Below are 57671 nucleotides of genomic sequence, written 5' to 3'. Positions count from 1 at the left end.
CTTGGCATGGTGCGGCCAGGTGCCCTGTTTGCGGCACAGGGCATCCTGGGCCTCGTCATCGCCGGGCAAGGTATTGCCGCCCACGGCGACGCCGAGGTAGTCGATGGTGTGGGTAAGGTCGCGGTCGATACCGCTGACATATTGCCGGTTCAGGCGAAAGGCATAGTCGGCCATCGACAGGCTCGGCGCGCGCTTGGCCGCACGCGGCACCACCGAGGCTGACAGTAGCAGCCCGTTGGGGCCATCCACGCCACTGGCAGCGACCCAGGTGGCGATGCACTCGACCAGCTTGGCATGCGCCTCGATCGACAGGCCGGGCTGATTGCCGGCCTGCACCTGCGGAATCATCAGCGCTTCGCGCCCAGTCAGGGTGAGGAACAGGCACTCGATGGAAAACTGCCCCTCGCCAAGCCGATAGGCATCGACATGCTCGCGCACATCGTCGGCGCACTCGGCGTCATGGTTGTACAACTGCGTCCAGGTGACCGAACGTTTGCGCAGCAGCGAGCGGATCGACAACGCGTAGTTGTGGATGGGCAACTCGACGGTTTCACCGTCGCTGACGTAGGTCAGGGTGCCGTCGAGCAGCGTCAGCGTGGTGCACACCTCTTTACTGGCGGTGCGCTCGGCGCTCAGCGACAGCGCGGGGCTGGCAAGGCGGGCGGTGAGGCGGGTGGTGGAGGGTTGGTTGCGAACGTTCAGCGGTGTGACGTCGAGGGTGAACGGGGTGCCGGTGTCGGCGTCGGTCCAGATGTCCCAGGCGCGTTTGAGCTGTCGTCCGACAGCGCGTTCGTTCAGCGACAGTGCGATGTCGAAATCTTTTAAAGCGCAGGTAGGGGTGTCCATAGAGCAAGCTGCCTCGATCCTGAGTGGGCACTGCAAAGAACCCGGGCAAACTGCCTGCTGCGCCCACGGTCCGTGCGTTCGCTTAAATGATGGCGCATAGCCATCAATCTGGAGCGTAACTCAAGTCCAAAGGGTTTTGTATGACGATCGGACGGGCTGCTGGTTGCGGATTGCGGACAGCGCTGGAGCTGCGCGATGGGGTCAGATCATGATGCTCAACTCGGCCTGCTGGCCTCATCGCAGGCTGGCGCCAGCTCCCACAGAGATCGGAGCCAGACTCGGACATCGCGGCTGACGCGATCTTTGTGGGAGCTGGCGATAGCCTGCGATGGGGCCGGTGCAGGATTGTGCAAAACCATGGAATCTCCCCACAGAATTCATTCTCCGCCAGGCTGCGCTATCCGAACTTGCCCAGCAGTTACCCATTCCTGACTTGTTGTAAGCCTATTCCTAAACCCCTGTCGCTCGCATTTCCATCCCCCTGAGAGCTGTTAGCTTCCCGTGCTTTGCACAGGAAGGCCTGCACATGAGCCGCGTCAATATCGAGGGGAAGGGCCAGGCGCTGGACGGTGATATCACCACCACCGGTGCGCGATGCATTGCCAGCAACCCCGGCTACAGCAGTGACGGCCATCAGGTCCTGCGCAACGGCGATGCCACCAGCGAGTGCCCAGGCTGCGGGCAAGTGGGTACGGTGGTGGAGGGCATCCCTTGGTTTACCTCCGGCGGTCGTGAGGTCTGCGTCGACGGCGCGCTGGTCGCCTGCGGCTGCCCTCCAGGCAGCAACCGAGTCATCGCGCCGCTGGGCGGTGCTTCACTCCCTGCGCAAGCCGTGACGGCGTCCGGCACAGCGTCAGGTGCACTACTGCCGGGTTTCTATATCGTCCCGCGCAGCATGTCCGGCCCGCAGGTGCTGGCTGAGGTCCTCGGGCATGACGCACTGCTGCCCATCAGCCGCGTGCAGCGGCTCAACCCCACTTTCGATCAGGGTTTCAAGGCTGGCGAACTATTCGTGCTCGGTGACCGTGACAACGCCGATGCCTGCACCCAGGAAGAAACGCACCTGATGGCAGCCGCCGCCCGCGGGCGCGAGGCGTTGGCGATTCTTGATGAGCAGGAAGCTAACTTCATGATGGAGCACATTGGCGAGATTGCGGGGGCTTTGGGTGGCGCGAGCCTGTCGATGGGGGTCGGCAAAGACATGCTGGCAGACAGTTTAGGGAAAGTGGAAGACACGCTCAGGGGTATCGAAAGCTTGCACAAAAGCGAGTTCGCTGCGCACGGAAAATTGAATAGCCCGCAGTTCTATAACTCGCGTCGAATGTTGTACCAGCAGCTAGAAGCACAGTTGCGCAGTGCGTTTCTGGATAAGTACTTGAACCTTGGAAACCATGAAAGCTTGCGTAAAGGGTTGAGGATTTCGACGAAAAGCTTGGTTCATCACTGGTCGAAGTCTGGCGCTCCAGGGGTGATACCGGGTTATGCAACACATCTTGATGAGGTGGCTAAAGCAGCCAAGGGTTTAAAGTACGGTGGATATCTCGCCATAGGGCTAGGAGGCACCGCATCATATCTGAATATCCAAGACGTCTGCCGGGCAGGTGAGACGCAGGATTGCAAGCAAGTGAAGCTTACCGAAACAGGGAGCTTTCTGGGGAGTGTGGGGGGAGCAGCAATTGGTGCCCGGATCGGCCTGGTGGCCAGTGGCGTGATCTGTGCGGCTTTTACTGTTGGCTCCGGAGGGCTTGCTGCGCCCGGATGCGCGTTGGTGCTGGTGGGCGGAGGATCGTACGCCGGTGCTGTTTTGGGAAGCGAAGGGGGAGGAGTAACAGGGCAGGCACTGTATGAACGTACTTACTGACCCCGCTAGCTGGCCACTAGACATTCAACTGATTGCGCTGCTGATGCCGTTCGCTCTGGGCGCTATGGGAATCGCCTTAAGTGCCCGAATCGCGCTGAGTCGTGATTTCGGGGTTCTCTTGGGCGCGGTTAGAAGCTGTGGATGGGTTGCGTACCAGCGCAGAAGGCTCGGCACACTTACTTTCAGGGCCAGAATGTATCTGGTCTGTATGGTTGCAGGGGTTGTTGTTGGCCGCAGGCTTCATATTGGTAGGGGCCTGCTGGATGAGGCAGAAGTTGAGTCGATACCCCGCCCATTGAAAATAAAGCTATTGCTCTGCGCATATTTGGATGTTGCGGCATTGGTATGGCTTATAGCAATCGTAGGCCTCTATCGGTTCAGCGCCTCGCCAGCGTAGGTATCCAGGCAACTTCTCGTCCCAGACGAGTGGCAGCTGTACGCAGGTTGGCGAACCGAGGAAAAGGACCCCGGCAAACTAGTCATCGCACGGCTCCCCTGTTTTACGGGCGACCAGGGATTGGCTGTCGATCAGGTAGAAGCGATGGGGTTGATGGGCCGCAGGGGTCGGGCGGCGGAGAGCGGATGCGAGGATCCTGTATAGACGTTCGATGGTCATGCATGAGTTCCTTTCGTTGTGGAACTGCCACCGCTCGCGGCCAAGCAAGTTTGGGTGGCAGCAGTACGCGGGTTGGCCGACCGGGACGAAAGGGGCCCGGCACACCCGAAGGTGTCCCGCGCACCACCGCCATAAAGCGACCTCGCGAGCACAAAAAAAGCGCCTGCGATGAAGATTTGGCGCTGACGCGCCTTTCGATTCCGACCGGCCAAGGTCGCGTCACCGATGCGTCGGCGACTGATGGAATTTATAGCCCTGGGAGAGTAGGCGCAACCGCTGCGGGAAATTTAGGAAATTTCCCGCAGCCCGCCCACCCTATGTAGGAGCGGGCTTGCCCCGCGATGGATGGCACCGGCCACGCCGGTATCGCGGGGCAAGCCCGCTCCCACGCTGCCCAGTTCTCTGAGCGACAGAGCAGCCCGGCAGGGCTGGCTGATATCCCACAGGTTCTGAGCCAGGCAGCGCCACCACGGCCTGGCGCAGTCTTTGTGGGAGCTGGCGCCAGCCTGCGATGAGGCCGGAGCAGGAATGAGTGGTGGCTGTACGCAGGTTGGCGAACCGGGAACTTGGAACCCGGCAGACCCGAAGGCCTCCCACGCGCAGCCACCTGCTCAGCGCACAAACGGCTGATGGCGCAGATAGCTCAGCCTGAATGTGCCACAGATCAAATCTTCGGTTTCACAGCCTTGGCTTGTTCATCGGCCAGTTTCTTTTGACGCGCCGCTTCCTCGCCCGCCTCTTTTGCAGCCAACTCATCAAACGTCGTTTTTACATCGGTGATGGTGATGGTGTAATACGGAACCATCTGGTCGCTGTCCGTGGCGGCGTGAACCGACACGATCTTGCCGCACTTGGGGTTGAACGAGCGCGGTGCCGGAACCGAGAAGCCCGGGATAGACGAACTGGTACCGTTATCTCCGCACGGCGCCACACCGCCGCCGGTCCATTGCTTACCGTTGCGGTCGTATTGCCAGGTAAAGCCAAGCGTTCCGATGATGGTTTTAGCGGAAGGCTGGCCAAACTTCTCGGTCAGCGCCGCTTTGAGCGTATCAAGCTTCATGCGGCCGCCTTGGTCGAAGCGCTGCACCCGGGCGACGAAACACACTTTGCCTGCATCGTTCTGCAAGACTGCAAACTCGTCTGACGGCCCGGCCGAATAATGCCTGCCATTGCCTGGCAGGTTGTCGGCGGTTTTCGCCGTCACACCCGCTTCTTTGCCATTGGTCAGCATCAGCGGGGTGATTTCATAGTCCGCGTTGGCCTTGGCGATGGCTTCTTTGGCTTCAGCCAACGAAGTGCCGATGGCAACGCCGGCAACATCATCTGCGGCCAGCGCACCGGTACTGGTCACTACCGCGAGCACTGCGGTGGCCAGAATGCTCGGGCGCTTACGGTGAACAATTCTGCAAGCGGATTTGCTGATGCGTGCTTGCTCTTCTTTACGTTCGTTTGCAACAAAAGCAACGTGCATGAGACCTCTTCCTGAAGTCGTTTGAAGGGGGGCGCAAATTATCACGCCCTTACGGCGCCCCAAAAGGCTTAGAGCGTTTCAATTTTCAGCAACTGCGCAATCCGCGGCCAGCCGGACTCATCGGCCAAGGTCAACGCACTCTGCCCATACCCATTGAGCGCCAGCCGATCCGCACCATGGCGCAGCAACGCATGCACCACCGGGTAATTACCTGCCAACACCTCGCGGTGCAGCAGCAACCAGCCACTTTCATCCGCGCCGCTGACCATCTCGGGGTACTGCTGCAAAGCCTCATCGACCTGCTCGCTCATATTCACCGCCATCGGGTGATCCTCACCTTCCAACTGCGCCAGCAACTGCCGGTCGGCGTCGGTATTCAGCGCGCGCGTGAGCAACCGAGGTGCCTGGCCATCGTCAACCGGGACCACCTCGACCGTGCCCGGCTCACCAAACTCCAGCCCCCACGCTTCATCATGGGCCGCCAGTTCATCGGCGGGCATGTCACTGCGCATGGCATCGACCGTAAAGCCGCCAAACACATGCCCACCGCGCACATACATCCAGTCATTGAGGGCGGCGAACGGCAGCGAGACACTGTCGGACGCCTGGTACTGCGTCGCCCAGCGCGGCTCGTTCAACAGCCGGCCAGTAATGAGGCGGCCATCGAACTCGACGTCCGCCAACCACATGTTTTCGACGGCTGGGATATTCGGGTCATCCGGGTCGAGCAAGAACGACATCTTCACCGCCGCCATGTCGAGCCCCTTGATGATGCGCCGCGCCTCCCAGGAAAGCTCTCGCCAGAAGAACTTGAACGTGGCCTTGGCGCCGGCCACAGCATCCTTGAGGGCCTGGCTCTCGCCTTCGACGCTGTAGATGATTTGCTCCGTCATAACGGTCTCGATGGTTGGGTGAGGTTGAAGCAAGGTTGGATTGCAGGCGGGCGGTTCAGGTTCCGGGGGATGCGGGCGGAAATTGGTGAGGGGTAGACCATACGGCGTCGCCTTCGACGGCCCGGCTCCCTAAATCAGGCTCGGCTAAATCAGCCCTGGACAAGCTTTGAGGGTGCTATCGGACCTTGTCGAAAACCGCAGAAAACGGGGGACAAAAAGCTTTGAATCACCTTGAAAACACGATATATAGCAATACGCCACCACCCTAAGGAGATCCCCGTTGGCCACTGCAAAGCAAAAACAAGAACAGTCAAGAATAATGGGGCTTTTTATCGGCTTTCTGGCTTTGCTGCCACTATTGATTGTCTCGGTTGTGCACTACTCAAGGCTCAAATCCAAATACCCGGAAAACGAACACAGCCAACGAATATTCGATATCGGCAACTTGCTGCAGCCATGCGCAACCTCAGTCGGCGCACTGTTCATCTTCTATTGGTTGTACGCCATGCTTGCCAGCAGCAAGTCGATTGCTGCGACCGTCATAGGCGGCCTGATTGTGGTGTTGGCCATTTTTACCTTTTTCAAAATTGCGCAATCTGTCGCATCGACCTATTTCGGCGTCTTGGTTGACCCAGAAAATGACCGTGTGCTGCTGCCTAAAGACATGGCCAACTACTCGATTTCGGACTATTTCAACCTTAAGTTCATTACCGAGCTAGGTACGCTCGAGGAAGTCCCGCTTAGTGAGGTTCGACGGATCACCCGCCAAGCAGGCAAGAAACTGTTCATACACGGTAAATTCGGCTCGCGAGGCATGGAGTTTTCCAAGAAACAAAAGCGTGACGAGTGCATTTCTGCCATTGAAGATGCCGCCAAATCAAGAACCACGATTGAATTTGAAACTGCCTGAAGCGGCGCACGCGAGGAAGGATCGGGACAGGCGCCCAGTCAAAGGCAACGGGCGCCTACCCACTCGTCACTCCGGCTGCAGATGCCCCATGAACATCAGCGACTCGATCGCTTCGGCATAGGGCGCAAAGCGCGGATCACCTTGTTCGAAGGCCTCGGCCACCCGCTGCGCGCTGGCGAGGTCGGCCCACCAGGCCAAGTCGGCGAACGCCCGCCCCTGCTCCAGCGGCGAAAAACCAGCGAACTCAATCAACCCCTCGAACCCTTTCAGCGCCTCGCGCAGGCCGCTGCGCAACGCAGGCATTCTGGCCTCGTAGCCCGGTTTGACGGTAAACAGCGCCAGCTCCAGAACAGCGTTCTTGTGCGTCATATAACACTCCAGCTTTGTAGGAAGCCGGCAGTATCCGCGTGGGCTACTGACAACGTACTGTCAGTGCCCGCGCGCCGCCCACTGCGCCGCCTGGAACTGCATGTACGCCTGCAAGTTGAACTGCCCCTCCAGCTCAAGCCCCTCGGGTTGTGCCTGCAAGCTGTGCATGCGCTCGACGCGAAAGTCCCGATACGCCCGCCGCTGGGTACACCAACTGCCCACGGTCCACTTGCCGCCCCAGTAGAACAGCCCCAGCGGGAACACCGTGCGCTGCGACGCCTCACCCGCCAGGCTGAGGTAGGCAAACTGCACCGCCCGCCCCTGCTGGATAAGCCGGCGTAGCGTGTCGAGGTTGCGTTGCTCCTCGTCGGCAGGCCGAACTCGCAGCGCGCGGACGTTGGCCAACGACGGCTCGCGTGCAGAGGCCGGCAACGCCGCGAGGATTTTGACCAGCAGCGACCTGGCCGCTGCGCCCAGCTCGGCGCCGGCGCAGGTACCGAGCATTTCGACGCCCAGCACCAGGGCATCGCGCTCGTCTGCGTTCAGGGTCAGCGGCGGGAGTTCGAAGCCTTCGTCCAGGGCGTAGCCGATGCCGGTCGTGCCGTAGAGCGGGATGCCGCTCAGGGAGAGGTCGTCGATGTAGCGGTAGATGGTGCGCACGGATACCCCGATGCGCTCGGCCAGGGCTTCAGCGGTGATCGGCTGGTGGATACGCACCAGGTTGACGAGTTGGAAGAGGCGGTCGGATTTGCGCATTGACGGGCATGGGTCTTTTTAGGGGGGCGCACTGATCAAGCGGGAAATCGTTCATATGCGGGGGTGGGGATTGTATCCCCAGAGTGGTCAGACGGGCTCTGCGTTTGTAGCCGAGTTGTGCGGGATTGCCCGTAACGGCCATCGGGCATGCCAAAAGCAGTTAGCCAGACCGCTACGTCCGCAGCACCTGCTCCCCTGCATTGCCAGGCAGGCGGGCCGCATCGACCAACCCGGCGCACGCAATCAGCGCAAGACCGACCAGCGCCCAATGAAAATCCCCCACCGTCATCTCGCCTTCAGCGCCCCGCCCCCACATCGACACCCTGAGCAGCAGCGCCGCAATCGCAACCCCAAGGGCCATCGCCAGTTGGAAGAACATACTGAACAGCGTCGACGCCTCGCCCATCTGCGCCTTGGGCACATCGGCAAAACCGACGGCGTTGTAGGTGGTGAATTGCATCGAGCGTGACAGCCCGCCGATAAACAGCACCAGCGCCGTCCAGTACCAGGGCATGTCCGGGCGCAGCAGCAGACACGCAAGGATGCAACCAACGCCTATCACGCCATTGGCCAGCAGCACCCGTCGAAAGCCATGACGGCGCAGCAGGACGGTTGTGAACGGTTTCATCGCGAGGTTCCCGGCAAAGATGGCCAGCACCAGCAACCCGGCATCTACAGGCGACAGGCCAAAGCCGACTTGCAGCAAGAGCGGGATCAGGAACGGTAACGCACTGATCGACAGTCGGAACAGCGTGCCACCCACGATGCTGGCCCGAAACGTGGCAATGCCCAAGGTCGCCAACGGTAGCAGCGGCGCCGCGTGGCGCTGGCAATGGCGGATTGACAGCCAGGTCAGCAGGCCCCCCGCACCCATCAATACCACCCCGGCGCCAAGGCTGCCGCTCGAAAGCGAGCCGAACATCTCCAGGCCCAGCACCCACGCAGCGCAGGCCGATGCGAGCAACACGAAACCGAGCAAGTCGAAGCGGCGCGCCTCGCTTGCGCGGGTGTTGGGTATCAGCCACCACGCGGCCGCAATGGCCAGCAGGCCAAGAGGGATGTTCAGGAAGAAAATCCATGGCCACGACAGATGGGTGACGATCAACCCGCCAACGGGTGGGCCGAGGACCGGCGCTACCAGCCCAGGCCAGGTGATCACTGCCAGCATCTTTACCAAACCCTGCTTTTCGGTCATGCGCAGCACCACCAGACGCCCCACCGGCACCATCAGCGCGCCGCCAACGCCCTGCAACACCCGCGCGATGACAAACAGTTCCAGGCTCGGGGCAAGGCCACACAGCAGCGACGCCAGGGAAAACAGGCCGATGGCCCCGGCAAATACCTGGCGGGCACCGAAACGGTCGGCCACCCAGCCGCTAAGGGGGATGAACACCGCTACCGCGAGCAGATACGCGCTGATTCCGATGTTCAGGCTGACCGGGTTCTGGCCGAAGTCATGGGCCATCTGTGGCAGGGCGGTTGCGATGACGGTGGCGTCGAGGTTTTCCATGAAGAAGGTGATGGCGACCAGCAAGGCGGCCCAGGTGGCACGGCGCGGCGTATGGGGCACGGGAGGATTGACCACGTTGAACATCCTTCAGGCAGTGGCACACAGCCATGGGCGCGCGGGGCCAGCTGGCGCCCGCAGGCCCAGGTTGAACCTTCAGAGCATCTTCATCGCCGCACGCAGCGCCAGCAGGTAAGTCTCGACCCCAAACCCGCAAATCTGCCCGCGCACCACTTCGGCAAACACCGAGTGATGCCGGAACGCTTCACGAGCATGAATATTCGACATATGCACTTCCACCACCGGCACTTCGAGGATAGCCAGCGCGTCCCGAATACCGTAGCTGTAGTGCGTCCACGCCCCGGCATTGATCAGCACCGCATCGACCCGGTCTTCATAGGCTTGATGTATGCGCTCACACATGGCGCCTTCGAAGTTGGTTTGAAAGCTTTCTATCCGTGCGCCCAGTTCCTCGCCCTGCGACTGCAACGCCTGGTTGATATCGCCGAGCGTTGCCGTGCCGTATTGGCGTGGGTCGCGCTTACCAAACATGTTGTGGTTGATGCCGTGCAGCATCAGGACATTGGCGACCATGGCTTACTCCAGGGGAATGGTCAGGCGGTCAATGACGGCGCGGGTTTCGGGCCGTACCCCGCGCCACCAGGCAAAGGCTTCTGCCGCCTGCTCGACCAACATGCCTACGCCATCGGCCAGACGCGTCACCCCCTGTCCCTGGGCGATCCGCAGAAACGGCGTGAGGCCTTTGCCGTAGGCCAGCTCATAAGCCAGGCGCGCCTGCGCAAGCGCGCCTTGGGGCAGTGGCGGCAGCTCACCCGTCAGGCTGGCGGAGGTTGCGTTGACAACAATGTCGAAACCAAGCCCTTCCAGCGCTTCATAACGGCTGATGCGCAGGAGCGGGTGGTTTATTTCATCGCTCAACGCCATCGCCTTGGCCATATCCCGGTTGGCAATCACCAGCTCGCGAGGCTCGGCCTGCAAAAACGGCAGCAACGCCCCACGTACCGCGCCGCCCGCTCCGAGCACCAGCACGCGAGCGCCGCGCAGGGGTTCGCCGAGGTTTTCTTCGATGTCGCGCAACAAACCGATGCCGTCGAAGTTTTCCGCGACGATGGACCCGCCCTCAAACTTCAGCGCGTTGGCCGCCCGTGCCAGTTGCGCCCGCTCGCTGCGCCAGTCGGCCAGTTCGAAGGCGCGCAGCTTGAAGGGGGCCGTGATGTTCATGCCCCGCCCGCCCTCATCACGGAAACTCAGCACCTGGCGCTCGAACTCATCAAGCCTGCCTTCCATAGCGCCATACTCCAGCGCCTGGCCGCTGGCCTCGGCGAACAGCCCATGGATCAAAGGGGACTTGGTGTGGTTGATCGGCCGGCCGATCACTGCGTAGCGGTCGCTCATCGTTCATCTCCGTGGGTAAACAGCACACCGTCTGCCTGCATGGCGGTGATTTCTTCAGGGCTGAAGCCAAGCCCGGCGGCGACTTCGGCATTGTGCTGGCCGAGGTCCGGGGCCACCTGGTGGATGGTGGTGTCGCAGTCAGAAAAGCGGAACGGCAGGTTGGGCAGGCGCAAGGTGCCGTAGCGCGGGTGCTGCTGTTCGATGACCATGTTGCGCGCCTGGATCTGCGGGTCGGCCAGCACCTCGTCGATGCGCTGCACCTTGGCGCTGGGGATGTCGATACCATCGAGCAGCGCGAGAATATCGGCCACCCGACGCGCCCCAACCCAGTCACGCACCACCGCCAGAATCGCCTCGCGATGGGCGTTGCGGCCGTTGAGGTTGTGGTAGCGGCGGTCGCTGCCGAACCCAGGCGGGCCACCGTTGGCTTCGAGCATGGCAGCGAAGCGTTGCCAGGCATCGTCGACCTGAGCGGCGATCACCAGGTCGCCATCGGCGGCGCGGAACACGCCGTACAGGGTCGAGGTGGGCATGTCATGGCCGGTCTGCTGCGGCAGCACCGTGCCGCCAGACAGGGTAAAGCACTGCACCGCGTACTCGTGCATCGACACCAAGGTGTCGTACAAGGCCATGTCGATGTGCTGGCCACGGCCACTGCTCACGCGGCCGAGCAGCGCGGCATTGATTGCCGCTACCGCGTGAATGCCGGTGTACATGTCACCCAGCGAAATACGCAACAGCGGCGGCGCCTCGCCCGGCACGCCAACCATTTGCATGATGCCGCTCTTGGCCTCGGCGATCAGCCCGAAGCCGGCACGGTGGGCATCCGGCCCGGTGTGGCCGTAGGCGGAAATCGAGCAGTACACCAGGCGCGGGTTGCGCGCCGCCAGCTCGGCGTAGCCCAGGCCCAGCTTGTCCAGCGCGCCTGGGCGGTAGTTCTCGATGAACACATCGGCCGAATCGGTCAGGCGCTGCATGAACGCCTTGCCGCGCGGGTCCTTCATATTGACGCTGACGCCCTGCTTGCCCATGTTCAGTTGCAGGAAATAGCCGCTTTGCTGGTCGTCCAAGGTAAACGCATGCTGGCGCCCGGCATCACCGCTGCCCGGCCGCTCCACCTTGATCACCTCGGCGCCCAGCGCCGCCAGGCAGCGCCCGACATAAGGCCCGGCGAGAAAGTGGCTGTAGTCGATGACGCGGATACCCGCCAATGGCAGTGACTGACTCATGCTTGCACCCTGCGCGGCACCATCAACCGGTGTTCGCCCCGCTGCACCACTTCACCGTGCTGGTTGATCAGCTCTGATGGCAACACCACGATGCCCCAGCCCGGGCGGCTATTGCTCGGGCGCATCGCCCCCACCCGCATGCGCACATGGAGCACGTCGTTGACTTTGATCGGCAGCACGAAATCCCACGTCCAGCCCAGCGACATGCCCGGCAGGAAGCGGTACTCGCACTGGGTTTTCAGGCCATCGGCGATCGACAGTCCGAACAGGCCGTGGGCGACCAGGCAGCCGAAATGGCTGGCGTTGGCGTAGGCCTCGTCGACATGTACCGGGGTGTGGTCGCCGGTCAGGTCGGCGTAGGCCAGTATGCGTTCGCGGGTCACGGTGTAGGTCGGGCTGATGCACCCATCGCCTTCGCGGGCATCGTCCCAGTATTTTTCGATCACGCTCATGCCTGCACCTCTGCACGTGGGTCGATGGCCAGGGCCTGGGCCACGCAACTGGCCGGCAGCGCCTGGATGAATTCCACTGCCAGGCCGTCGGGCAGGCGCAGCCAGTTGCGGCCTTGGGGCATGGCACTGACGCCGAAGCGCTGGGCGGCGGCCAGCGCAGCTTCCAGGTCCTCGCACATGATGCCCAGGTGCGCCATGCGCCCCTCGGGCCCGGCAAAGTCCGGCTGATGAATGAATTGCAGGCCGCCCAAGGTCCAGTACTGCGCCGGCTGCTCCGGGTCGCCCTGCACTTCACGCATGGTCATGCCGCACACCTCGCTGAAGAAGCGGATATGCCACTGAATGTCCTGCACCCAGAACGCGACATGTTCGAGGTAGGCTTTTGGCTGGCTCATGGGTTTTCCCTCTTCTGGTGATCGGCCATGGCGCGCTCGATGCCCTTGATGCAGGCCACCAGCGTCGCGTTGACCGGCGTGGCCACGCCATGACGCTGGCCCCAGCGCACGACTGAGCCGTTGATAAAGTCGATTTCGGTGATGGAACCCTTTTCCAGGCTCTGCAACATCGAGGTACGAAAACTCGCCGGCAGCCCCTCGGCGGCCAGTTTCCAGGCCGCCTCGGCGCTGTTCAGGCTCAAGCGGATCCCCGCGCGCTCGGCCACGGCGATGGCTTCATCCACGGCGGCCTTGGCGGTGCTTTCGAGCAACGGCTCGCTATACAGCTGGCCGTAGGTGAGCATGGTGATACCGCTGAGCGCGCCAGTGGCGACGTTGACCAGCAGCTTGTCCCACATGGTGCCGAGAATGTTGTCACTCACTGTGGTAGCCAGCCCTGAAGCGTTGAAAGCATCAGCGATGGCCTGCACACGCGGCGTCAGTTGGCCATCGAGCTCTCCGATGAACGTTTGCTTGCCGGCCACCCCAGCACGGATCGACCCCGGCGCCAGCAGCACGCCACCCACATAGGTTTTGCCCGCCAGCACCCGCTCACGACCGACCGCATCAGCCAGGATGTCCTCGTGCCCGAGGCCGTTCTGCAGCGACAGCACCAGCGTCTGCGGCCCGATCAGCGCGGCAGCGCCAGCGATGGCATCCGCGGTGTGGAACGACTTCACCAGCACCAGCACCAGGTCCACCACACCGACATCTTCAGCGTCGATGGCCGCATTGACCGCAACAAGGCGTTCGCCCCGCTCGTCCTGCACCCGCAGGCCTGCAAGGTTCATCGCCTCGACATGCTCACGGCCCCGGTTCAACAGCCAAGTCTCATGCCCCGCTTCGCTCAGGGCCGCGCCAATGGCGCAACCCAAGGCACCGGCACCCAGAATGCAGATTTTCACGTCGCAGACCTCCTGTGGTTTGCAAACACCATAGGCAGCCGCGCTTATTTGGGCGATACAATGCCCTCAATACGGTTATTGAGATTCGCAATAATGAGTCCCCTCGATCCCCTACCCGAACCCAAGCTGCTGCAGCTGTTCGACGTGCTGTACCACTGCCGCAGCGTCACCCGCGCCGCCGAGCAACTGGGCCAAAGCCAACCCACCATCAGCATCTGGCTGGCACGTCTGCGCGAACAACTGAACGACCCCCTGTTCGTGCGCACGCCCGGCGGCATGGCCCCTACCCCTCGCGCCGACCAGTTGATCGGCCCCTGCCGCGAAGTGCTCGAATCGCTACGCCGCCTGACCGCCTGGGACCCCCAGTTCATCCCCGCCACTGCCCAGCGCCGGTTCCGCCTGTGCGTGAGCGATGCCAGCCATATCACCCTGCTGCCCAGCATCCTCAACCACCTGCGCAGCCATGCCCCGGGCATCCGCCTGGAAGCCGCGCGCATCGACGGCAATACCGAGAGCGCGCTGGAATCGGGCGAAGCGGACCTGGCCATCGGTTTTGTGCCGTGGCTGGGGGGTGGGATGTATCAGCAAGTGTTGTTCGAGCAGGATTGGGTGTGCCTGAGTAGCCCGCAGCATCCGCGCCTGGGCGAAGGGATGAGCTTGGCGTGTTACTGCGCCGAGGGGCATGTGCAGATTAGTTATGGCACTGGGCAGAAGTTATTGGCGGCAGGGTTGGCGCGGGCTGGGGTGACACGCAGGATCATGCTGGAACTGCCTGGGTTCCTGGGGTTGGGGATGGTGATCGGGACTACGGATTTGGTGGCAACCTTGCCGCGGCATATTGGGCAGACACTGGCGGATATGCACGGGTTACGGGTGCATGACTGCCCGATTGAGGTGGAGGGGTTCACGGTTAAGCAGCATTGGCATGCTCGGTATCATCAGGATAGTGGCAATCGGTGGTTGAGGGAGGTTGTCCGGGGGTTGTTTCAGGGGGTAGGGTTGGGCTAGCCCCTGACACTCTCGAGCAAAGGTACCTGTAGCGACCACCCGCGTTGCCCATGTGCATTCCTGCTCTAGTCGCAGCGTTGCTCGGATAGGGCCGCGAAGCCCACGCTTTGCCAACGGCAACAGCGACGTACGGAACTGCAAAAGCAAAAGCCCGGCAACCATTAGCCGGGCTTCGGCAATTCAGCAGGAGAATATATCAGTCGCTGTCAGGCGCCGCCCGATAGCCATTTTGTTGCTTCGGGCGAAATCAATCGCGCCATCCCAAATCCGCTGCTCATTGGCCGACAATGGCATCCATCGCGCTCTCTGAAACAAACCTCTCACTGGGTATCGCCAATCATCTGCCCGAAAGACAAAAAACCGCCCGAAGGCGGTTCATCAGCCCGATAGAGTTACTGAACACTATCGACGAGTACTGGTGCGGAGACAGACGGACGGTTCTTGGCCGTGGGGGCCCGGTTTTCGCGGGGCTGGAATTTGGTGGAATTTTTAATGTACCTCATAGAATATCTATAAACAAATCAGCTATTTATGGCTTTCAGTGGAATCAAATCGGGAATCTCTGGGATCAAATGAGAGCTACGACTATTCGATTCAAAAAATAGAGCCAAATTAATTTGGCGCTAAATATTAAGGGGCTGGAGGTGAAGATTGACGAAACCCAGTACTGCTTGGAGAACTCGATAGTTTAATCTTGCTATTAGCATATTCAACGAATTCTGGACAGGCAGCTAAACCGTGCCAAAGCCGGCTATCCCAAGCGTTGCATCCTAATTTATTCCTTGCTTCGGAATATCTACGCTCTAGTACTCGATCCAATGTACATTGCGATACTCCGTCCGGATGATGCTGACGTAACTCGCCAATGAGCCCGCTCACTGTACTGGATGCCTCACCTTTGAACCTTTCTATCAGTCCAAGCCGCTCAAGATGCTCATGCGCGACAGCCCCCGCTTCGCTTAGCGCTCCTTCACCGCCACCATAGTATTGAATTGAAAGCCTCCCATTACTTACAGTAACTTTGCAGTGAAGCAAAGCATAATTATCGTCAACAGTAAAATACGGATGACAATATATCAACTTATGCCCATCAAAAAAACTAGACTTCCTCTGATTGCAACCATAGCAGATATAAACCAAATTCCCATGATAAACTGAATACTCTGGGAAAAAGTCCTTAGGCATATAATGATCCCAGGTTTTAGGATCATTTAGCATACAATACGCACAACGCTGCGCATTAATCTCAGACTGCAAAATCAAACTTTTTAGAATTGCATCTTTATGTGCAGACAGCTCTTTAGTCCCTATTGAATAGCAAGACTTGAGCGCTTCTTTTGCACTATCAGTCCAGACCTGCAGAGCTGGAGGCCTAAAAGACTCTAGGGCTTTTGAATAGGTCTTACATAAGCTCAGAACACTACTCTGCACGGCTGTTAATTCCGCCCTTGTTTTAAGGTGCTTACTACCAACTATTGCTGGAAAATAAACATCAACACTCAGAGAGTCTGCCTCCACCTGATGCCTCATTTAGACCCCGCACTTCTATCCATCAGAGACTCCAAATAAATATCCGCACTTAAACTCATCTGATTATTAAATATCGCGCGCACAGCTTCAACATCATGATTCGCTTCAACGCACATTCGATCTAACACCGCCCTATAGTCGCGATCTGCCTCCGTGGAAGAAAAAACGAATTTAGTTAACTCTGACAGGCTCTCTCCAAAAGTTTGAAACGTAGGTTTCAAAACCATTGGGGTCATCCGATCTCGGCGAAGCACATGAACACATTCCATGGGGAGCTGTTGAATCACTAGGGGCGAGTGCGTTGCAATAATTGCGAAAGAGTCGTGACTTTCTAAAATTTCACTGAGCACATTAAGAAGGCCTGTCAGCAACTGCGGATGCAAGTGCAACTCAGGCTCATCGAACAATACTAAAGTTCGTCGATCAATTTTTGAAAGAACATGAAAAATACAGTTAATAGCAAGGCGCTGCCCTGCACTCAGGCGCTCATACAACCCTTCATTTTCTTCTGGCGCGTCAATGAAATTCTCTAAATTATCAACTCTAACTAAATTTCCAAGCACCTTTTTTAGTAGATCCCGCTTATCACTAGGCAAACCAGCCAAAGTCACCTTTATTTCTTCCAGGAGATTTTCTTTATTCTTAAGTCGCCCTCTCTGACTTTGCAGGCCGCAGTAGCTATATTGAAACTTTTCACCTTGAAGTTGCGTAGGTCGATCAAACTCGTCAAACGCACTGAAAGAGACCGCCACAACACCATAGATCGAAGGGACTGGATTTAAAACATCGTCTCCCTGAAGAGCAGATCTTTTTTCCTTTAACGCCTGCTTTGAAAAGCGACTCATAAGCATTGCAAGCCGAGCCATGACTTGTGTTTTTCCAACACCGTTCAAGCCAACAATCGAGTGTATACGTCGCGGCGCACCCAGATCAGAGTGAAAATCAAAGTAAAACTCATGAGGTGCACTTGCTCCCTCTAAAACTATCTTGGCAGAAAATGCACTTATTAGCTGCTGCTCCGAGCCGAAAGCAGCACCCGCTTCATCGAGTAGCTCTCGCGCCACTAACTCTCTAAGCAGGGATATCTGAAAGCATGGCTGCTCTTGAAATTTCTTTTTCACATCTGCAAGGAACGAGGCATCTCTAAGTGTTGTTAAGACATCAGTTGCCAGATTTATGTCTAAGCTAGCAAGTAGCTCGTAGTATTTCTTATTTGAACTTAAAGAACAAATCATTCCGGCAAGATCCGCGGGAATTATTGAGCCAGACGGCAACTGCTGAAACGGCCTATTCTCAAACCCTTCAAGTTGCCCATCGGTCATTATCTTTGTTTCATCAAGATCTACCTGATTGCTTTCGCTTACAACTAACCTTACACCGAACAACGTATAATAGGAATAATCATTCCAGCCGTCCCTTGCAAGCAAAATATGCGGGTAAGGTACACCCGATGGTGCCCCAACAAAAAATCGACTGCAAATATAAATATCCATAGCTGTAAACCTATCAGTATATTTTCGGCCAAGTCTAGACACCTAAGTTCCACTAAAACGATTCATTGCCAACGGCTGATTATTGACACCAGCACAATAGCAAAACTTCAAAAAAACGGCCCCACAGGAAACAAAAGGTTTTTATGCTATTTAGTGGCTTACTACCTGCCGGTCCGACTGCTTATTTTCCTGTCACGATAATGCCGCTAAAGTTAGTGTCGTCGTTTCGGGCGTAGGGTTCGTCCAGTCATCCACCGAGGAAAAATCAGCATATGCTCATTTTTACAGGGGATACACAAACCACCCTAAAACTCCAAAAAACCGTTCTATTACGCGATTTTTCCTAGTGAATCAGTCAATTACTATCCACCTCTACTTTGGCGGAAAGAAGAGATTTTGCACGGAGCTCTGCAATTACTATCGCGGACATTTGACTGAAAGATGCCTCCGACTGATTCTTTATCCAGTTCCGCACTTGGTCTGGGGTGAGCGAGGAGTCCGTTATCATCGCGGCCACGGCCGATGCGGTAATGCGAGATAGTCCAAACTCCACAAGAGAACGTCCTGTTGTAGTAGAAATCCCCAGTTCTAATGCCAGAGAAAAATCGTATACTTCGGGTAGTATATCTTCGCGCCCAGCTTCAATTAGCGCGAACCGCAGGAGATCTACGTACGCTTTAGCCCATTGCACCAGCTTAAAACGCACCGTTTGCTCTACTAGTATGAACATGTTCCTAATTGCAGCATCAATGATTGCCTGGTCAGGCTTTTTCTTCGTAGATAGCCTTGCCTCAGACAGCTTAAATCTAACAGACTCATTGACTAACTGCGTCAGCGGCTCACCTCGCATCCATTTCAGAGCAGTAACGCACACATGTGATACAAAGCCTCGAGACTTTCGTCCTTCCTCGCCACTAAGAGTCAAACCACCGAGATGTTTGTACATCCTTCGGATAATGCTATTGTAAACAGCATAAGAATCGGTTGATGGATTTACAGGAATTAATTTGGAAAATTCACTTTTTTTAACACCTTGACGTAGTCGTGCAAGCAAGCTTGCTAGCGCTATCGGATCGATCATCCAACTGCTAGTCAATACCGACTCAGGTAAACCTAGTTTGCTAAGCGCTTGAGATGCAGCAGATGAAAGTACAACTTTTTTATCTACTCCCAAATCGATACTAGGCCTGTTCAAAAGTGTCGCAAGGTTGCCCTGAGCATACCGAAATAAAACTAGACCTGCCGCCGCCGTCACTCTTTCATCTATATTGAGGCGATCAGCATCCGATTTGTCTCGACCGGCTGCATCTAGGACCTGAACAACTGAATCAAACTCTGTCTCAATAGTTTCTTTAAAAGCTACTTTTATTTTAAACGGTTTTCGCTCGGTAAGTGGCTGAGTTTCCCACTGCTCATAATTTACTAAAAAAACGTTGCCGACGACTTCCTCTCCTAATCGCCCAGCTCTTCCTGCAAAGTTCCACAGATCGGCCTCATCGAGCACCTCGCCTCTATTGCCCCTCGTAGGGGTATCGATGAAGACATTTCGTGCAGGAAGATTGACACCTTGAAACAAGGTAGTAGTGCAGCAAAGATAATCCAGCGCACCTTCTCGGAATGCACCTTCGATGCCTTCACGGAGTAGGCTGGGCATATTGCCATAATGAAACGCCACGCCATTTCGCACGAACTGGGCGAGCGAATATCTATTATGAATGTGCTCTTCAATAAATTTCGCAAGTTCTTCTAAAGCTTTTTCGCTTTTCTTTGACCTATTGAGTGCAATGAGCGCACTCAAATCCTCGGCGTTTTTTGCTCCTGTTGCGTACACTAACGATCGGCCAGAGCTTCCTAACTCAAGTGCGACTGCAGCGAGCCTGCCATCTTCGCTCAGAGCAAACCCTCGCTTAAACGTGTAACTTCCGATTGACTCCAATTGACTCGGAGTAACAAGATCTAGTTTGATAACGTGCTCATTTTCCCTAGGAAAACTTACGCTAATCCGATTTTGGACTACTGGAGAAAGCGAAGTCTCTTGGATATCTATATCAGACAACCCCACGCTGTCACCAATTAATTTAAACCCACTCGCTCCTGGAGCCAAAAATAGAAACCGAGCGAACGGATTCATCTCTCTAACCTTTTCGAGCGCATCTTGCAAAATCATGCCCCGAGAATCGTCACCCATTGCCTGGGCTTCATCGATGATTACGAGGTCAATAACTCCAGATAGATTTACTGATGAAAGAAGCAACTGAGCGCGCTCTTGCGTCAGGACGTAGATCTGCTTGGGCCGAGCCAAGGGATCGAGGACTGGAATCGTTGTGATCCGAAGTAACGATTCGAGGTGAGACAACCGTCGCTCCAACTTCCCCTGAATTTCTGTGAGCAATGCTCGCGTGGGTGCAATGTAGAGTGCTGTAAATTTTTCTTTATTTAGTGCCGACTCACATAGGTGCTCAAGGACGACAAATGACTTTCCTGCCGAGGTTGGGGCGGATATAGCGGCAGCACTGCTTGATTGCAATTTTTTCCATACATTCAGCTGGAACTCGGTGAGCGGGATTTTCTTCCCAGCCATTTCTACTGAATTAATTTCCTTTAGCAATGCGCTTCGCATATGCACATGCAACCCCAACGCATTACATCCATTGCTCTCAAGTTTCGCCAGCCCTGGGAAATTGCCAAGATCTGAGAGAATGTGAACAGCGCCTTGATGAGCTCCATCCGCCTTAGAGACAAGCGATGCAAATACTGCAATCTGCTGTGCAAGATCCCGACTTTCCTCGTCATGTGCCTTCGCGAAAATGCTTGCCGAACTGAGAAGCCTCGCAAGCGTGCCCTCGCTAAGATCAGGGCCTTGAACATCAACGGAATGCCCCTCCGACAATAGAGTGGACCTAATACCCACAGCTCTCAAATCGGCCAAATCAGACCAAAACGCTGATTCCTGACGAATTTCCTGCGCCACTTCATCTGCGAATGTATTCATTTGTTTATCTCGGCGAAAATTCGCTTCAGTTCATTGATATCAGGAACTGCAATCAAGAATACAAACGTACCACCCAAATCCAGCCCTTTAGCCGCTGCTTGGCGATCAAGATTGGCTTTAAAGCTAGCATGCTTAGCGATATAAAGACCCTCTAAGTGCTCTTCATGAATGGATATGGGCTTTTCTGGGTCGCGGCTAATTTTATTTTCATAGGCCCTCTCAGTGAAGACCAAGCTTCCAACGTGCATGTCTCGTCGATTCAGGTGCTTCCCTGCACCGGAATACACATTGAAGAAAGATTTTGCTGCTTCACGCTGCTCGCCCTGAAGCGATTCAAGGTTTGACAAATCACTTACTAATCGAAGTTCGTTTAGCTTTCTCCCTCTATCAGCTTCATAGCTTGAGATCGAATCCACCATTTCACGAGAGGCATCTGCGGCGCTTGGCGTCAACTTCGACTCCAACAAGAAGAAAGTCACGCTCCCATCTTTGTTGGCTCTTGCATGAAGGCCATCCACACCATGGACAGGCATTTCGGAAGATGTTTTCAAGGCCATCTTCGCGCCAATTTGAGCAGCTCCAAGATATTGAACAGCCACAACATAGGAAATCAGTTCACCGATTTCTCCGTAACGACCTTTGTTTTCTTCACTGTACTTTACGAGAAGGCGTACTGCTTCTCTTCGGAGCCTCAGAGCTGCTGCAGTGCTACCCCCTGTCTTGGAGTTCGCGCCTTGGGCATTAGCTTGCTGACGTTTCGCAAGAGGAATAGCGTAGTCGACCAGGTGATCGGATAGAAGCTCCGCAAACTCATATACTTGAGGCTCATGCTCTCGCATACGAAGGTAAAGGAGGCGCGGCTGACGCAGTGGAGGGTCGCTGTTTACCTCCTTTAGGACATTGGCCAAATCGACGATTGGCTCAAAGAGCGCGTCAAAACATTCTTCAATTGCCTGAGTCACTGAACTGTCCCTGTCGTCATACACCTGGCCGTAGCTTCACTGTAGCGGCCTCACGTGGTAGTTGTGCTGGCCGCACAGCGTCAGTGTCTGAGATACCTGGCAAATCAAGCTATTTTGAGCTCGGTGCCGGCAAACGACGCTGAACGCTGGCAGCTAAAGCCCAATCATAGCTTATGGCCACCACCACAGCTACAGACCCGTGACGGACCTCTGCGCTCGCTAGAAAATCGACAGCGAACCAGGGCACAAGCAACTGACTGGGCCAACTGGCGGCTATATCGACCCTATCTAATGGACGTTTGAGGATGCTCCTTCTGGCCGATAACTGCCCCATCACGACGGGCAGCTTTGGATTGATGGCTACGAGTCGTGGCCATCAACATCACATCCTTGCTCAGAGATCAAACCCCCATGTTTTCTGTAACCGACGAGAAAGCAGCCGCACAGTCAACAAATAGTAATACCGCGTTGCCTCGCTCCGTCGATCTAGGTGATGCTCAAGAAACCAAGCCAAATGCTTTCTCCGCCAAGCCAAGGGTGTCTCTCGCTGCCAACGCTTTGTAATCTCAGCGTGGATAAGCTTCGCCTGCCGTAAATGGCGTTGCCGCGTCGCGTGCGACCCGGTCAGCACGCCAGCCAAGAACAACTCCATATCGAATGGCTTGCTCATGTCCGTCCTCCGATGTAGGCCACGACCACGTCGATTCGACCGTGCCCCAATTCATAGCTGATTTGCCTCCGAGCCTCACGATCAAGGTTCCTGTCTAACTGGCAACATTGACCGCCATTGATAGGCGCGCGATGTTGGGTGAATTGCTCATAGCGCTCACATGCGTAGGCCGCTCGCAGTTCATGGAGTCCCTTGAGGTTGTATACATGCAGGATGTTCCGTGCAGGGCGGATGCTTTCTTGCAGAAGACTCAGGTAACTTTCGTTTGGCGCAATCAGGTTGCGGCTACCAGCCGGCGAAACCTGCCGCGCAAACCCAAGCGCATCGCTAATCTGCCCATCCACCGCAATCCAACGGGATGCCGAGGCGCCGGACCGACCGCCTTTCGTGCCGTCCTGGATGTTGATCCTGCCTAGGTCGTTAGCCTCGCGGCTTAGCCGTGGCAGGTCAGCCAAGATGGCCTCACGCAAGCGCATGCCGGTGGCTCGCGCCAATAGAACGATCGCGGCAGCACGTGGGTGATGATGACGGCATAGCGCATCGACGATCTGCTTAACCTGTTCGCGGTCTTGGCCTTGCGGCACCGACAGTCGAACTCCAGTGCGCTGCATTCCCAACGCCTTGCTCGGACTGGGCACTGTCACGCACTGATCACCGCGAAGCGCCGCCATGGTCCTGTTAACGCTGGATAGCCGGTTTTGTGCGGTGCTGACGGCGAGGTCACCGCGCCTAACCACGTCACGCAGATACGCCGCATAGTCGGCCAGCACCTTGCGATCAATCTGTCGCGCATCATTGATGCCGGGACCCTACACTGAGCGGCACCACTTCACGAATGCCTGCCACCGATCACTGTGCGCCTTGACCGTGCCGTAATGACCGCCGCCGAACATGTCTTTCAGCGCCTGCGGCCCTGCGTAACTCAATTGCCTGCCGTAGCCGAAATTGCGGCCATCGCGTCTACCTACCAATGCCATGTCGATCACCTCATCGCCGCTTCTTCAATCCTCGCCCCACGTCATACCGCCAAGCATGCTGAGTGTTATCAGGGATCAAGGCCCCTGCGACCTGTGGGGAATGTCCTCTACGCGGGACTGGCGGCTCCTTACGACCGGGAGCAAGGGCATCTCATGATCTGGCCTCCTGAGCACCGTTACCGGTGGGCGGGTGGAGGCTGCATTGGCTGACGAGACCAGCGCCGCGAGATCCTGAGCCGGGTAAACGCAGCGATGCGATGACCGGGGCATGCCTGACTGTCAGTCAGGTGCAGTCCATTCCGTGGTCTGCGGCACCATCATCTACATCGCTGTTGCTGGTGACATCGGCGTTTGTCACGCCGATTGTCATGAGTGGAGTAGCCGCAAAGCCAAATGCGATAAGGGCTGCAGCAGTGCTAGAAGCGCCCGTCTCTTTCCTGAGAAAGAGACGGGCGCAGGTTGGCGCAAGATCGAGCCAAGCGGATAGGTTGCTGCAGGGCAGCGAAGTAGGAGGTGTTGTCTGGCGCATGAGGGCCATGATCTGAAGTAGGCATCCATCACCGGGGAGGTGACCGGGCGAGCTGCCGGACGCGAATCGCCATTTGGGGGAGAACCACCGCGGGAGCAGCGTGACCTTGAAGGTTCGGGTCACCTGGGGTGCTGTCATCGACAGCGCTTGCACGGCCAGTTCTACGCCTGTGGATAAATCTGGTCAAGGGCCGCAATTCAGCGCTACTTGGGACCTGAAAAGCGGTTATCCACAGGTGGAATTCCGTGGTAACCCCCGGACAACGTCGTGGCTTTTAGCTTTTCAAAGTGAGGTCCATCCAAACAGGGCGGCTTTGCAGCCCTGTCTGGATGGACCCGCGTGAAAGAGCAGCCAGCGCCGATCTTGCAGGCTCACCCACGATTGAATGCGCCATGGCCATTTGGCAAGGCGGTGACGTTATCGCCTACCGGATGGGCAAACTCATGCGGAGTGACATGGCCCGATCTGTTGGCATCGATGTAGTTACTCCACCACGCCATGATCAACCGACGCTGCTCCAGAAATTGGGCCTTGTGGATGTAAGCAGCGCGCACGCGGTTACGCTCCTGATGGCTCATCTGCCGCTCAATCGCCGCGTCCGTCCACAGCCCTGATTCGAGCAAAGCACTACAAGCCATGGTCCGGAAACCATGCCCGCACACGTCCTTGGTGGTGTCGTAGCCCATATTGCGCAGCACCTGGTTAACCGTGTTCTCCGACAAGGGTTTCCAATACCTGTGGTCACCGGGCAACACCAGTTCAGAGAAGCGATTCAAGCTGCGCAGCCGTTCAAGGATCTCTATGACTTGAGGCGACAGCGGCACTATTTGAATGTCCCCACTCATCTTGGTCCCGCGCGTCGAATAGCGGACGCCTTCGATCGGCTTACGGGTATCGGGGATCTCCCACATCGCCCGTTGCAGGTCGAATTCATCCCACCGGGCGAAGCGCAGTTTGCTGGAGCGCACGAACACATGCAGCGTCAGCAGCACTGCGAGCCGGGTCAACTCGCGACCGGTGTAGTTGTCGATTCGGTCCAACAGTTCAGGAAGGTGGTTTAGCGAGAGCGCAGGACGGTGCACGGTGCGCGGCGCTTGAATCGAGCCGGCCAGATCGAGCGCCGGATTTTGAGTAATTTGCCGCGCCCGCTTCGCACCCCGCATGATCGTGGATAGATAGTTCTGCACACGCAGGGCTACATCCATGGTGCCGCGATCCTTGATCCGCTGGGTGACCTCAAGCAGATCATGGGTGTCGAGTTCAGCGATAGGCCGCTGGCCGATCAGTGGAAATACATGGGTACGCAACCTGCTCAGCACCGTCTTGGCGTGCCCCTCTGTCCAGCGCCGGGACATTTCGAAATGCCACTCCAAGGCGACAGTTTCAAAGAGAAGACTCGCCCGCTGGGCAGCAATCTTGGCCTTCTGCTTTTCTTCCATCGGATCAGGGTTGTCGAGCAACAGAGCCTTAGCCTCATTGCGCTTGATCCTCGCAACTGCCAACGAAACGATTGGGTACTTGCCGATGATCAGCGAGCCTTCCTTGCCGTTGGGTTTGAAATACCGCAGTCGCCAAGTCTTCGAGCCACTGGGCGCGACGTACAGATACATACCCCGCCGTCGAACAGTTTGTAGGCCCGATCACGCGGTTTGGCCGTGCGGCATTTGAGATCGCTGAGCGGAACGGCTAGACGTGGCATAGGGGTACGTTCTCCATTCAGGAAAGACGCTGTACCCCAAAAAACCCCCGGTTATTGGGGATTTAGTTGGTACCCGACGGAGGATCGTGGAAACAAAAAAACCGGCCATAAGACCGGTTTAGAGCGCTTCCAAAGCATTCAACTGAATGCAGTGGAGCTGGATGTGGTGCCGGAGACAGGAATCGAACCTGCGACCTTCGCGTTACGAGTGCGCTGCTCTACCGACTGAGCTACACCGGCGTGTTGCGCAACGTACCACCCCGGTGTCCGTTACGCAAACCTCTGTTTCAACTCACTTTCACTGCACCTGGCAGCCGTTCGGGGCGAGGTCGGCCTCGACGTTGGTGGTGCATGCCCACCCCGTCTGGGTGCGGCTCAGGGTCAGGGTTTTGCCGAGTACGTTGGCCGGTGCGTCGGCCAAGGTGCAGGCGATGCTGGCGGCGCCCGTGGCGGCGGTGCCGGTGGCGGTGATGGCGCAGTGCGCGGTGGCGGGCTGGCCGCCCAGGCTTGCGACGTCGGGGACGTCTTTGCCGTCGTTCAACCGCACATCCATGGCAGTCTTGAGGGCGGTGATTTCCAGCAGCGCGGCGTTGGCTTTGGCGCGGGACTGGTGGTTGGTGTACATCGGGATGGCGATGGTCGCCAAGATGCCGATGATCGCTACGACGATCATCAGTTCGATCAGGGTGATGCCGCGTTGCCCTTTCATGAACGGTCTTCCTTTGCAATGCATTTAGGCCGATATGGCATAGCGACGCCCCGGCCGGCAGCGGCGCAGTAGGCCTGAACCGACACCTTTTGTCACCCCTTGGGCGGCGGTGCGTCGTTGTCGCTCGACTACTCTAGTGACCGAGATCGAACTGTGCCCGGGAATGGGCCCGGCAAGCTGTTACGGGGCTTGTCGCTTCACTGCAAAGGACTTTCGCATGCCAGCATCTACCCGTCTCTATGCCTGGGAAGGCGTCAACGCCGCAGGCGTTGCTCAACAAGGCGAGCGCACTGGGCGCAGCCCGGCTTTCGTGCAGGCTTGGCTGCAGCAACAGGGCATTCGCGCCACGCGGGTGCGGCCGGCTGGAGGGCTTAAGTGGCGTTGGCGGTGGCCGGCGCGGGCGGGCAAGGCGGATGCACCGGGGTTCAGCCGGCAGTTGGCGACCTTGCTGATGGCAGGGGTGCCGCTGCTGCAGGCGTTCGAAGTGATGGCGCGCAGCAGCGCGGAGGCGGCGATGACGGCGCTGGTGGCGCGGTTGATACAGGATGTGGCGGCGGGCCAGGGGCTGGCGGATGCGCTGCAGCGCCATCCAGGTTGGTTTGATGGGCTTTATTGCAATTTGATTCGGGTGGGTGAGCACTCGGGCACGCTTGACCGGCAACTGGAGCAGATGGCGCTGATGTTGGAAAAGCGGCAGGCGCTGCGGCAGAAGGTGCGCAAGGCGATGTTGTACCCGGCGTTGCTGCTGTTGACCGGGCTGGGGGTGGCGACGTTGTTGCTGCTGGAGGTGGTGCCGCGCTTTGAGGGAATGTTTGCGGGGGCCGACAAGGCGCTGCCGGCCTTTACGCAGTGGGTGATCGACTTATCCACAGGGCTGGGCAAGCATGCGCTGTGGCTGGCGCTCGTCGGCGCGGGGCTGGGGTTGGGGGCGCGTGAGCTGTATCGGCGGCATCTGCCGGGGCGGTTGTGGATGCTGCGTTGGGTGCTGCGGGTGCCGGTGGTTGGGCGGCTGCTGGGGCATGCGGCGTTGGCGCGGTTTGCCCGCAGCCTGGGCACGGCTTATGGCGCGGGGGTGCCGTTGCTGGATGCGTTGGACACGGTGGCGCCGGTGTGTGGCAACAGTCGGCATGAGCGGGCAATCCGGCGGTTGCGGCAGAACGTTGCCAATGGGCTGGGGTTGCAGCAGGCGATGGAGGCCGATGAGCTGTTTGCGCCGCTGTTGCGCCAGTTGGTGGCGGTGGGGGAATCGAGCGGCACGCTGGACCGGATGCTGAACAAGGCCGCAGAGCATTACGAGGTGCAGGTCAGCGAAGCGCTTGAGCAGTTGACCACGCTGCTTGAGCCGGCCATCGTGCTGATCCTCGGGCTGCTGGTGGGCGGCCTGGTGGTGGCGATGTATCTGCCGATTTTCCAGTTGGGTAGCCTGATCTGAACATGAACCTGTGGACCGTAGCCGTCGAGCATCCGCCCTTCTTCTATAGCCTTGCCGCGCTGCTGGGGCTGTTGGTGGGTAGCTTTGTCAATGTGCTGGCGTACCGGCTGCCGGTGATGCTTGAGCGTCAGTGGCAGCGTGAGGCGCAAGAGATGCTGGGGTTGCCGCAGGGCGCCCCGCCGCGCTTTGGCCTGTGCCTGCCAGCCTCGCACTGCCCGCGGTGCCAGCAGCGCATACGCGCGTGGCAGAACATTCCTGTGCTGAGCTACCTGTTTTTGCGCGGGCGCTGCGCGGGGTGCCAGGGGCGCATCAGCGTGCGATACCCATTGGTGGAGCTGGGCTGCGCGCTGCTGTCGCTGGGGGTAGCGTGGCATTTTGGGCCGGGAGTGCCAGCGTTGCTGGTGATGCTGCTGACGTGGGGGCTGCTGGCCTTGAGCCTGATCGATGCGGACCGCCAGTTGTTGCCGGATGTGCTGGTGCTGCCGTTGCTCTGGCTGGGGTTGGTGGTCAATGCCTTCGGTTTGCTGGTGCCTTTGCCCGATGCGCTGTGGGGCGCGGTGGCCGGGTATCTGAGCCTGTGGTCGGTGTATTGGCTATTCCGCTTGCTGACCGGTAAGGAGGGCATGGGTTATGGCGACTTCAAGTTGTTGGCGATGCTCGGCGCCTGGGGTGGCTGGCAGATATTGCCGATGACAGTAATGGGCGCGTCGGTTGCCGGGGCGCTGATTGGGCTGGTGTTGCTGGGTTTGCGGCGCGCAAACCGGGGCACGACGTTGCCCTTTGGGCCGTATCTGGCCATTGCGGGGTGGATCGCATTGCTCTGGGGTGATGAAATAGCCGCCTCTTACCTGCAACTGCTTGGAACACGATGAGCACAGCGCCCTTCACCCCTTGGATTCTCGGCCTGACCGGCGGCATTGGCAGCGGCAAGAGCGCCGCCGCCGAGCGCTTCGTCGAGCTGGGCGTGCACCTGGTCGATGCCGACCAGGCGGCGCGCTGGGTCGTAGAGCCGGGCCGCCCTGCCTTGGCGAGTATCGTCGAGCGCTTCGGTGCTGGCGTGCTGCTGGAGGACGGCCAACTGGACCGCGCGGCCCTGCGCCAGCAAATTTTTGCCGACCCGGCGCAGCGGCAATGGCTTGAACAACTGCTGCACCCGCTGATTGGCCAGGAGATTTTCAGCTACCTGGCCAAGGCCGAAACGCCTTATGCGGTGTATGTATCGCCGCTGTTGATCGAGGCGGGGCAGTATCGCAAGACCCAGCGCATTCTGGTGATCGATGCCCCGCCCGAGTTGCAGGTGCAGCGCACCTTGCTGCGCGACAACACCAGCGCCGAACAGGTGCAGGCGATTCTCAAGGCCCAGGTGGGCCGCGAGGAACGTCTGCGCCATGCCGATGATGTGGTGGTCAATGACCGTGACGTGCCAACGCTGCACGCCGAGATTGACCGCCTGCACCACTTTTACCTGACTTTGCGAGGAGGCCAGCCATGAGCCAGCCGTTGACCGTTGATTGCCCGACCTGTGGCGCACCTGTGGAATGGGGTGAAAAAAGCCCGTTTCGGCCGTTTTGTTCTGACCGTTGCAAGCTGATCGACTTGGGCGCCTGGGCCTCTGAGGACCATAAGATCGCGGGGTCGGATGAGTCCGAGGATGAGCTTTATTCGGGGGATCTGGAGCCTCGGCATTGAGGGTGCGGCGCAGTCTTTCGTAGGAACGGCGTCATGTGGCGAACGGGGTGCGAAGCAGCCGCAAGATCTCGGCCTATCGCAAAACCGTCGGGGCCGCTGCGCAGCCCATCGCGACACAAGGCCGCTCCTACACGAGACCGCGCCGATGTGGCGGCATCAGTTTCAGGGCTGGTCATCTTTCCATGGCGCTTGCAGGTAGCGGGTGCGGTTGAAGGTTTCGAGCCACTCGGGGCAGAACACGACCAGGGCGCTGATTACCGTGCCGTTGATGAACGCTTCGGGGAACATCATCAGCCACAGATAGCCGGCAAAATCGCTGAGCCATTCCGGCATCGCAAAACGACCGTCCAGCCATAGCAGCCCCAGGCCTGCCATCAGGCACAACAGCACCGTCAGGGCTGCGGCGAAAAAACCACAACAGAAGATGTAAACGAACAGGTTACGCGGCTGGGCGCGTTCGACCAGTAGCGCGCACACTTCGGCGACCAGCACCGGCAAGGCGACGATCAACAAGCCGTTTACGCCAAGGGCCGCGAGGTCCTGGCGGCCGAGCAGCAGCAGGCCGATCTGGGCCATGAAACCACCGAGCAGGGCTAGCGGCCAATCCAGCAGCAAGGTGACGGCGGTCATGCCGATGAAGTGATAGGACACGCCGGTGTCGAAATCGCGGCGTACCAGCCACAACGCAAACAGCGCGAACACGGTGCCAAACAGCAGGTGCTGGCGGCGCCGGTCCGTGCACAGCTCGACCCACGGTGCCCGGCTGGCCGCCCAGAGTAGCAAGGGCACGTAACTGAGCCAGCCCAGGGTCAGGCTGGTGCTGGACAGTACTTGCGCGCTGATCACCGGTGAATATCCTTTTCAAGCTTGTGGATAATGGGCAGTTTACACCCATACTGCGTGGCGCCTTGGCCGGTGTGATTTCTGCGCACAAACAGCACCTTACCGTCATCGATTAACGGCTAAGCTTCACCCCATGGACGACTCAGACTACCTGCGCCTGCTAACCATCCAGGCCGAACAAGCCAATGCTTTCCTCTCCAATGCGCGCAAATGGGAGCGTGAGCGTTGGGTTTGCCAGCGCCTGCTGCAAGGGCTGAACATCCCGCACCGCAGCGAGGACTTCACCCCGGCCGGCCAGGAGCCGCCGGATGTGCTGTTTCGCGATGCCGCCTTCGAGGTGTTTTTTGTGCTCGATGAGGGCCGCCGGCTGAATGATGAGTGGCGCGAAGAGCTGCAGCGCAGGCGCAGTGCGTTCTCGCTCAGCCAGTTGGTGCGCCGCGAGGCACGGCCACGCAAGATCAGCGCCCAGGAACTGCTGGCGCGCCTGGCGCCAACCTTGCGCAAAAAGTCGCACAACTACCGCGAGCGCGGCCTGGACCTGGGCGAGCTGGACATCATCGCCTTCGCCAGCCTCAAGCGTGAGGTGCTCGACCTCAACAGCCACTTCCCGCCGCCAACCGAATACCTGCGCCAGGGCTGGCGCTCGTTGTCGCTGGTGGGGCCGACCTTTGCCCGGGTGCTGTTCGCCCACCCCGACGCCCCGGATTTTTTGCGTGGCAACCTGGGGCGCAGCATTGTGTTCGACGTCGGCATCAGTCTTTGATCCTGTGCCGGGTGTGTTTGCGATGGCGTACACTCGGCGCCAGCGATAGAAAGCATTATCATTTGTTTCCAGCGCCTGCGTGAACGCTGTAGCGTGCCCGCAGTCTCAAACGTCTATCTGACGAGGCCCCCCATGACCAGCCGCCTGAACCCTGAAGATCAGCGCCGCGTGGATGAATACCTGAGCGCCCCCCAGCATCGTGTCGAGCGCCGGCCTTTCCGGCCATGGCTGCTGTTGCTGCTGGTGGTCGCGGTAACGGTCGGGCTGGGCCTCTTGAGCCGCCTGCTGAGTGGACTGGTGCTATGAGCTGCCTTGCGCTCGCCCTCCCCTCACGCCAGATACGGCTGGGCCATGTGCCCGCGAATTCCGTAAAACTTGTGAGATATCCCCATGACTCATCGCATCGTGATTGTCGGCGGCGGCGCCGGCGGCCTGGAACTGGCGACCCGCCTGGGTAAAAGCCTGGGCAAGCGCAAGCAGGCCGAGGTCACCCTGGTTGACGCCAACCTGACGCACATCTGGAAGCCGCTGTTGCACGAAGTGGCCGCCGGTTCGCTCAACTCCTCGGAAGACGAACTGAACTACGTGGCCCAGGCCAAGTGGAACCACTTCAACTTCCAGCTGGGGCGCATGAGCGGCCTGGACCGTGAAACCCGGCAGATTCAACTGGCCGCGACCCTCGATGAACAGGGCCGTGAGCTGCTGCCTGCGCGTACCTTGGGTTATGACACCCTGGTGATCGCGGTGGGCAGCAACACCAATGACTTCGGCACTTTGGGCGCGGCGCAGCACTGCCTGTTCCTGGACAGCCGCAAGCAGGCCGAGCGTTTCCACCAGCAACTGCTCAACCACTACCTGCGCGCCCATGCCGGCGCGCCGGAAAGCGGCAAGATCAGCGTGGCGATCGTTGGTGCGGGTGCCACCGGGGTTGAGCTGGCCGCCGAGCTGCACAATGCTGCCCACGAACTGGCGGCCTATGGCCTGGACCGCATCCAACCCAAGGACATGCATATCACCCTGATCGAGGCCGGCCCACGGGTGTTACCGGCGCTGCCTGAGCGCATCAGCGTGCCGGTGCACAAGACCTTGGAAAAACTCGGCGTGACGGTGCTGACCAACGCGTCGGTCAGTGAAGTGACCGAGGATGGCCTGAAAACCGCCAGCGGTGAAGTGATCCAGGCCAGCTTGAAGGTGTGGGCGGCGGGCATTCGCGCGCCGGGCTTCCTCAAGGACATCGACGGCCTGGAGACCAACCGCATCAACCAGTTGGTGGTGCGCCCTACCCTGCAGACCACGTTGGACGACAATATTTTTGCCTTTGGCGACTGCGCCGCGTGCCCGCAACCGGGTAGCGACCGCAATGTGCCACCGCGCGCGCAGGCTGCGCATCAGCAGGCTTCGTTGTTGGCCAAGGGGCTGAAGGCACGCCTTGAAGGCAAGCCACTGCCCACTTATGCCTATAAGGATTACGGCTCGCTGGTGTCGCTGTCGCGCTTCTCGGCGGTGGGCAACTTGATGGGCAACTTGATGGGCAGCGTGAAGCTGGAAGGCTGGTTGGCGCGGATGTTCTATGTGTCGCTGTACCGCATGCACCAGATGGCGCTGTACGGGGTGTTCCGCACGGCGATGCTGATGCTGGGGAGCAAGATTGGGCGCGGGACTGAGCCGCGGTTGAAGCTGCACTGAGGCTTGAAGCGGGGGCTGCCTTGCAGCCCATCGCAGGCTGGCGCCAGCTCCCACAGGGATCTGAGCCAGACCTCACTATTTCAGCTGTACACGGTTTTTTGGTAGGAGCGGCCTTGCGTCGCGAAAGGGGTGCGAAGCGCCCCCACAATTCCTGCTACACGCTGGTATCGCCGGGGCTGCGAAGCAGCCCTTTCGCGACGCAAGGCCGCTCCTACAAGCGAGCTGTGAGGCTGCACATCAATCCGAATAAAAACGCGGACAAAAGAAAAAGGGCATCTCAGTCGAGATGCCCTTTTTACATGGTGGGTCGTGTAGGATTCGAACCTACGACCAATTGGTTAAAAGCCAACTGCTCTACCAACTGAGCTAACGACCCTGAAAATGGTCGGGGTGAGGGGATTCGAACTCCTGACATCCTGCTCCCAAAGCAGGCGCGCTACCGGACTGCGCTACACCCCGAGATTGGCTCCGCGACCTGGACTCGAACCAGGGACCCAATGATTAACAGTCATTTGCTCTACCGACTGAGCTATCGCGGAACTGAACTTCGGTACAACTTCGAAGGCTGTGTGAGCTTCGATCTCTTTCGCGTTACCGCTGCTGAGGCCGGCTATTCTACATTCTTCGTTTTGCTTGTCAACCACTTTTTTTCATTCAACTTACTGATTTCTAAGTTGTTTTGCGGTCACCGGTGTTGCTGGTGATTCGCTTAGTGCCTGACAGCGGGGCGAATATTAGGGGGGCTTCGAATTTTGTGCAAGCACTTTTTTCAAAATTTTCAGCAAGTTAGGGTTCAGGGCCGAAAAATGGGCGCGCAGCCCATGAAAAAGCCCCGCTTGCGCGGGGCTTGTAGGGTTAACCGAAGGTGATTTCGTCGCCTTCGACCTGGGCGGTTATCGCAGCGCCCGGTACGAACTGGCCGCTGAGGATCAACTGCGCCAGCGGGTTTTCGATCCAGCGCTGAATGGCGCGTTTGAGTGGCCGTGCGCCATAGACCGGGTCGTAACCCACCGCAATCAGCTTGTCCAACGCCTCCGGGCTGAGGTTCAACGACAGCTCGCGCTCGGCCAGGCGGTTGCGCAGGCGGCCCAGCTGGATCTCGGTGATACCGGCAATCTGCTCGCGGCCCAGCGGTTCGAACACCACCACCTCATCGATACGGTTGATGAACTCCGGCCGGAAGTGCGCGCCCACCGCATCCATTACCGCTGCACGTTGCGCTTCGCGGTCGCCCACCAGCTCCTGGATCTGCGCCGAGCCCAGGTTGGAGGTCATCACGATTACCGTGTTGCGGAAATCGACCGTACGGCCATGGCTGTCGGTCAAGCGGCCGTCTTCGAGCACCTGCAGCAGCACGTTGAACACATCCGGGTGCGCCTTCTCTACCTCATCGAGCAGCACCACCGCGTACGGTTTGCGGCGCACGGCTTCGGTCAGGTAACCGCCCTCCTCGTACCCGACGTAGCCTGGTGGTGCGCCGATCAGACGAGCGACGGAGTGTTTCTCCATGAACTCGGACATGTCGATGCGCACCATGGCCTCTTCGGTATCGAAAAGGAACTCGGCCAGCGCCTTGCACAGCTCGGTCTTGCCCACACCGGTCGGGCCGAGGAACAGGAACGAGCCGCTGGGGCGGTTCGGGTCGGACAGCCCCGCACGCGAGCGGCGCACGGCGTTGGCCACGGCGGTGACGGCTTCGTTCTGGCCGATGACGCGCTGGTGCAGCAGGCCTTCCATGCTCAGCAGCTTTTCGCGCTCGCCCTCGAGCATTTTCGACACAGGAATGCCGGTCCACTTCGAGACCACCTCGGCAATTTCTTCCTCGGTGACTTTGTTACGCAGCAGCTGGTTTTCGGTCTTGCCATGCTGGTCGACCATCTGCAGGCTGCGCTCCAGGTCCGGGATTACCCCGTACTGCAGCTCGGCCATACGGCTGAGGTCGCCTTTGCGGCGGGCCGCTTCAAGCTCCTGGCGGGCTTGCTCGATTTTTTGCTGGATCTGCGCCGAACCCTGTACCTCGGCTTTTTCCGAGGCCCAGATTTCTTCGAGGTCGGAATACTCGCGCTCCAGGCGCACGATTTCTTCGGTCAGCTTTTCCAGGCGTTTCTTCGCTGCGTCGTCTTCTTCTTTCTTCAGCGCCTGGGATTCCACCTTCAGCTGAATCAGACGACGGTCGAGGCGGTCGAGCACTTCCGGCTTGGAGTCGATCTCCATGCGGATGCGGCTGGCGGCCTCGTCGATCAGGTCGATGGCCTTGTCCGGCAGCTGGCGGTCAGTGATGTAGCGGTGGCTGAGCTTGGCGGCAGCGATGATCGCGCCGTCGGTGATGGCCACCTTATGGTGGACCTCATAGCGCTCTTTCAGGCCGCGCAGGATGGCAATGGTGTCCTCCTCGCTCGGCTCCTCTACCAGCACCTTCTGGAAACGCCGCTCGAGCGCTGCGTCTTTTTCGATGAACTGACGGTACTCGTTCAGCGTGGTGGCGCCGACGCAGTGCAGTTCACCACGGGCCAGGGCCGGCTTGAGCATGTTGCCGGCGTCCATGGCGCCCTCGCCTTTGCCGGCACCGACCATGGTGTGCAGTTCGTCGATGAACAGGATGATCTGGCCTTCCTGCTTGGAGAGCTCGTTAAGCAGGCCTTTGAGGCGCTCTTCGAACTCGCCGCGGTACTTGGCGCCAGCGATCAATGCGCCCATGTCCAGCGCCAGCAGGCGCTTGCCTTTGAGGCCGTCGGGCACTTCGCCATTGATGATGCGCTGGGCCAGGCCTTCGGCGATGGCGGTTTTACCAACGCCTGGCTCGCCGATCAGCACCGGGTTGTTTTTGGTGCGGCGTTGCAGCACTTGGATCGTGCGGCGGATTTCGTCGTCACGGCCGATCACCGGGTCCAGCTTGCCTTCTTCGGCGCGCTTGGTCAGGTCGACGGTGTACTTGTCCAAGGCCTGGCGCGATTCTTCGACGTTGGCGTCATTCACCGCCGCGCCGCCGCGCAGGTTGTTGATGGCGTTTTCAAGGGCCTTCTTGCTGACGCCCTGGCCGAGCAGCAGCTTGCCTACCTTGCTGTTCTCGTCCATGGCAGCCAGCAGCACCAGTTCGCTGGAAATGAACTGGTCGCCCTTCTGCTGGGCCAGGCGGTCGGCCTGGTTGAGCAGGCGCGCGAGGTCCTGGGACATGTTCACGTCGCCAGTGGGGTTCTGAATTTTCGGCAACTGGTCGAGCTCTTTGCTCAACGCCTTGCGCAGGCTGTTGACGTCGAAGCCTACCTGCATCAGCAGGGGCTTGATCGAACCGCCTTGCTGGTCGATCAGCGCTTGCAGCAGGTGCAGCGGCTCGATAGCCGGGTGGTCCATGCCCACAGCCAAGGATTGAGAGTCGGATAATGCCAGTTGCAGCTTGCTGGTCAGTCGGTCTATTCGCATGGGGATACCTTCCTGTAAAGGGCAGGCGGAGCGATGGACAGCCCCTGATGGAGAACCTGCCTGAGATGACTAATAGATAAGGGTGATTCTGGAAGATTCAAGCGTAGCGGGGTTGATGCGGGTCAGCACATTATCGGCCAAGCGCCTTGGGGCGAGGTGGGAACGTGGCGTGGGAGCGGGCTTGCCCCGCGATGGCGTCCGTTGAATGGAAGGTGATAGCAGGGCCTACGCAATCGCGGGGCAAGCCCGCTCCCACGCCGATTGCACCCGCGTGCTCAGGTCAGGGCTGTAGCCAGACCAACGAAGCGAAGCGCCCGCCCTGCGGGGTGCGGCGATAGGAGAAGAAACGTGGGTCGCTGACCGTGCACAAGCCGCCGCCATAAACAGCCGTCACGCCGCGCGCCACCAGGCGGATGCGCGCCAGACGGTATATATCGGCCATCAGCTTGCCGGGGCGCTCGCCCGGTATGAAGGCATCGAAGGCTTGCGGATGCTGGGCCGTGAACGCATCACGCACCTCAAGCCCCACCTCGAACGCCTGCGGGCCAATTGCCGGGCCCAGCCATACCAGTACCTCTTCGGGCGCCACGCCCAACTGGTCAAGGGTGGCTTCCAGCACACCACCGGCCAGCCCGCGCCAGCCGGCATGGGCGGCGGCCACACGGGTGCCCGCGCGGTTGCAGAACAACGCAGGCAGGCAGTCGGCGGTCATGACGGTGCAGGCGATACCGGGCTGGTCGGTCCAGCTGGCATCGGCCTCGGCGACCACGGCAGGGTCGGCGTCGGCTACCACTACCCCGTGCACCTGCTTCAGCCAGGCGGGCTGGATGGCAAAGGTGTCACTGAGGCGGCGGCGGTTCTCGGCGACGGCCAGCGGGTCATCGCCCACATGGTCGCCAAGATTGAACGTGTCGAACGGCGGCAGGCTAATGCCGCCTTCGCGGGTGGTGACACAGGCGCGTACCGAGGCCGGAGCCGGCCAGTCGGGGGTAAGCAGCGCCTGGGCCATACCGTTCATCCGATAAAGCTCTCGCGGTCCTGATTGAGCAGCGAAAGCAGCCAGGTGAAATCGTCCGGCAGTGCCGCTTCCCATTTCATCACTTCCCCGGTGTCCGGGTGGCGCAGGGCCAGGAAGCGTGCATGCAGGGCCTGACGCGGGAAGGTCTTGACCGCCTCGACCATGGCAATGCTGGCGGCCGGCGGAATGCGGAAACGCACGCCGTAGGTCTGGTCGCCGACCAACGGGTAACCGACGTGGGCCATGTGCACACGAATCTGGTGGGTACGGCCGGTTTCCAGCTTGACCCGCACATGGGTGTGCGAACGGAAGCGTTTGAGCACCCGGTAGTGGCTGACAGCAGGCTTGCCGCCGTCGGTCACTGCCATGCGCTGGCGCTCGCCGCCGTGACGGCCGATCGGGGCGTCGATCTTGCCGCCGGCGATCACCACGCCCACCACGATGCACTCGTAGATGCGGCTGACAGAGCGGCTTTGCAGCTGGTCGACCAGGTTGGTCTGCGCCTGCAGCGTCTTGGCGACCACCATCAGCCCCGTGGTGTCCTTGTCCAGACGGTGCACGATACCGGCGCGCGGTACGTTGACGATGTCTGGCACATGGTGCAGCAGGGCATTGAGCAGGGTGCCATCAGGATGACCGGCGGCCGGATGCACAACCAGCCCGGCGGGCTTGTTGATCACCAGGATGTGGTCGTCTTCATAGACGATGTCCAGCTCGATGTCCTGAGCCACCCATTCGCCTTGGGCTTCCTGTTCGGCTTCAAGGGCCAGAATGGAGCCACCGTGGACGATATCGCGCGGCCGCAGTACCGCGCCATCGACTGTCAGACGGCCATCTTTGATCCACGAGGACAGGCGCGAACGCGAGTACTCGGCGAACAGTTGGGCGGCGACTTGGTCGAGGCGTTGGCCGCCCAGTTCGGACGGGACCTCTGCGCTAAGTTGAATGATCTCGGACATGCTCGAATCGACGGGCGTTCAGCTTTTGGTTTCGGCTGCGCGCTTGTGGTTAAATACGGCTTCTTTTGCCCCGGGGTTTGGCCGGGGGCGCTCATCATAACAGGACGGCACCGCCCAAGACAGCGGCCGTCAAAGGGACGCAAGCCGCCATGCAAGTGAAACACCTGCTGCTGATCGCCATCCTCGGGCTCACCGCTGCCTGTTCCTCGAACAAGGAAGTCATTGACGAGAACCTCAGCGAGGCCGAGCTGTACCAGCAGGCGCAGGCCGACCTGGACAGCCACAGCTACACCAGCGCCGTGAACAAGCTCAAGGCCCTGGAGTCGCGCTATCCGTTCGGCCGTTACGCCGACCAGGCCCAGCTCGAGCTGATCTACGCCAACTACAAGAACTCCGAGCCAGAAGCCGCCAAGTCTTCGGCCGAGCGCTTCATCCGCCTGCACCCGCAGCACCCGAACGTCGACTACGCCTACTACCTCAAGGGCCTGACCTCGTTCGACCAGGACCGTGGCCTGGTGGCGCGCTTCCTGCCGCTGGACATGACCAAGCGTGACCCAGGTGCTGCCCGCGACTCGTACAACGAGTTCGCCCAGCTGACCAGCCGCTTCCCGAACAGCCGTTATTCGCCGGACGCCAAGCAGCGCATGATCTACCTGCGCAACCTGCTGGCTTCCTACGAAATCCACGTCGCCAACTACTACCTGCGCCGTGAGGCCTATGTCGCTGCCGCCAACCGTGGCCGCTACGTGGTCGAGAACTTCCAGGAAACCCCTTCGGTAGGTGACGGCCTGGCGGTAATGGTCGAGGCCTACCAGCGCCTGCACCTGGATGACCTGGCTGCCACCAGCCTTGAGACCCTCAAGCTGAACTACCCAGAGCACCCAAGCCTGGTCGATGGCCAGTTCGTTGCCAAAGAAGACGAAAACGGCAACCGGTCGTGGCTGTCGAAGGCGACCTTGGGCCTGATCGAGACCGACACGCCGCTGCCGCCGGGCGAAACCCGCGCCAACCAGGACGTGGTGCGTCAGTTCCAGGATGCCCGCGCCGAGATGCCGCAGGACCTGCTGCCAAAAGACGAAAACGGCGATCCGATCTTGCCGGAAGGCCCGAAAGAAGCCGAAAAAGACCGCTCGTGGTTCAGCTACGCGACCTTTGGTCTGTTTGACTGATTGCACTGCGAACATGAAAGGGAGGCCTCAGGCCTCCCTTTTTTTATGGCTGCGTCCTAGACTGTCGCCTTCTTCTTCTCGACAAGCTGGACACCATGGTTCGCCTACTCTTCTGGATCGCTCTGATCGCTGCTGCCTTCTGGCTGTGGCGCAAGTTCAAGATCAGCCAGCAATCGTCTGCCGGGCAACGGCTGGATGACCCGCTGAAGATGGTGCGCTGCGCCCATTGCGGCGTGCACCTGCCCAACGACCGCGCCCTGCACCGTGGCCAGCAGTGGTATTGCAGCCAGCAGCATCTGGAGCAGGGGCCAGGGCGGGAGTAAGGGGGTTGCAATCGCCCCGGGCATCCTGGGCCGGCCCTATCGCAGGCTGTCGCCAGCTCCCAAAGGGATCTGCGCCAGACCTCAATATCGTGGCTGTGCGCGGGTCTTTGTGGGAGCTGGCGACAGCCTGCGATAGGGCCAGTACCTGCGCCTAGGCCAAACGCCCCTGCGGCGCGTAGGGCGTGGGGTCGATGATTGGCGGGCGCGCCAGCAGCAAGTCACTGAGCAGCTGGCAGGACGCCGGCGCCAGCACCAGGCCGTTGCGGTAATGCCCGCAGTTGAGCCACAACCCCGAATACCCCGGCACCTCGCCGATATAGGGTATGCCCTCGGGCGAACCGGGGCGCAGGCCGGCCCAGTGCCCGACCACGCTGGCATCAGCCAACGCCGGCAGCAGGTCGATGGCAGACGCTTTCAAGCTTTGCAGTGCATCGGCAGTCGGGGTCTTGTCGTAGCCTTCGTGCTCCAGCGTGCTACCCACCAGAATGTGCCCGTCGCGGCGCGGGATCGCATAACGCCCTTTGGCCAACACCATGCTTGGCAAAAAGTCCTCGGCGCATTTGAACAGGATCATCTGCCCTTTTACCGGCTCTACCGGCAACCCCAGCCCGAGGGTGCGCAGCAGATCACCGCTCCACGCCCCTGCACTGAGCACCACCTGATCGGCCGCCAGCACGCCTGCCTGGGTTTGCACGCCAGTCACCCGATCGCCTTCGCGCACGAAACCGCTGATCTGGCAGTGCTCGCGCAGGGTCACGTTCGGCAGCGCCAGCAAGGCCGCCTTGAGCGACTTGACCAGCCGGGGGTTACGCACGTTGGCTACACCCGCCATGAACAGCGCCTGGCGGAACCCTGCGCCCAGCACCGGCACCGCATCATAGGCTGCCGAGATATCCACAGCGCTGAGCGGGCGTTGTTCGCGGGCCGCCCAGGCCAAGGCCTCGGCCTGGTCGTCCAGGTCGAGCCAGTAAAGGCCGGTGGTGTGCACCTCGGGGTCGACCCCAGTGCTGGCGAATAGCTGAGCGGCCAGTTGCGGGTAGAAGTCCTGTGACCAGTGCGCCAGCGCCGTCACCGCCGCGCTGTAACGCCACGGATACAGTGGCGAGACGATCCCGCCACCGGCCCAGGAGGACTCGCGTCCGACCCCGCCCTGGTCGCATACCACCACCTGGTCGACCTCGGCGGCCAGGTTGAACGCGGTCAGCAGGCCAATGACCCCGCCGCCGACAATCACTACTTGCTTGCTCATCGTTCGATCCAACACCTGAAGTAATTCCACAGCACGCGGGCGCCCTGGCGCTGTGCACGGGGCACTTCGCGGGAACCGGGGTAGGCAATGGCTGCCAGCATGCCGCTCAGCGCCAGCACAATCAATGATTCGATAGCCGTAGAACCTTGCCGCGGGTCAGCCTTCGTGCACACGCTGGCGCCAACTGATACGCCGAGGCGGTTGCGCATCGCCCAGTGCGTAAACGGCTTCAAGCACCTGGCGGCGCCGGCGCTCGGGGCTGATCGCCGTAACCCGCACCAAGGTCACCCGTTCGCCCGGCGCCAAGCCTGCTGCGCGCGTGCTCTGGCCAAGGTTCTGCAATAGCACGAAGGCGTTGAGCGTTTTGCGCCAAGGTAAAACCGGCTCTGCAGGCGGCAACGACGGCGGCAGGCACTGGGTGCACGGCGGCGGCGGCCCATCGCCCAGCAGCGCTGCGCCTTCGAGCAGGCCGGCCTCTGCCAGCTCGAAAGCTTGCGCTGCGGCCACCTGTTCGCTGACCAGCCACTGCCGGGCTTGCGCCTCGCTCAGCACCTGGGCCGCCAGCAATGCCAATAGCAGGCTGAGCACCAGCGTAATCAGCAACACCACACCACGCTGCTTTTTCATGTGGCACCGCCAAGGTTACGCAACGCGACACTCACCTGCTGGTGCACCTCAAGCTGGAAGATGGCGTCGTAGAGCGTCAAGCGGATATCCAGCCGGTCGCCTTCTCCGGCCTCCACCCGTGTTACCTGCAGCGCCTTGACGTTATCGACAAGGCTGGAGCGCTGCTTGCCGGTGGTTAGAAACAGGCTGCCATTACGCACCTCGTAGACCTGCCTGCGCACGGGCAAGGCAAACAGGCTCGCCCCTGCCTGGTGCTGGCTGTCCATCACCTGCGCCCAACTGCGGCAATCGCTGAGGACGGTCCACTCCGGCGGGCCGGGCATGCCGGGTAGCTCAGCACCAACCAGCGTCAGGCTGGTTGCGGTAATGGCGACTGGCTGGGCAAAGGCCTGTTCGGCGCCAGAGCCTTTGAAGTCGGCAGGTTCCAGGCGCAGGCAACCGAACATGCCAGCCATGCGCACGTCTTCGGCGATGCGTTGCAGCACTAGGCGCGCATCATCCTGCAACAGCGCTGCTGCGCCCTGCATGCTCCAGGCCCGGTGCACCGCCACGAACAAGCCGCTGGCGCCCGCCAGCAGCATGATCGCCAATGCCATGGCCAGCAGGGTTTCGAGCAGCCCAAAGCCTGCCTGGTAGCGCTTCACGGCAGCACCCCGCCGCGCAGGGTCAGGACGTGCTCGCCGCCTTGGGCTGGCCACAGCACCTGTATTTGCAGCATCTGCGCCGACCGGTTCACCCGCCCCTGCGCCGACACGCCAAGCCGCTCGACCAGTTGGCTGCGCCACCCCAGTTCATCAGCCTCGGTCAAACGCCCCTGCGCCCTCACCCGCTCCAGCAGGCTCTGGGCGCCTTGCAGCGCCAGGCTTTCTCGCCCGGCGCTGTCGAACGCCTGCGCGCCGCGCACCAGCAATGAGGCGCAGGTGGTCAACCCCAGCGCCAGCACGGCCATCGCCATCAATACTTCCAGCAGCGCCAAACCGCGCACTTTCGACTGCATCCTGTCTCCTCCCGAGAAGTTTCCTCGCCTTCCTGGCGCAACGGGCCGACTGACACCCGCCCCTGCCCAACGTGAAGCTATAGCGAAGCACTTCCAGGGAGGAATGCACGGTGAGGCAACAAGGAGTAACACTGATACAAATGATGTGCACGCTAGCGGTGGCCGGCCTTCTGACGCACATGGGCGCAACCGCCTACAACCAGATGAGCGAAGGCCTGCATCAGGCAGCAGTGGCCAGGGCGCTGGCGCAGAGCCTGCGCGAGGCGCGCAACCACGCTGCACTGCGCCACCGGGCGGTGTTGGTGCAGCCGATAGAGGGGTTATGGGGCAAGGGCTGGCGAACGACACTGGAACACAATGGCCAGTTGCTCAGGGAGCAGCGCCCGGCAAAGCCGGTAACGATTGTGGGCAGCGACACCCGTGTGGTGCGCTTCAGCGCACGGGGGGCGCCTTTGGGGGCAGGGTTTGGCGGCATCACGCTGCACATCTGCCAGCGCGATACGCCATACAGCGTGCACCGTGTGGTGCTGAGCCCGAGCGGGCGGGTCAGCCTGCGCAGTGACGGGAGCCCCGGCTGCGCAGGCCGCTGATCAGATCAGCGAACGTACCCGTAGCTCTTTGGGCATGGAGAAGGTGACGTTCTCGGCACGCCCGTCGAGTTCTTCGGCGCCGGTCGCGCCCCAGGCCTTGAGCTGCTCGATCACGCCACGCACCAGCACCTCAGGGGCCGAAGCACCTGCGGTAATGCCAATGCGTGCCACGCCTTCGAACCAGCTTTGCTGCAGGTCTTCGGCGCCGTCGATCAGGTAGGCCGGGGTGCTCATGCGCTCCGCCAGCTCGCGCAGACGGTTGGAGTTGGAGCTGTTCGGGCTGCCGACCACCAACACCACGTCACACTCATCGGCCAGTTGCTTGACGGCATCCTGGCGGTTTTGCGTGGCGTAGCAGATGTCGTCCTTGCGTGGGCCGCCGATGTTCGGGAAGCGCGCGCGCAGTGCATCGATGACACGGCTGGTGTCATCCATCGACAAGGTGGTCTGGGTGACGAAGGCCAGATGATCGGGGTCGCGCACCTGCAAGGCGGCGACGTCGTTCTCGTCTTCGACCAGGTAGATGCTGCCGCCGTTGCTGGCGTCGTACTGGCCCATGGTGCCTTCGACTTCCGGGTGCCCGGCGTGGCCGATAAGAATGCACTCGCGGCCATCACGGCTGTACTTGGCCACCTCGATATGCACCTTGGTGACCAGCGGGCAGGTGGCGTCGAACACTTTCAGGCCACGGCCTGCAGCTTCCTGGCGCACCGCCTGCGACACACCATGGGCGCTGAAGATGACGATAACGTCGTCCGGCACCTGGTCCAGCTCTTCGACGAAGATCGCCCCGCGGTTACGCAGGTCTTCGACCACGAACTTGTTGTGCACCACTTCGTGACGCACGTAGATCGGCGGGCCGAACACTTCGAGGGCACGGTTGACGATCTCGATCGCCCGGTCCACCCCCGCGCAGAAGCCGCGCGGGTTGGCGAGTTTGATTTGCATGCTCGGCTCCAGGCTCACACGGCCTTCACGTCGAGGATCTGCACCTCGAAGCTCAGCGCCTTGCCCGCCAGCGGATGGTTGAAGTCGATGGTGACTTGGTTGTCATCGAATGCTTTGACTACACCCGGCAGCTCGGTGTTGGCGGCATCGTTGAAAATCACCAGCAGCCCTTCGGACAGCTCCATGCCTTCGAACTGCGAGCGCGGCATCACCTGCACGTTTTGCGGGTTGTGCTGGCCGAATGCGTTCTCCGGGGCGATATCGAGGGTGCGCTTGTCACCGGCCTTGAAGCCGAACAGGGCGCTTTCGAAGCCCGGCAACAGGTTGCCATCGCCAACCTTGAACACGGCCGGGGCCTTGTCGAAGGTGCTGTCGACGGTGTCGCCGTTTTCGAGGTGCAGCGCGAAGTGCAGCGTGACTTCGGTATTCTGGCCAATACGGGTCTCAGTCATGGACAGGCTCCTCGGCCTTCTTGCTCTTGAACATATCCAGCGCCAGCATGACCGCACCCACGGTGATGGCGCTGTCGGCCACATTGAAGGCCGGGAAATAGTGACGATTCTGCCAGTGCACCAGGATGAAATCGACCACATGGCCCAGCACGACACGGTCGTACAGGTTGCCCAGCGCGCCGCCCAATACCAGCGCCAGCGCGACGGCAAGCCAGGTCTCGTTGCGCCCCAGGCGCTTGAGCCAGACCACCAGCACGGCGCTGACCACCAAGGCGATCACCGCAAACAGCCAACGCTGCCAGCCGGAGCTGCCCGCCAGGAAGCTGAACGCAGCACCGGTGTTGTAGGCCAAGGTCCAGCTGAAGTAGTCGGGGATGACCACAATCTGCTGGTACATGGTCAGGGCGTTGTCGAAATAGACCTTGGTGGCCTGGTCGATGACCAGCACCACCAGGCTCAGCCAAAGCCAGGCAAGGCGCCCGAAGCGCCCCGCAGCTGCGTTAGGCATAGTGGCGCACCTCACCGGAGCCGCTGATGTTGTCGGCGCAACGGGCGCAGATTTCCGGGTGCTCCGGGTTGCTGCCTACGTCGGCGCGGAAGTGCCAGCAACGGCCGCACTTGGCGTGGCCAGACTTGACGATCTTCAGCTTGAGGCCTTCGACTTCGGTTGTCACGGCATCGGCCGGCGCCTGGACGAACGGCACCACACTGGCTGCCGAGGTGATCAGCACAAAGCGCAGCTCATCGCCCAGCTTGTTCAGGTCGGCGGTCAGGCCTTCTTCGGCAAACAGGGTGACTTCGGCCTGCAGGTTGCCGCCGATGACCTTGGCGGTACGCTGGTTTTCCAGCTCCTTGTTGACCGCTGCCTTGACCGCCATGACGCGGTCCCAGTAGGCGCGATCCAGCTCGGCGTCAGCCGGCAGCTCGGTCAGACCCTGGTACCAGCCATTGAGCATGACCGACTCGTTGCGCTCGCCCGGCAGGTACTGCCAGATTTCGTCGGCGGTGAACGCCAGGATCGGCGCGATCCAGCGCACCAGCGCCTCGCTGATGTGGTACAGCGCAGTCTGGCAGGAACGACGGGCGACACTGTTGGCGCCAGTGGTGTACTGGCGGTCCTTGATGATGTCGAGGTAGAAGCCGCCGAGCTCCTGCACGCAGAAGTTGTGGATCTTCGAGTAGACGTTCCAGAAGCGGTATTCGCTGTAGTGCTCTTCGAGCTCGCGCTGCAGTTGCAGGGCGCGGTCGACGGCCCAACGGTCCAGTGCCAGCATGTCTTCGGCAGGCAGCAGATCGCGTGCCGGGTCGAAGCCGGACAGGTTGGAAAGCAGGAAGCGCGCGGTGTTGCGGATACGCCGGTAGGCGTCGGCACTACGCTGCAGGATCTGCTCGGAAACCGCCATCTCGCCGGAATAGTCCGTGGCCGAAACCCACAGGCGCAGAATATCGGCGCCCAAGGTGTTGTTGACCTTCTCGGGCTCGATGGTATTGCCCAGCGACTTGGACATCTTGCGCCCGCTCTCATCCACGGTGAAGCCGTGGGTCAGCAGTTCGCGGTACGGCGCGTGGCCGTCGATGGCGCAACCGGTCAGCAACGAGGAGTGGAACCAGCCGCGGTGCTGGTCGGAACCCTCAAGGTACAGGTCGGCACGCGGGCCATCGGCATGGCCGATGTTGTGCGAGCCACGCAGCACGTGCCAGTGGGTGGTACCGGAGTCGAACCACACGTCCAGCGTGTCGCTGATCTTGTCGTAGTCAGCGGCTTCTGCGCCCAGCAGTTCGGCAGCGTCAAGCTTGAACCAGGCTTCGATGCCCTCTTGCTCGACACGCTTGGCCACCTCGTCCATCAGTTCGACGGTACGTGGGTGCAGTTCGCCGGTCTGCTTGTGCAGGAAGAACGGGATCGGCACACCCCAGTTACGCTGACGCGAGATGCACCAGTCCGGGCGGTTGGCGATCATCGAGTGCAGGCGCGCCTGGCCCCAGGCTGGCACGAACTTGGTTTCTTCGATGGCCTTGAGCGCGCGCTCGCGCAGCGGCTGGCCATCTACTGGCTGCTTGTCCATGCCGACGAACCACTGCGCCGTGGCGCGGTAGATCAGCGGCGACTTGTGGCGCCAGCAGTGCATGTAGCTGTGGGCGATGGTTTCGCTGTGCATCAGCGCACCGACTTCGCTCAGTTTTTCGACGATGGCCGGGTTGGCCTTCCAGATGAACTGGCCGCCGAAGAAAGGCAGCGAATCGACATACACGCCGTTGCTTTGCACCGGGGTGAGGATGTCGTCGTTGACCATGCCGTATTTCTTGCAACTGACGAAGTCGTCCTCGCCGTAGGCAGGCGCAGAGTGAACCACGCCAGTCCCTGCGCCCAGTTCGACGTAGTCAGCCAGGTACAGCGGCGACAGGCGGTCGTAGAACGGGTGGCGGAAGTTGATCAGCTCAAGGGCTTTACCCTGCGCGGTGGCGATGACAGAGCCTTCGAGTTCGTAGCGCTTGAGGCACGACTCGACCAGTTCTTCAGCCAGCACCAGCAGACGCTCGCCGGTATCGACCAAGGCGTAAATGAACTCTGGGTTGACGTTCAGCGCCTGGTTGGCCGGGATGGTCCACGGGGTGGTGGTCCAGATCACGATGGCGGCGGGCTTGGGCAGCGCGCCAAGGCCAAAGGCGGCGGCGAGCTTGGCCTCATCGGCAACCGGGAAGGCAACGTCGATGGTCTGGGATTTCTTTTCGGCGTATTCGACTTCGGCTTCGGCCAGAGCCGAACCGCAATCGAAGCACCAGTTCACAGGCTTCAGGCCCTTGAACACGAAGCCTTGCTTGACCATTTCGGCCAGGGCGCGGATTTCACCGGCCTCGTTGGCAAAGCTCATGGTTTTGTATGGGTTGTCCCACTCGCCCAGGACACCGAGGCGGATGAACTCGGTTTTCTGGCCTTCGATCTGCTCGGCCGCGTACTCGCGGCACAGCTCGCGGGTGCGGTCGGCAGTCAGGTGCTTGCCATGGGTCACTTCGACCTTGTGCTCGATCGGCAGGCCGTGGCAGTCCCAGCCGGGCACGTACGGCGCGTCGAAGCCCGCGAGGGTCTTGGAGCGCAGGATCATGTCCTTGAGGATTTTGTTCAGCGCATGACCGATGTGAATCTTGCCATTGGCATAGGGCGGGCCGTCGTGCAGGACGAACTTCGGACGGTCCTTGCCAATTTCGCGCAGCTTCTGGTACAGGCCAATGCTGTCCCAGCGCTGCAGGATCTGCGGTTCGCGCTGAGGCAGGCCGGCCTTCATTGGGAAGGCGGTGTCCGGAAGGTTTAGCGTGGCTTTGTAGTCGGTCATTTCAGGCTCTTCGTTAGCGGTTGAGCGTGCCAGTGGGCACGTGCGGCGGCGATATCCGCGTCGATCGCCGACTTCAGCGCCTCCAGGGAGGCGAAACGCTGCTCTTCACGCAGCTTGTGGTGGAACTCCACCGTCAGACGCCGGCCGTAGAGGTCACCGGCGAAGTCCAGAAGATGAATCTCCAAGTGAGGACGCCCATCACCGGCGACGGTGGGGCGTACTCCAATATTGCCGACACCCGGCCACTGCACGCCGTCGATCTCGATGCTGGCCAGGTAAACCCCGGACAGTGGCACGCGGCGGCGCTTGAGCTGGATGTTGGCGGTAGGTGTGCCGAGCTGGCGAGCCAGCTTCTGGCCGTGCAGGACGCGCCCGGTGATGCGGTAAGGGCGGCCCAGCAAGTGTTCGGCGAGTTCGAAGTTGCCTTCGCCCAGCGCCTTGCGTACTTCGGTGCTGCTGACCCGCATGCCGTCCTGAATGACGGTGTTGGCCGCCTCGACGGTGAAGCCGTACTGCTTGCCGGCTTCGACGAGGTAGGCGAAGTCGCCTGCGCGGTCGCAGCCGAAGCGGAAGTCATCGCCCACTTCGAGGTGGCGCACGCCCAGGCCATCGACCATCACGGCCTTGACGAACTGCTCGGCGCCAAGCTCGCGCAGGCGCTCGTTGAACGACAGGCACAGCACCCGGTCAACGCCCTCGCCGGCCAGCAGCTCGACTTTGTCGCGCAGGCGGGCCAGGCGGGCCGGTGCGGTCTCGGGGGCGAAGTATTCGCGCGGCTGTGGCTCGAACACCACGACACAGGTCGGCAGCCCGAGTTCCTGGCCACGTTCGCGCAGGCGCGCGAGTATGGCCTGGTGGCCACGGTGGACCCCGTCGAAGTTGCCAATGGTGGCGACACAGCCCCGGTGCTCGGGGCGCAGGTTGTGAAGACCTCGAACCAGCTGCATAACGCGCTTCTTGCTCATAAAGTGGCCGATTATAACCACACCCGGGCGCTGACGACAGGCAACAGCGCCACTGGTGGGCGTGGAAGATGAAAAACCGACGCCTGACCGCCGTGATGCTTCAATGCAAGGCGTTGCGGGCAAAATGCCGTGGACGGAAACCGCACAGGTACAGGCAACCGAAATAGGTGACCACGCCAGCGCCGATCAGCCCACCCAGGCGCAGCAAGCGCTCGAACATGCTGCCCTGCGCCCAGGCAGGCAAATAATGCATGCCCAGCAGCAGCACCGCCGACATCAACACCACCGCCAGCACCAGTTTGAGCAGAAACATCAGCCAGCCCGGCTGCGGTGTAAACAGTTGCTGGCTACGCAGCTTCCAGTACAGCAAGCCGGCGTTCAGGCACGCGCCCAGGCTGATGGCCAGGGCCAGGCCGGCGTGAGCCAGCGGGCCGACCAGGGCCAGGTTGAGCAGTTGCGTGCAGACCAGCGTGAACACGGCGATCTTCACCGGCGTGCGGATATTCTGCTGTGCATAGAAGCCTGGGGCCAGCACCTTGACCATGATGATGGCCAGCAGGCCCACCGAATAGGCGACCAAGGCACGTTGCGTCATGGCGGCGTCCAGGGCGGTGAACTTGCCGTACTGGAACAGCGCCACGGTCAGCGGCTCGGCCAGAATCGCCATGGCCAAGGTGCACGGCAGCACCAGCAGGAAACACAGCCGCAGGCCCCAGTCGAGGATGCGCGAATACTCGTCGCGGTCCTTGTTGGCGTAGGTCTTGGCCAGGGTCGGCAGCAGGATGGTGCCCAGTGCTACCCCGAGCACGCCGGACGGCAGCTCCATGAGGCGGTCGGCGTAGTACATCCAGGACACCGAGCCTGCCACCAGAAACGAGGCGAAGATGGTATTGATGATCAGGGAAATCTGGCTCACCGATACGCCGAGGATGGCCGGCAGCATTTGTTTAAGCACGCGCCATACGCCGGTGTCGCGCAGGTTCAGGCGCGGCAGTACCAGCATGCCGATCTTCTTCAGCGCAGGCAGTTGATACAGCAGTTGTGCCAGGCCACCGGCCAGCACGCCCCAGCCAAGCGCCATGATCGGCGGGTCGAAGTACGGGGTCAGCAGCACGGCAAAGGCGATCATTGCCACGTTGAGCAAGGTCGGCGTGAAGGCCGGCACCGAGAAGCGGTTCCAGGTATTGAGGATGGCGCCGGCCAGCGAGGACAGCGAGATGAGCAATATATAGGGGAAGGTGACGCGCAGCAGCGAGGTGGTCAGCTGGTACTTCTCGGCGTCGTCGACAAAACCTGGCGCGGTCGCCCACACCACCCACGGCGCAGCAAGAATGCCGATGACCGTGACCACGGCCAGCACCAGCGTCAGCAGGCCGCTGATATAGGCAACGAACGTGCGCGTGGCCTCTTCGCCTTGCTGGGTCTTGTATTCAGCCAGAATCGGCACGAAAGCCTGGGAAAACGCCCCTTCGGCAAAAATACGCCGCAGCAGGTTGGGCAGTTTGAAGGCGATGAAGAAGGCGTCGGTGGCTACGCCTGCGCCGAAGATGCGGGCCAGGATGGTGTCGCGGACAAAGCCGAGCACCCGCGAAATCATGGTGATGGAGCTGACTGCGGCAAGGGATTTGAGCAGGTTCATCGAAAAATTTCACGCCAGGGGCAGAGGGCGCTGCCAGTCGGCGCCCGAATGTGCGATACTCCCGCGCCTTCGCAGGGGAGCCAAAAATTCCCGAGTTTACAGGTCACGTCGCAGAAAGGAATCTTTCAGCTATTTGACCCACCACTCGGCGGAACCTTGCAGGTGGCCTTGACATCGGTTCGACTCATCGGCATGATTCGCGGCCTATTTTGTTTGCTATTTACCTAAAGTCTTTCGAGGAGCTCGACGGTGGCCAACACACCTTCCGCCAAGAAACGTGCAAAACAGGCTGAGAAGCGTCGCAGCCACAACGCCAGCCTGCGTTCCATGGTTCGCACCTACATCAAGAATGTAGTTAAAGCCATTGACGCCAAAGACGCCGAAAAAGCGCAAGCCGCTTACGTTCTGGCTGTACCTGTAATCGACCGTATGGCCGACAAAGGTATCATCCACAAGAACAAAGCTGCTCGCCACAAAGGCCGTCTGAATGGCCACATCAAGGCACTGAAAGAAGTTGCAGCTGCCTAAGCGACGTTACAGTCGAAAAAACCGACCCTAGGGTCGGTTTTTTTATGCCTGCGATTTGGCAGGTTTTGATGCTTCGTGCGTGGGTTATGGGGGCGAGCCCGGCACTGCCGGGCCCGCCCTCTTTACTTGCCGATCTGGATCTTTGGCGCCCACTGCAGCCAGGCTTCTTCAGGCTTGTCGAACAAGGCGAAGGTCTGCTGCGGCCGCGCCGGGTTGCCCATCTGCTCGCCATCGGGCGTTGCGAAGGCTACCCCGCCATCGATCAAGGTCTCCAGCGACTCGGTACGCACCGTGGCACCTTTGAACAGCCCCCAGTCGAAGCCCAGGCCGCTACTGTTCCAGAAACGGCTGCCACCGCGTACCAGGCTTGCGTAGCGCGGCTCGATGAGGATGTGGATCAATACCCGATCGCCATTCTGCCCCAGCTCGAAACCAGTCACCTTGCCAACCGCCACTTCGCGGTAGGTGACTGGCACGCCAGGCTTGATCGAGCCACGTCGCGGGGCGCTAAGGGTCAGCGGCAAGCCAACCTCCTCGCCCTTGACCTGCGGCGCATCGGCCAGCGCGATGAAGTCACGTTGCGGGCCTCGGTCTTTAAGCGACGGCATCACTTCAAGGTATTGCCCGCCCACCAAGGTGTCGAGGTTTTCGGTACGTACCAGGCCGAAGGCTGGCTTGACCACCCAGAACTGCGTGCCGACACGCGCGATGCGCTCGGCAGCCTGGGTGATACGCGCGCGCAGCAACACAGCCTGCAGGTCGGCAGTAAGGTCGACACTTTCGACGCTGCCCACATCCAGGCCACGGAAGCGGATCGGCGTACCCGGCTTCAGGCCATCAGCGCGCTCGACACGAATGGTCACCAATGTGCCTGCACGGTTCGCGGCTTCCTGGCTCTCGTGCAGACGGAAGCGCGGAATACGTTTTTTCAGCGGCACACCGGGCCGTGGTGTATCGAAGGCAATACCGCCAGACATCAGGGTCTGCAGAGACTCACTCTTGACCTGGATGCCCGACAGGCCGCCAGTCAGGGTAATGCCGCTGGCGTTCCAGAACCGCGTCGAACCGTTGACCAGGTTGGCGTACTCCTTCTCGATGTGCACACCAATAAGGATGCGTTTGCTGTCGCGGGCAAACTGGTAGCTCTGCACGTTACCCACACGCACCTGGCGGTACATGACGGGGCTGCCCACTTCGAGCGAGCCCAGCGTGTCGGCGAACAGCACCATGTGCAGGCCCGGCGCCTTCAGGTCAAGCGGCGGCGCCTTGGAGCGCGCTTCGAACTCGCGCAGCGGCTTGGCATCGTGGTCACCTGGGCGGATAGCGATGTAGTTACCTTTAACCAAGGCTTCGAGGCCGGTGATACCTGCCAGCGAAATGGACGGCTTGACCACCCAGAACTGCGTGCCTTCTACCAGATAGTCTTCAGCCAGCGGGTCGAGGGTCAGCTCGGCGATTGCACTGGACAGGTCGCCTTCGACTTTCAGGTCTTTCAGCGAGCCTACCTGGATGCCTTTATAAAGCACCGGGGTGCGGCCCTTCTGCAGGCCTTCGAAGTCGCTGAACTTGACCTTGATGCGGATACCGGCCTGGGCAGCATCGAAGTCTTCGTACAAGCGGAACGGCAGGCTTGGGTCGGTCGGCGGGCTGTCCTTGCGATTCTCGGGGGTAGCGAAGGCAATACCACCGGCAACGATGCTCGACAGCGATTCGGTGCGCACTTTTACCCCGGACAGGTCAGCATCGATGCTGACGCCGCTGGCATTCCAGAATCGCGTATGTTTGCGCACCAGGCTGGCATAGGCCGGGGCAATGAATACCTTGATCTCAACCGTGCTCTGGTCTTCGGAAAGCTTGTAGCTCTTCACCCGGCCGACCTGGATCTGCTTGTAGAACACCGGGCTGTCCCGGTTCAGCGAGCCCAGGCGTTCGGCCTTGAGGATCAGATGCAGGCCTGGCTCGTTGTCAGACAAGGGCGGCGCCTGCTTGAGCGCGGTGAAGCGCTTGGTCGGCTCGCCTTCGCCTGGGTCCACAGCAATGTAGTTGCCGGACACCAGTGTCTCCAGGCCGGTGATACCAGCCAGGCTGACACTTGGCTTGACCAGCCAGAAGCGCGTGCCGGTGCGCAGGTGCGCTTCGGCGTCCTTGTTGATCTCGATGGTGGCAATGACGCCGCGGTTACTGCCTTTGTTGTCCAGCACAAGGCCAGTCACCTTGCCCACCGACATGCCCTTGAAAATGACTTCGGTCTTGTTGGCAACGATGCCTTCACCGGTCTCGAAGCGCACCTGAATCTCGATACCGGCATCACGGTAGGCTTGCCAGGCCAGCCAGCCGCCGATCATCAGCGCAATCAGCGGCAGAATCCAGATGGCCGACCAGTTGGAAGCAGGGCGGGTTTTAGCCGTAGGCAAGTCACTCATGGTCGTCATCCGACTCCGTGTTATCCCAGATCAGTCGGGGATCAAAAGTTAAAGCTGCGAGCATGGTCAGGATCACCACCGAGGCAAAGGCAATAGCGCCCAAATTGGCTTCGACACTGGCGATGCGGCCGAAATTCACCACCGCCACCAGGATGGCGATCACGAAAATATCCAGCATCGACCAGCGCCCGATGAATTCGATAAAGCGGTACATGAGCATGCGTTGGCGCGCCGAGAGTGGTTGGTGGCGCTGCACCGAGTACAGCAGCAGCCCTATGCCGACCAGCTTGAAGGTGGGCACCAGAATACTGGCAATGAACACCACCGCGGCAATCGGCAACATGCCGTGCTTCATCAGGGTGACCACACCGGACATGATGGTGTCCGGGCTGCCCTGCCCCAAGGTGCTGACGGTCATGATCGGCAGCAGGTTGGCGGGTATGTACAGCACCATGGCAGTGAGCAGCAGTGCCCAGGTGCGCACGATGCTGTTGGGCCGCCGCTCATGGACAGTCGCCCCGCAACGGGTGCAGGTTTGCGATTCAGTGTCTGCTTCACGCCGATTGAGTTCGTGGCACTCGGCACATACCAGAATGCCTGCATCAATCGCCCGCATGGATGTCCTCCCCCGACAACGCCTGCCAGATCTGGTGGGGCGCCATCACTACTTCCAGCCAGACCTGTACCAGCAACAGGCTGATGAAACAGAACAGGCCCAGGCCGATGCTCAACTGCGCCATATCGGCGAGTTTGACGATGGCCACCAGTACACCCATGAAATAGACCTCGAGCATGCCCCACTCACGCAGGTGGTGGTAGATACGATAGATGAGCAATCCATAACTGCGGCCGATATCCAGGCGAATGCTCAGCAGCACTGCCAACTGGCAGAGCAGCTTGAGTAGCGGGATTGCCATGCTGCAGAGGAACACCACTACGGCGATGCCGCGCATTTCGGAGTTGTACAGGCCAAGCACGCCACTCCAGACCGTGTCGTCGGAGGTCTGGCCCAGCAGGTGCAGTTGCATGATGGGCAGGAAGTTGGCCGGTATATAAAGCAGCAGCGCCGCCAGCACCAGGGCGAGGCTGCGGCTGACAAGGTTGTGCCTGTGCGCGTAGAGCTCGTAGCCACAGCGCGGGCACAGGGCCTTCTCGTCATTGCGCAAGGTCGCTTTGCGCATCAGCAGGTCGCATTCGTGGCAAGCGACGAGCTCGCTCAGCGGCAACTGTGCCAGTGCTTCAGGGTCGGCTGGGTTGGGCATAGGAAGATTCTGAAAGATGCGTGGGCTCTATTCTAGTGTTCCGACTCGAAATAGGGGAGACGGGTTCACCCTTCTTGAGCACGCCGCAGCCTCCAATGGCTCAAACGCCACAAAGACAAAACCCCTACCTGCATGCGCAGATAGGGGTTTTGCGAAATGAATCTTGACGATGACCTACTCTCACATGGGGAAACCCCACACTACCATCGGCGATGCATCGTTTCACTACTGAGTTCGGGATGGGATCAGGTGGTTCCAATGCTCTATGGTCGTCAAGAAATTCGGTAGCCAGTCCGTTCAGATGAACAGCCCAGCGAATTCGGATATGTGATTTGTGTGTGCCGCGAACTTTCGGTTCATGCGTCTTCACCACCACAATTCGGCTTACGCGCAAATTGCTTGGGTGTTATATGGTCAAGCCTCACGGGCAATTAGTATTGGTTAGCTCAACGCCTCACAGCGCTTACACACCCAACCTATCAACGTCGTAGTCTTCGACGGCCCTTTAGGGGATTCAAGATCCCAGTGAGATCTCATCTTGAGGCAAGTTTCCCGCTTAGATGCTTTCAGCGGTTATCTCTTCCGAACATAGCTACCCGGCAATGCCACTGGCGTGACAACCGGAACACCAGAGGTTCGTCCACTCCGGTCCTCTCGTACTAGGAGCAGCCCCTCTCAAATCTCAAACGTCCACGGCAGATAGGGACCGAACTGTCTCACGACGTTCTAAACCCAGCTCGCGTACCACTTTAAATGGCGAACAGCCATACCCTTGGGACCGGCTTCAGCCCCAGGATGTGATGAGCCGACATCGAGGTGCCAAACACCGCCGTCGATATGAACTCTTGGGCGGTATCAGCCTGTTATCCCCGGAGTACCTTTTATCCGTTGAGCGATGGCCCTTCCATACAGAACCACCGGATCACTAAGACCTACTTTCGTACCTGCTCGACGTGTTTGTCTCGCAGTCAAGCGCGCTTTTGCCTTTATACTCTACGACCGATTTCCGACCGGTCTGAGCGCACCTTCGTACTCCTCCGTTACTCTTTGGGAGGAGACCGCCCCAGTCAAACTACCCACCATACACTGTCCTCGATCCGGATAACGGACCTGAGTTAGAACCTCAAGGTTGCCAGGGTGGTATTTCAAGGATGGCTCCATGAGAACTGGCGTCCCCACTTCAAAGCCTCCCACCTATCCTACACAAGCAAGCTCAAAGTCCAGTGCAAAGCTATAGTAAAGGTTCACGGGGTCTTTCCGTCTAGCCGCGGATACACTGCATCTTCACAGCGATTTCAATTTCACTGAGTCTCGGGTGGAGACAGCGCCGCCATCGTTACGCCATTCGTGCAGGTCGGAACTTACCCGACAAGGAATTTCGCTACCTTAGGACCGTTATAGTTACGGCCGCCGTTTACCGGGGCTTCGATCAAGAGCTTCGCTTGCGCTAACCCCATCAATTAACCTTCCGGCACCGGGCAGGCGTCACACCCTATACGTCCACTTTCGTGTTTGCAGAGTGCTGTGTTTTTAATAAACAGTCGCAGCGGCCTGGTATCTTCGACCGGCATGGGCTTACGGAGCAAGTCCTTGACCCTCGCCGGCGCACCTTCTCCCGAAGTTACGGTGCCATTTTGCCTAGTTCCTTCACCCGAGTTCTCTCAAGCGCCTTGGTATTCTCTACCTAACCACCTGTGTCGGTTTGGGGTACGGTTCCTAGTTATCTGAAGCTTAGGAGCTTTTCTTGGAAGCATGGCATCAACCACTTCGCGCTCTAATGAGCACTCGTCATCAGCTCTCGGCCTTGAGATCCCGGATTTGCCTAAGATCTCAGCCTACCACCTTAAACTTGGACAACCAACGCCAAGCTGGCCTAGCCTTCTCCGTCCCTCCATCGCAATAACTAGAAGTACAGGAATATTAACCTGTTTTCCATCGACTACGCTTTTCAGCCTCGCCTTAGGGACCGACTAACCCTGCGTCGATTAACGTTGCGCAGGAAACCTTGGTCTTTCGGCGTGGGAGTTTTTCACTCCCATTGTCGTTACTCATGTCAGCATTCGCACTTCTGATACCTCCAGCAAGCTTCTCAACTCACCTTCACAGGCTTACAGAACGCTCCTCTACCGCATCATCATAAGATGATACCCGTAGCTTCGGTGCATGGTTTGAGCCCCGTTACATCTTCCGCGCAGGCCGACTCGACTAGTGAGCTATTACGCTTTCTTTAAAGGGTGGCTGCTTCTAAGCCAACCTCCTAGCTGTCTAAGCCTTCCCACATCGTTTCCCACTTAACCATGACTTTGGGACCTTAGCTGACGGTCTGGGTTGTTTCCCTTTTCACGACGGACGTTAGCACCCGCCGTGTGTCTCCCATGCTCGGCACTTGTAGGTATTCGGAGTTTGCATCGGTTTGGTAAGTCGGGATGACCCCCTAGCCGAAACAGTGCTCTACCCCCTACAGTGATACATGAGGCGCTACCTAAATAGCTTTCGAGGAGAACCAGCTATCTCCGAGCTTGATTAGCCTTTCACTCCGATCCACAGGTCATCCGCTAACTTTTCAACGGTAGTCGGTTCGGTCCTCCAGTCAGTGTTACCTAACCTTCAACCTGCCCATGGATAGATCGCCCGGTTTCGGGTCTATACCCAGCGACTAAAGCGCCCTATTAAGACTCGCTTTCGCTACGCCTCCCCTATTCGGTTAAGCTCGCCACTGAATATAAGTCGCTGACCCATTATACAAAAGGTACGCAGTCACCTAACAAAGTAGGCTCCCACTGCTTGTACGCATACGGTTTCAGGATCTATTTCACTCCCCTCTCCGGGGTTCTTTTCGCCTTTCCCTCACGGTACTAGTTCACTATCGGTCAGTCAGTAGTATTTAGCCTTGGAGGATGGTCCCCCCATGTTCAGACAAAGTTTCTCGTGCTCCGTCCTACTCGATTTCACTGGCAAGAGATTTTCGTGTACGGGGCTATCACCCACTATGGCCGCACTTTCCAGAGCGTTCCACTAATCTCAAACCAGCTTAAGGGCTGGTCCCCGTTCGCTCGCCACTACTAAGGGAATCTCGGTTGATTTCTTTTCCTCAGGGTACTTAGATGTTTCAGTTCCCCTGGT

The 57671-nt window shown here is 59.8% G+C and carries 50 protein-coding genes, 4 tRNA genes, 2 rRNA genes and 2 pseudogenes (2 of these 58 only partly in view); 14 read left to right on the top strand and 44 right to left on the bottom strand.

The genetic code is table 11. The features are described from left to right. Positions 1–846, bottom strand: partial view of a hypothetical protein gene (locus tag HU719_RS16145; RefSeq protein ID WP_186535543.1) — the 5' portion only. Its footprint begins 771 nt before the window's first position; 846 of the gene's 1617 nt are visible here — the first part of the coding sequence; its start codon is at positions 844–846; its stop codon lies off the left edge, out of view. 526 nt (positions 847–1372) lie between these two features. Between HU719_RS16145 and HU719_RS16140 the strand changes: the two genes are divergently transcribed. Continuing rightward, the gene (locus HU719_RS16140) at positions 1373–2707 is read left to right on the top strand and encodes a PAAR domain-containing protein (protein WP_186535541.1); all 1335 of its coding nucleotides are present in this window, start codon (positions 1373–1375) and stop codon (positions 2705–2707) included. Positions 2708–3182: 475 nt separating this feature from the next. Here the strand turns inward: HU719_RS16140 and HU719_RS16135 are convergent, their stop codons facing one another. The 3 genes from HU719_RS16135 to HU719_RS16125 form a co-directional block, all read right to left on the bottom strand. Further along, a complete protein-coding gene (locus HU719_RS16135) occupies positions 3183–3323 on the bottom strand; it encodes a hypothetical protein (protein WP_186535539.1) in 141 nt (46 codons plus the stop codon). Positions 3324–3987: 664 nt separating this feature from the next. Continuing rightward, the gene (locus HU719_RS16130) at positions 3988–4794 is read right to left on the bottom strand and encodes a hypothetical protein (RefSeq protein ID WP_186535537.1); all 807 of its coding nucleotides are present in this window, start codon (positions 4792–4794) and stop codon (positions 3988–3990) included. A 68-nt stretch (positions 4795–4862) separates the two neighbouring features. Next, complete coding sequence (locus tag HU719_RS16125) at positions 4863–5687, bottom strand: YegJ family protein (RefSeq protein WP_186535535.1); 825 nt, start codon at positions 5685–5687, stop codon at positions 4863–4865. Positions 5688–5967: 280 nt separating this feature from the next. Here HU719_RS16125 and HU719_RS16120 point away from each other — a divergent pair, with 280 nt between their 5' ends. Continuing rightward, the gene (locus HU719_RS16120; protein ID WP_186535533.1) at positions 5968–6597 is read left to right on the top strand and encodes a hypothetical protein; all 630 of its coding nucleotides are present in this window, start codon (positions 5968–5970) and stop codon (positions 6595–6597) included. Between the two features lie 66 nt (positions 6598–6663). On the opposite strand, the gene HU719_RS16115 is transcribed toward HU719_RS16120, so the two are convergent. The 9 genes from HU719_RS16115 to HU719_RS16075 form a co-directional block, all read right to left on the bottom strand. Beyond that, positions 6664–6966, bottom strand: a complete 303-nt coding sequence (locus HU719_RS16115; RefSeq protein ID WP_186535532.1) for an antibiotic biosynthesis monooxygenase family protein — start codon at positions 6964–6966, stop codon at positions 6664–6666. A 60-nt stretch (positions 6967–7026) separates the two neighbouring features. Then, positions 7027–7722: a helix-turn-helix transcriptional regulator gene (locus HU719_RS16110; RefSeq protein ID WP_186535531.1), complete on the bottom strand. Its 696-nt coding sequence runs from the start codon at positions 7720–7722 to the stop codon at positions 7027–7029. Between the two features lie 172 nt (positions 7723–7894). After that, on the bottom strand, positions 7895–9307 hold the full coding sequence (locus HU719_RS16105) for an MFS transporter (protein WP_437179673.1): 1413 nt from the start codon (positions 9305–9307) through the stop codon (positions 7895–7897). Between the two features lie 78 nt (positions 9308–9385). Further along, positions 9386–9823 (bottom strand): type II 3-dehydroquinate dehydratase, encoded by a 438-nt coding sequence (aroQ, locus tag HU719_RS16100; protein ID WP_186535529.1) that lies wholly within the window; start codon positions 9821–9823, stop codon positions 9386–9388. 3 nt (positions 9824–9826) lie between these two features. Next, the gene (gene aroE / locus HU719_RS16095; RefSeq protein WP_186535528.1) at positions 9827–10645 is read right to left on the bottom strand and encodes a shikimate dehydrogenase; all 819 of its coding nucleotides are present in this window, start codon (positions 10643–10645) and stop codon (positions 9827–9829) included. Further along, positions 10642–11874, bottom strand: a complete 1233-nt coding sequence (locus HU719_RS16090; RefSeq protein ID WP_186535527.1) for a CaiB/BaiF CoA transferase family protein — start codon at positions 11872–11874, stop codon at positions 10642–10644. Before HU719_RS16090 ends, aroE begins: the two co-directional genes overlap by 4 nt. Continuing rightward, positions 11871–12326: a MaoC family dehydratase gene (locus HU719_RS16085; protein ID WP_186535525.1), complete on the bottom strand. Its 456-nt coding sequence runs from the start codon at positions 12324–12326 to the stop codon at positions 11871–11873. The genes HU719_RS16090 and HU719_RS16085 overlap by 4 nt, the downstream gene beginning before the upstream one ends. Then, positions 12323–12721 carry a VOC family protein gene (locus HU719_RS16080; RefSeq protein ID WP_186535523.1) on the bottom strand — a complete coding sequence of 133 codons (399 nt, stop codon included), beginning with the start codon at positions 12719–12721 and terminating at the stop codon, positions 12323–12325. The genes HU719_RS16085 and HU719_RS16080 overlap by 4 nt, the downstream gene beginning before the upstream one ends. Then, on the bottom strand, positions 12718–13665 hold the full coding sequence (locus HU719_RS16075) for a ketopantoate reductase family protein (protein WP_186535522.1): 948 nt from the start codon (positions 13663–13665) through the stop codon (positions 12718–12720). The genes HU719_RS16080 and HU719_RS16075 overlap by 4 nt, the downstream gene beginning before the upstream one ends. A gap of 93 nt (positions 13666–13758) precedes the next feature. Between HU719_RS16075 and HU719_RS16070 the strand changes: the two genes are divergently transcribed. After that, positions 13759–14673 carry a LysR family transcriptional regulator gene (locus HU719_RS16070; protein WP_186535520.1) on the top strand — a complete coding sequence of 305 codons (915 nt, stop codon included), beginning with the start codon at positions 13759–13761 and terminating at the stop codon, positions 14671–14673. 630 nt (positions 14674–15303) lie between these two features. Here the strand turns inward: HU719_RS16070 and HU719_RS16065 are convergent. The 9 genes and pseudogenes from HU719_RS16065 to HU719_RS16025 form a co-directional block, all read right to left on the bottom strand. Further along, positions 15304–16191, bottom strand: a complete 888-nt coding sequence (locus tag HU719_RS16065) for an HNH endonuclease (protein WP_186535518.1) — start codon at positions 16189–16191, stop codon at positions 15304–15306. Between the two features lie 8 nt (positions 16192–16199). Further along, positions 16200–17696 carry an AAA family ATPase gene (locus tag HU719_RS16060; protein ID WP_186535516.1) on the bottom strand — a complete coding sequence of 499 codons (1497 nt, stop codon included), beginning with the start codon at positions 17694–17696 and terminating at the stop codon, positions 16200–16202. Between the two features lie 355 nt (positions 17697–18051). Then, positions 18052–20688, bottom strand: a complete 2637-nt coding sequence (locus HU719_RS16055; protein ID WP_186535514.1) for a DEAD/DEAH box helicase — start codon at positions 20686–20688, stop codon at positions 18052–18054. Continuing rightward, the gene (locus HU719_RS16050) at positions 20685–21650 is read right to left on the bottom strand and encodes a HamA C-terminal domain-containing protein (RefSeq protein ID WP_144170457.1); all 966 of its coding nucleotides are present in this window, start codon (positions 21648–21650) and stop codon (positions 20685–20687) included. Before HU719_RS16050 ends, HU719_RS16055 begins: the two co-directional genes overlap by 4 nt. Positions 21651–22044: 394 nt before the next feature. Beyond that, complete coding sequence (locus HU719_RS23625) at positions 22045–22320, bottom strand: hypothetical protein (protein WP_225917244.1); 276 nt, start codon at positions 22318–22320, stop codon at positions 22045–22047. Next, positions 22317–23297, bottom strand: a pseudogene (locus tag HU719_RS16040) (integrase domain-containing protein). The gene HU719_RS23625 and the pseudogene HU719_RS16040 overlap by 4 nt, the downstream one beginning before the upstream one ends. Positions 23298–24197: 900 nt before the next feature. Then, positions 24198–25525 (bottom strand): annotated as a pseudogene (locus HU719_RS16035) (tyrosine-type recombinase/integrase). A gap of 164 nt (positions 25526–25689) precedes the next feature. Further along, positions 25690–25765 (bottom strand) — tRNA-Thr (locus HU719_RS16030). A 58-nt stretch (positions 25766–25823) separates the two neighbouring features. Continuing rightward, positions 25824–26234, bottom strand: a complete 411-nt coding sequence (locus HU719_RS16025; protein ID WP_186520639.1) for a pilin — start codon at positions 26232–26234, stop codon at positions 25824–25826. A gap of 217 nt (positions 26235–26451) precedes the next feature. Here HU719_RS16025 and HU719_RS16020 point away from each other — a divergent pair, with 217 nt between their 5' ends. Genes HU719_RS16020 through yacG form a run of 4 tightly spaced genes read left to right on the top strand, consistent with a single transcriptional unit; the run spans position 26452 to position 29355 of the window. Next, positions 26452–27666, top strand: coding sequence for a type II secretion system F family protein (locus HU719_RS16020; RefSeq protein ID WP_186535510.1), 1215 nt, complete (start codon positions 26452–26454; stop codon positions 27664–27666). A gap of 2 nt (positions 27667–27668) precedes the next feature. Then, the gene (locus HU719_RS16015) at positions 27669–28538 is read left to right on the top strand and encodes a prepilin peptidase (RefSeq protein WP_186535508.1); all 870 of its coding nucleotides are present in this window, start codon (positions 27669–27671) and stop codon (positions 28536–28538) included. Continuing rightward, on the top strand, positions 28535–29158 hold the full coding sequence (gene coaE / locus HU719_RS16010; protein WP_186535506.1) for a dephospho-CoA kinase: 624 nt from the start codon (positions 28535–28537) through the stop codon (positions 29156–29158). Before HU719_RS16015 ends, coaE begins: the two co-directional genes overlap by 4 nt. After that, positions 29155–29355 carry a DNA gyrase inhibitor YacG gene (yacG, locus tag HU719_RS16005; RefSeq protein ID WP_186520643.1) on the top strand — a complete coding sequence of 67 codons (201 nt, stop codon included), beginning with the start codon at positions 29155–29157 and terminating at the stop codon, positions 29353–29355. Before coaE ends, yacG begins: the two co-directional genes overlap by 4 nt. A 162-nt stretch (positions 29356–29517) precedes the next feature. Here the strand turns inward: yacG and HU719_RS16000 are convergent, their stop codons facing one another. Continuing rightward, positions 29518–30201: an energy-coupling factor ABC transporter permease gene (locus HU719_RS16000; RefSeq protein ID WP_186535504.1), complete on the bottom strand. Its 684-nt coding sequence runs from the start codon at positions 30199–30201 to the stop codon at positions 29518–29520. 130 nt (positions 30202–30331) lie between these two features. Here HU719_RS16000 and HU719_RS15995 point away from each other — a divergent pair, with 130 nt between their 5' ends. The 3 genes from HU719_RS15995 to HU719_RS15985 all read left to right on the top strand — a co-directional run bounded on the left by HU719_RS15995 (position 30332) and on the right by HU719_RS15985 (position 32647). Continuing rightward, positions 30332–30961, top strand: a complete 630-nt coding sequence (locus HU719_RS15995) for a DUF1780 domain-containing protein (protein WP_186520645.1) — start codon at positions 30332–30334, stop codon at positions 30959–30961. Between the two features lie 132 nt (positions 30962–31093). Further along, the gene (locus tag HU719_RS15990; RefSeq protein ID WP_186520646.1) at positions 31094–31267 is read left to right on the top strand and encodes a DUF3094 family protein; all 174 of its coding nucleotides are present in this window, start codon (positions 31094–31096) and stop codon (positions 31265–31267) included. Positions 31268–31351: 84 nt separating this feature from the next. Next, positions 31352–32647 carry an NAD(P)/FAD-dependent oxidoreductase gene (locus tag HU719_RS15985; protein WP_186520647.1) on the top strand — a complete coding sequence of 432 codons (1296 nt, stop codon included), beginning with the start codon at positions 31352–31354 and terminating at the stop codon, positions 32645–32647. A gap of 300 nt (positions 32648–32947) precedes the next feature. Here HU719_RS15985 and HU719_RS15980 read toward each other — a convergent pair. From HU719_RS15980 to rluD, 6 genes are all read right to left on the bottom strand, one after another. Then, a tRNA-Lys gene (locus tag HU719_RS15980) sits at positions 32948–33023 on the bottom strand. Between the two features lie 6 nt (positions 33024–33029). Further along, positions 33030–33106 (bottom strand) — tRNA-Pro (locus HU719_RS15975). 4 nt (positions 33107–33110) lie between these two features. Further along, positions 33111–33186: transfer RNA gene (locus tag HU719_RS15970), tRNA-Asn, on the bottom strand. 316 nt (positions 33187–33502) lie between these two features. Next, the gene (gene clpB / locus HU719_RS15965) at positions 33503–36067 is read right to left on the bottom strand and encodes an ATP-dependent chaperone ClpB (RefSeq protein WP_186520648.1); all 2565 of its coding nucleotides are present in this window, start codon (positions 36065–36067) and stop codon (positions 33503–33505) included. 280 nt (positions 36068–36347) lie between these two features. Beyond that, positions 36348–37085, bottom strand: coding sequence for a peptidoglycan editing factor PgeF (pgeF, locus tag HU719_RS15960; RefSeq protein ID WP_186535503.1), 738 nt, complete (start codon positions 37083–37085; stop codon positions 36348–36350). Then, a complete protein-coding gene (gene rluD / locus HU719_RS15955; RefSeq protein ID WP_186535502.1) occupies positions 37082–38044 on the bottom strand; it encodes a 23S rRNA pseudouridine(1911/1915/1917) synthase RluD in 963 nt (320 codons plus the stop codon). Before rluD ends, pgeF begins: the two co-directional genes overlap by 4 nt. A gap of 149 nt (positions 38045–38193) precedes the next feature. Between rluD and HU719_RS15950 the strand changes: the two genes are divergently transcribed. Both HU719_RS15950 and HU719_RS15945 read left to right on the top strand, forming a co-directional pair. Further along, complete coding sequence (locus HU719_RS15950) at positions 38194–39213, top strand: outer membrane protein assembly factor BamD (RefSeq protein ID WP_186520651.1); 1020 nt, start codon at positions 38194–38196, stop codon at positions 39211–39213. 95 nt (positions 39214–39308) lie between these two features. Next, positions 39309–39536: a PP0621 family protein gene (locus HU719_RS15945; RefSeq protein WP_186520652.1), complete on the top strand. Its 228-nt coding sequence runs from the start codon at positions 39309–39311 to the stop codon at positions 39534–39536. Between the two features lie 151 nt (positions 39537–39687). Here HU719_RS15945 and thiO read toward each other — a convergent pair whose 3' ends face one another. The 4 genes from thiO to HU719_RS15925 all read right to left on the bottom strand — a co-directional run bounded on the left by thiO (position 39688) and on the right by HU719_RS15925 (position 42409). Next, positions 39688–40785 carry a glycine oxidase ThiO gene (gene thiO, locus HU719_RS15940; protein WP_186535501.1) on the bottom strand — a complete coding sequence of 366 codons (1098 nt, stop codon included), beginning with the start codon at positions 40783–40785 and terminating at the stop codon, positions 39688–39690. Positions 40786–40941: 156 nt separating this feature from the next. Further along, entirely contained in the window at positions 40942–41412 is a 471-nt protein-coding gene (locus tag HU719_RS15935) for a hypothetical protein (protein WP_186535500.1), read from the bottom strand. After that, a complete protein-coding gene (locus tag HU719_RS15930; RefSeq protein ID WP_186520655.1) occupies positions 41409–42056 on the bottom strand; it encodes a pilus assembly protein PilW in 648 nt (215 codons plus the stop codon). The genes HU719_RS15935 and HU719_RS15930 overlap by 4 nt, the downstream gene beginning before the upstream one ends. Then, positions 42053–42409, bottom strand: a complete 357-nt coding sequence (locus HU719_RS15925; protein ID WP_186535499.1) for a type IV pilus modification PilV family protein — start codon at positions 42407–42409, stop codon at positions 42053–42055. Before HU719_RS15925 ends, HU719_RS15930 begins: the two co-directional genes overlap by 4 nt. Before the next feature lie 140 nt (positions 42410–42549). Here HU719_RS15925 and HU719_RS15920 point away from each other — a divergent pair, with 140 nt between their 5' ends. Then, positions 42550–42999: a GspH/FimT family pseudopilin gene (locus HU719_RS15920; protein ID WP_189659840.1), complete on the top strand. Its 450-nt coding sequence runs from the start codon at positions 42550–42552 to the stop codon at positions 42997–42999. On the opposite strand, the gene ispH is transcribed toward HU719_RS15920, so the two are convergent. The 6 genes from ispH to murJ form a co-directional block, all read right to left on the bottom strand. Next, positions 43000–43947 (bottom strand): 4-hydroxy-3-methylbut-2-enyl diphosphate reductase, encoded by a 948-nt coding sequence (gene ispH / locus HU719_RS15915; RefSeq protein ID WP_186520658.1) that lies wholly within the window; start codon positions 43945–43947, stop codon positions 43000–43002. It abuts the gene before it with no gap. A 14-nt stretch (positions 43948–43961) separates the two neighbouring features. Next, positions 43962–44399: an FKBP-type peptidyl-prolyl cis-trans isomerase gene (locus tag HU719_RS15910; protein ID WP_186520659.1), complete on the bottom strand. Its 438-nt coding sequence runs from the start codon at positions 44397–44399 to the stop codon at positions 43962–43964. Further along, positions 44392–44907, bottom strand: a complete 516-nt coding sequence (gene lspA, locus HU719_RS15905) for a signal peptidase II (protein WP_186535496.1) — start codon at positions 44905–44907, stop codon at positions 44392–44394. The genes HU719_RS15910 and lspA overlap by 8 nt, the downstream gene beginning before the upstream one ends. Then, a complete protein-coding gene (gene ileS / locus HU719_RS15900; protein WP_186535495.1) occupies positions 44900–47731 on the bottom strand; it encodes an isoleucine--tRNA ligase in 2832 nt (943 codons plus the stop codon). The genes lspA and ileS overlap by 8 nt, the downstream gene beginning before the upstream one ends. Further along, positions 47728–48678, bottom strand: coding sequence for a bifunctional riboflavin kinase/FAD synthetase (gene ribF, locus HU719_RS15895; protein ID WP_186520662.1), 951 nt, complete (start codon positions 48676–48678; stop codon positions 47728–47730). The genes ileS and ribF overlap by 4 nt, the downstream gene beginning before the upstream one ends. A gap of 118 nt (positions 48679–48796) precedes the next feature. Next, positions 48797–50335: a murein biosynthesis integral membrane protein MurJ gene (murJ, locus tag HU719_RS15890; protein WP_186535494.1), complete on the bottom strand. Its 1539-nt coding sequence runs from the start codon at positions 50333–50335 to the stop codon at positions 48797–48799. Between the two features lie 249 nt (positions 50336–50584). Here murJ and rpsT point away from each other — a divergent pair, with 249 nt between their 5' ends. Further along, a complete protein-coding gene (gene rpsT / locus HU719_RS15885) occupies positions 50585–50863 on the top strand; it encodes a 30S ribosomal protein S20 (protein ID WP_186520664.1) in 279 nt (92 codons plus the stop codon). A gap of 122 nt (positions 50864–50985) precedes the next feature. Here the strand turns inward: rpsT and HU719_RS15880 are convergent, their stop codons facing one another. The 5 genes from HU719_RS15880 to HU719_RS15860 form a co-directional block, all read right to left on the bottom strand. Further along, on the bottom strand, positions 50986–53286 hold the full coding sequence (locus HU719_RS15880; protein ID WP_186535493.1) for a PqiB family protein: 2301 nt from the start codon (positions 53284–53286) through the stop codon (positions 50986–50988). After that, positions 53279–53902, bottom strand: coding sequence for a paraquat-inducible protein A (locus tag HU719_RS15875; RefSeq protein ID WP_186520666.1), 624 nt, complete (start codon positions 53900–53902; stop codon positions 53279–53281). The genes HU719_RS15880 and HU719_RS15875 overlap by 8 nt, the downstream gene beginning before the upstream one ends. Continuing rightward, entirely contained in the window at positions 53889–54548 is a 660-nt protein-coding gene (locus HU719_RS15870) for a paraquat-inducible protein A (RefSeq protein ID WP_186520667.1), read from the bottom strand. Before HU719_RS15870 ends, HU719_RS15875 begins: the two co-directional genes overlap by 14 nt. Positions 54549–54709: 161 nt before the next feature. Further along, positions 54710–54825 (bottom strand): 5S ribosomal RNA (rrf, locus tag HU719_RS15865). Positions 54826–54958: 133 nt separating this feature from the next. Beyond that, positions 54959–57671: ribosomal RNA gene (locus tag HU719_RS15860) — 23S ribosomal RNA — on the bottom strand (it continues 181 nt past the right edge of the window).

Origin of the sequence: Pseudomonas farsensis (assembly GCF_014268805.2) — a bacterium.
GTDB lineage: Bacteria > Pseudomonadota > Gammaproteobacteria > Pseudomonadales > Pseudomonadaceae > Aquipseudomonas > Aquipseudomonas farsensis.
The sequence above is the reverse complement of the archived record's forward strand: the minus strand, read 5'-3'. Positions and strand labels throughout refer to the sequence as shown.

Excerpts from the sequence above, each read along its gene's own strand:
- HU719_RS16140 (WP_186535541.1), top strand. The coding sequence starts at position 1,373 with ATGAGCCGCGTCAATATCGAGGGGAAGGGCCAGGCGCTGGACGGTGAT.
- HU719_RS16135 (WP_186535539.1), bottom strand. The coding sequence starts at position 3,323 with ATGACCATCGAACGTCTATACAGGATCCTCGCATCCGCTCTCCGCCGC.
- HU719_RS16130 (WP_186535537.1), bottom strand. The coding sequence starts at position 4,794 with ATGCACGTTGCTTTTGTTGCAAACGAACGTAAAGAAGAGCAAGCACGC.
- HU719_RS16125 (WP_186535535.1), bottom strand. The coding sequence starts at position 5,687 with ATGACGGAGCAAATCATCTACAGCGTCGAAGGCGAGAGCCAGGCCCTC.
- HU719_RS16115 (WP_186535532.1), bottom strand. The coding sequence starts at position 6,966 with ATGACGCACAAGAACGCTGTTCTGGAGCTGGCGCTGTTTACCGTCAAA.
- HU719_RS16110 (WP_186535531.1), bottom strand. The coding sequence starts at position 7,722 with ATGCGCAAATCCGACCGCCTCTTCCAACTCGTCAACCTGGTGCGTATC.
- aroQ (WP_186535529.1), bottom strand. The coding sequence starts at position 9,823 with ATGGTCGCCAATGTCCTGATGCTGCACGGCATCAACCACAACATGTTT.
- aroE (WP_186535528.1), bottom strand. The coding sequence starts at position 10,645 with ATGAGCGACCGCTACGCAGTGATCGGCCGGCCGATCAACCACACCAAG.
- HU719_RS16090 (WP_186535527.1), bottom strand. The coding sequence starts at position 11,874 with ATGAGTCAGTCACTGCCATTGGCGGGTATCCGCGTCATCGACTACAGC.
- HU719_RS16085 (WP_186535525.1), bottom strand. The coding sequence starts at position 12,326 with ATGAGCGTGATCGAAAAATACTGGGACGATGCCCGCGAAGGCGATGGG.
- HU719_RS16080 (WP_186535523.1), bottom strand. The coding sequence starts at position 12,721 with ATGAGCCAGCCAAAAGCCTACCTCGAACATGTCGCGTTCTGGGTGCAG.
- HU719_RS16070 (WP_186535520.1), top strand. The coding sequence starts at position 13,759 with ATGAGTCCCCTCGATCCCCTACCCGAACCCAAGCTGCTGCAGCTGTTC.
- HU719_RS16060 (WP_186535516.1), bottom strand. The coding sequence starts at position 17,696 with ATGGATATTTATATTTGCAGTCGATTTTTTGTTGGGGCACCATCGGGT.
- HU719_RS16055 (WP_186535514.1), bottom strand. The coding sequence starts at position 20,688 with ATGAATACATTCGCAGATGAAGTGGCGCAGGAAATTCGTCAGGAATCA.
- HU719_RS23625 (WP_225917244.1), bottom strand. The coding sequence starts at position 22,320 with ATGAGCAAGCCATTCGATATGGAGTTGTTCTTGGCTGGCGTGCTGACC.
- HU719_RS16025 (WP_186520639.1), bottom strand. The coding sequence starts at position 26,234 with ATGAAAGGGCAACGCGGCATCACCCTGATCGAACTGATGATCGTCGTA.
- HU719_RS16020 (WP_186535510.1), top strand. The coding sequence starts at position 26,452 with ATGCCAGCATCTACCCGTCTCTATGCCTGGGAAGGCGTCAACGCCGCA.
- HU719_RS16015 (WP_186535508.1), top strand. The coding sequence starts at position 27,669 with ATGAACCTGTGGACCGTAGCCGTCGAGCATCCGCCCTTCTTCTATAGC.
- coaE (WP_186535506.1), top strand. The coding sequence starts at position 28,535 with ATGAGCACAGCGCCCTTCACCCCTTGGATTCTCGGCCTGACCGGCGGC.
- yacG (WP_186520643.1), top strand. The coding sequence starts at position 29,155 with ATGAGCCAGCCGTTGACCGTTGATTGCCCGACCTGTGGCGCACCTGTG.
- HU719_RS15995 (WP_186520645.1), top strand. The coding sequence starts at position 30,332 with ATGGACGACTCAGACTACCTGCGCCTGCTAACCATCCAGGCCGAACAA.
- HU719_RS15990 (WP_186520646.1), top strand. The coding sequence starts at position 31,094 with ATGACCAGCCGCCTGAACCCTGAAGATCAGCGCCGCGTGGATGAATAC.
- HU719_RS15985 (WP_186520647.1), top strand. The coding sequence starts at position 31,352 with ATGACTCATCGCATCGTGATTGTCGGCGGCGGCGCCGGCGGCCTGGAA.
- clpB (WP_186520648.1), bottom strand. The coding sequence starts at position 36,067 with ATGCGAATAGACCGACTGACCAGCAAGCTGCAACTGGCATTATCCGAC.
- pgeF (WP_186535503.1), bottom strand. The coding sequence starts at position 37,085 with ATGAACGGTATGGCCCAGGCGCTGCTTACCCCCGACTGGCCGGCTCCG.
- rluD (WP_186535502.1), bottom strand. The coding sequence starts at position 38,044 with ATGTCCGAGATCATTCAACTTAGCGCAGAGGTCCCGTCCGAACTGGGC.
- HU719_RS15950 (WP_186520651.1), top strand. The coding sequence starts at position 38,194 with ATGCAAGTGAAACACCTGCTGCTGATCGCCATCCTCGGGCTCACCGCT.
- HU719_RS15945 (WP_186520652.1), top strand. The coding sequence starts at position 39,309 with ATGGTTCGCCTACTCTTCTGGATCGCTCTGATCGCTGCTGCCTTCTGG.
- thiO (WP_186535501.1), bottom strand. The coding sequence starts at position 40,785 with ATGAGCAAGCAAGTAGTGATTGTCGGCGGCGGGGTCATTGGCCTGCTG.
- HU719_RS15935 (WP_186535500.1), bottom strand. The coding sequence starts at position 41,412 with ATGAAAAAGCAGCGTGGTGTGGTGTTGCTGATTACGCTGGTGCTCAGC.
- HU719_RS15925 (WP_186535499.1), bottom strand. The coding sequence starts at position 42,409 with ATGCAGTCGAAAGTGCGCGGTTTGGCGCTGCTGGAAGTATTGATGGCG.
- HU719_RS15920 (WP_189659840.1), top strand. The coding sequence starts at position 42,550 with ATGATGTGCACGCTAGCGGTGGCCGGCCTTCTGACGCACATGGGCGCA.
- ispH (WP_186520658.1), bottom strand. The coding sequence starts at position 43,947 with ATGCAAATCAAACTCGCCAACCCGCGCGGCTTCTGCGCGGGGGTGGAC.
- HU719_RS15910 (WP_186520659.1), bottom strand. The coding sequence starts at position 44,399 with ATGACTGAGACCCGTATTGGCCAGAATACCGAAGTCACGCTGCACTTC.
- lspA (WP_186535496.1), bottom strand. The coding sequence starts at position 44,907 with ATGCCTAACGCAGCTGCGGGGCGCTTCGGGCGCCTTGCCTGGCTTTGG.
- ileS (WP_186535495.1), bottom strand. The coding sequence starts at position 47,731 with ATGACCGACTACAAAGCCACGCTAAACCTTCCGGACACCGCCTTCCCA.
- ribF (WP_186520662.1), bottom strand. The coding sequence starts at position 48,678 with ATGCAGCTGGTTCGAGGTCTTCACAACCTGCGCCCCGAGCACCGGGGC.
- murJ (WP_186535494.1), bottom strand. The coding sequence starts at position 50,335 with ATGAACCTGCTCAAATCCCTTGCCGCAGTCAGCTCCATCACCATGATT.
- HU719_RS15880 (WP_186535493.1), bottom strand. The coding sequence starts at position 53,286 with ATGAGTGACTTGCCTACGGCTAAAACCCGCCCTGCTTCCAACTGGTCG.
- HU719_RS15875 (WP_186520666.1), bottom strand. The coding sequence starts at position 53,902 with ATGCGGGCGATTGATGCAGGCATTCTGGTATGTGCCGAGTGCCACGAA.
- HU719_RS15870 (WP_186520667.1), bottom strand. The coding sequence starts at position 54,548 with ATGCCCAACCCAGCCGACCCTGAAGCACTGGCACAGTTGCCGCTGAGC.